Source organism: Halobacteriovorax sp. JY17, from assembly GCF_002753895.1.
Taxonomy (GTDB): domain Bacteria; phylum Bdellovibrionota; class Bacteriovoracia; order Bacteriovoracales; family Bacteriovoracaceae; genus Halobacteriovorax.
The window spans coordinates 1-57,671 of record NZ_NJER01000002.1; the positions used below are offsets into that span (position 1 = coordinate 1).

Below are 57,671 nucleotides of genomic sequence, written 5' to 3' on the forward strand. Positions count from 1 at the left end.
ATGAGCCAAGAGTTCCCTTTCGAGCACTTTCTAAAGTCCAACAGTAGCCACAACACAAGTGATGTTTTCAATGAAAACAAAAGCTTAAAAGAACTTAAGTTCTTAAATGAAGGAATTCAAGAACAATCCACTCATCATAGTGAAGAAATTTTCTCTGCTGAAGAATTTCATACAATTGAAACTTCTTTTCTAGATACACTAAAAAGTAGTCTAAACCCTCAAAAATACAATGCGTATTTCTCAGGAGTCTTCAAGCTCACAAATATCACAATGGATTCAATTGTCTTCAATGTAAGTAATCAACTTATAAAGACAATGATTGAAAAACATAGCTTAAACGAAGTTAAAGCGGCCATTAAAGAAGTTCTTGGAAAAGAATATGAAGTCATCATCAATATCGTTAACCAAAATGATGACCAAACTCTAACAAATGAAACAATAAATAATGAAAAACCAAAATCAGCAGGAGAAGCTACTTTTACGCTAGATCTCTCCCCTACAACCAACGACAAACTTTCAAAAATTGAAAGCCAGTATATTCAGCACATGAGTGATCCCGGAATGAATATAGACCCAACGAAAACATTTGATAATTTTATCGTTGGCCCATCTAATAACCTTGCTCATGCGACAGCTGTTGCTATTTCAAGAACACCAGGTGATCAAGGGAAATATCCTTCTCTTTATATACATTCTAATTCAGGACTTGGAAAAACACACTTACTCTACGCTGTTGCAAACGGTATTAAAGATAATTTTCCTCAGTATGTTGTCTACTTAACAACCGCTAGAGACTTTATGAAAGAGTATATTGAATCTGTTAAAACTAAGACAGTAGATGCTTTTCAAGAAAAATTCACCAAGAAGATAGATGTCTTAATGATTGATGATATTCATGAATTAAAAGGAAAGAAAGGAACACAGGACGAGCTTTTCCACGTCTTCAATGGTCTTTATACCAATGGGAAGCAACTTATTTTTACTTCTGATAAATCTCCCGAAGAAATCGACGGTATTGAAGAAAGAATTAAGACTAGGCTTCAATGGGGACTTGTCATTGATATTCAAAAGCCTGATTTTGAAACAAGAATTGCGATACTAAAAAGAAAAGCCTATGAACTAGATCTCTATCTTCAAGATGATATTTTAACATTGATTGCAAACTCAATTAAAACAAACATAAGAGAACTTGAAGGATCTCTTGTAAAGCTCTGCGCTTATGCTGATGTAATGAATGTTGAAGTCGATACTGAAATGGTTAAAGACATTCTTGGATTAAGCTCAAGTGATGTAGAAAGAAAAATAACTTTAGATATAGTTGCAAAGGTAACATCACAACACTTCAAGATACCTGTTCCCGACCTCAAATCCAAAGCTAGAACTAAAGATATAGTTAATGCTAGATTTGTGGCAATGTATCTCTCAAGAAAAATTGTAAATGCAACACAAGAAGAAATTGGACGTTTCTACGGCGGAAGAGATCATAGCTCGGTCGTTCACGCGGAGAGAACAATTAAAGAAAAAATGATCAATGATATCTCACTCTCGAGAGACTTAATCACAATTGAAAATACTCTTTAACATTTACTAAAATTTATCAAATACAAGGGCCTTCATATGAAGGCCTTTTTATTAATTATTAACTTATCAACAAATGAGTAGTCATTTATCCACGTTAATTTATGAATAAATGAATAATCAAAAAAAGTTATCAACACAGACATTATGAATAACTAGTAGAACTATTAACAATTCACGGCCAATAAATTTTATAAACAACTTACTAACAAAGATTGTGAATAAAAAATAATAATAAAAACAAATAGTTAATAGTAATTTGAAGGCTTATTAACAGTAGTGGAAAAAGACTATCAACAGATTGATTCATGTTAATAAAAAAATTATCAACAAGTGAGTAAATTGTGAGTAAAGGGAGTAGATTTTCAGGAAATAACAAGTAGCATAAATCATAATGCGAAGTATTGTGAATAAGAGTGTGAATTGTTCTGTATAAGATTTTTTTTTTATGAGTAAAAAAATAATATACGAAACAGAATTTTCATATCCCCAAAGTTTTCCATATTAACTCATAATAACGAGGGCCACTAAACGCCCATTAATACTCAAAAAACTGAACTTATAAACTTATCCACACTGTATATATAATATATATAAATTAAATATAAATATATAAAGGAAAGAGAATCTAAAAGAATTCAAAAAAGTACATTGATTTAGTAATCTGATAAGGCTAAAAATTAGATTAAGAAATTACAGGAAAATAAAAATGAAAATCAAACTTCACACAGAAGATTTAAAATCAGCATTAAACAAAGTTTTATCGGTCGTAGACAAGAGAAACTCTAGACCAATTCTAACTTACACTTTGATTGAAACAGCAAACGGTCAATTAAATATATCAGCAACAGATTTAGAAGTTTCGTCAAAAGTAGTTATCAACGCTCAAGTGGATAACCCAGGTAAATTTTGTGTAAATGCTAAGAATATATTTGATATTTTGAAAGAACTACCAGGAACAGAAATAGAACTTTCCCTAGACGATCAATCAAATACTTTAAAATTAAATTGTGGAGATATTCACTATTCGCTTTTAATCTACAAAGCTGATGACTTTCCACAGCTAGTGTTTAACCAAGAAGTGAATAAATTCAAACTTTCTAGTGAACAACTTGCAAATATAATTAACAAAACTTCGTACGCAGTTTTAAACGATGAAACAAGACTTTACTTAAACGGAATCTACTTACAAGAAATTGATTCTAAACTTAGAGCTGTTGCTACTGATGGTCACAGACTTTCATTACTTGAAACAGATCTCTCTGAAAGCAACAATGAGACTTTAATTAATGGAATTATTATTCCAAGAAAAGGTATTTTTGAAATTAAGAAAATTTCGGAAACATACCCAGATACCCAAATAGAACTATCAGTTGACGATACATTTCTCTACATAAACGCAAAAAATGAATACTTTTTGTCTGTTAGATTAATTGCAAGAGAATACCCAAAGTATCAAGCAGTAATTCCAAATAAGACAACTTACACAATGACTACAGATAGAAATTCTTTCTTTGATGCAATTAGAAGAATTAAAATTATGTCTAACGAGAAATCAAATGGTGTAAGACTTAAGCTTGCTGATCAGACGATGACTCTAACAGCTAATCACCCTTCTTTAGGTGATGCTATGGAGACAATGCCAGTAGATTACAACGGTAAGGAAATGGAAATTGGCTTCAATGCAAAGTACCTAATTGATACTTTACATTCATTTGATGAAGGAGAAATTTCTCTTGAGTTAAATAATGAATTAAGTCCTATAATTATTAAATCAAATTCACTTCCTAATTATTTAGGAATAATTATGCCTCTGAAACTTTAATGCAAAGTTTTAAAATTTCTAAGCTGCAAGTGACAAACTTTAGAAACTTGCAGCCAGACATAATAGAATTCAATAGTGGTATTAATTGTATTCTAGGTGAAAATGGAAATGGCAAAACAAATATCTTAGAAGCCCTTCACGTTTTAACAACCAGAAAATCATTTCGTAAAAATACAGGTTTTCCACAATTCCTAGGTATTGATTGTGAAAAACCTGAAATAATATTTTCATCTGTTTTCTTAGATGATCAAGAAAATAGAATTAGTATTTCTGGAAAGATGGATTCAACAGCAACGCACTGGTTTGTTGATGGGCATCCAATGAAAAGAAAAATTGATCTTAAATTAGTGTTTATAAATCCTTTTGATTCTTATTCCTTTCATAACACGTCAAGTTTTAGAAGACAGTGGATGGACCAGCATATTTCTCAATTAGATGGGAATTATAAGAAATGTCTTTCGAGATATAACTCATCATTAAGATTTAGAAATTCTCTACTAAACAAGAAGCCTGCAATGTTTAGAGAGCAAATTAAGGCCATCGATATTGAACTTGCTCGGTATAGCGCTATACTCACAAATATACGGCTAAAGTTCTTATTAGATATCGAAGATTTTTGTACTCAAACTTTTAAAGAAATTTTCAGTGAAGAACATCTATTAAAAATTTCGCTCGATTCAAGAGTAATTGGTTTAACCGAAGAAGATATTTTTAACATGTTGCAAGAGAGACTTCCTAAAGACGAAATTGTTGGACACACAACTTACTGTGTTCACAAGGATGACTATGTGCTTCTTTTTGATGGTTTAAATTCTTTTGAATATTGCTCTCTAGGGCAACAAAAAATGAGCTATTTGAGCCTCTTATTTGCCTATATCAAGCTGTTTAGGTATAACTTTAACTCCTTTCCCATGGTCTTAATTGATGACGTCTCAGGCGAGCTAGATAGAAACCGATGGCAGAAGTTAATTGAGTTCTTAGAAAGGAGTTCGTTTCAAGTTTTAATAACAACAGCAAACGAAAAATTTAAAGAAGAATTAGAAACCATTCATGGTGCTAATAAAATTTATGTCCAAGCAGGTTCAATCGCGAACATGCCTAATTTAAGATGAATTAGATAATAAATGGATTTATAGGAGTATCTTTGGAAACTGAAAACACATCAATTTCTAAGGTTGGCGAAAAGTATGATGCTGACCAAATTAAAGTTCTAGAAGGTTTAGAAGCTGTTAGAAAACGCCCTGGTATGTATATTGGTGATACATCAAATAGAGGATTACATCACTGCGTATATGAAATCGTTGATAATGCAGTTGATGAAGCTCTTGCAGGTTATTGTACAGAAATTAAAGTAATCATTCATGTTGATAACTCTGTTACAGTTATTGATAACGGAAGAGGAATCCCTACTGATATGCACCCTACTGAGGGATGTTCAGCGGCAGAACTCGTATATACAAAACTACATGCAGGTGGAAAATTTAATGAAGACGGTGGAGCTTATAAAGTTTCTGGTGGACTTCATGGTGTTGGTGCCGCTGTAGTTAATGCCCTTTCAAAATGGGTAAAAATGGAAATTAAGAAGCATGGTAAATTACATCTTCTTAAATTCGAAAGAGGAGAAGCAGTTGCTCCTTTAAAAGTTATTGGTGATCTAGAGGATCCTAAACAAACTGGGACGGCAATAACTTTTAAGCCTGATAATGAAATCTTTGAAGTTCATGAATATAACTACGACACTCTGTCAAATAGATTTAGAGAGATGGCTTTTTTAAATAAAGGCTTAAGTATTTCACTTAAAGATGAGCGTTCAGATAAGAAAGATGTTTTCTGTTATGAAGGTGGGATTGCTGAATTTGTTACCTATTTAAATAGAGCTAAAACACCAGTACATAAGAAAGTAATTGCATTTACACAAGCAAGAGAAGACTACGAAGTTGAAGTAGCTATGCAGTGGACTGATTCTTATTCTGAAGTTTTATCTGGTTATGCAAACGCTATTTGTACTCCGGGTGGTGGAACACATATTTCAGGATTTAAAACGGCTATAACTAGAGTTTTAAATGCTTACGCAAAAGATAATAATTTATTAAAAGGTTTAAAAGCGACTTTAACTGGTGATGATATGAGAGAAGGTATGACTGCCATTATCTCAATTAAATTACCCGAGCTACAATTCGAAGGTCAGACAAAAGATAAATTAGGAAACTCTGAAGTTGAAGGAATTGTTAACTCACTTGTCGGTGAGCAATTAAAGCAATACTTAGAAGAGAATCCAAGCTTAGCAAAAACAATTGTTAAGAAATCTGTTGATGCAGCTGCGGCAAGAGAAGCTGCAAGAAAAGCGAGAGAGCTAACTAGAAGAAAAACTGCTCTAGTTGTTTCAGGTCTTCCTGGGAAAATGGCTGATTGCCAAGAAAAAGATCCGGCACGTTCAGAAATTTATATTGTGGAAGGTGACTCGGCCGGTGGTTCTGCCAAACAAGGTCGAGATAGAAAAACACAAGCAGTACTTCCTCTAAAAGGGAAAATTCTAAATGTTGAAAAAGCTCGTTACGATAAGATGTTAGCGAACAACGAAATTAAAATGATTATTCAAGCGATGGGAACTGGTGTTGGTAAAGAGCAGTTTGATATTGCAAAGCTTAGATATCATAAAATTATTATTATGACCGATGCCGACGTGGATGGGTCACACATTAGAACACTGATACTTACTCTACTCTACAGACAATTCCCTGAGCTTATTGAAAACGGCTATGTTTATATTGCACAACCACCACTCTATAAATTTAAGAAAGGTAAATCTGAAAAATATCTTAAAGATGAAAAAGAGCTAGAAGCATTCTTAACAATGAATTCACTAAAAGATGCAGACATTACTGCTAACGGTGAAAATCTATCTGCTGATGAAGCCAGAGTGCTTGTCAATAAGTATAGAAATTATACTAGAACAGTTCAAAGTTATGATGTTCACTTTGATTCACTACTTCTTAGACAATTAATTGAAAGATCTGAAATTAATTCTGAAACTTTAAAAGATAAAGTGAAGCTACAAGCTGAATTAGATAAGCTAACAGAATACTTTAAATTAGAAGAAGTAAATACATTGAGAACATATACGTTTTCAATTTCTGAAGATCTTCCACACCAATCTAACCAGATCAATATCAATGTTAGAACTACTGGTAGAACAAAGAAATTTAAACTTAATACTTACTTTCTTGAATCACCAGACTATGCAGACTTAATAAATGGTTATGATGGAATGAAGTCATTTACTAAGGCAAAGTTTTCAATAGAGAGAGATAAAACTGGTGTTAAGGAATTTGATTCTTTAAACGAGTTTGCGGAACACATTATTGTTGATGGAAAACAAGGTGCTTATATACAACGTTATAAGGGACTTGGAGAAATGAACCCAGAACAACTTTGGGAAACAACAATGAACCCTGATAATAGAACTCTTCTACAAGTGCGTATCGAAGATACAATTGAAGCTGATCAAGTATTCTCTGTTCTTATGGGTGACAATGTCGAACCTAGAAGACAATTTGTTGAAGAGAATGCATTGAACGTTAGAAACTTAGACGTATAAGGAATTAGTATGTCAGATGAAAATAATACACCTGGAAATGGTGACGGAATAAATCACGGTAATATTGCTCCAATTGCCATCCAAGATGAGATGAAGAGCTGTTACCTTGATTACGCAATGTCTGTAATTATTGGGCGAGCTCTACCAGACGTTAGAGATGGTTTGAAGCCTGTTCATAGAAGAGCTTTATACGCGATGTATGCTCTTAATAATTATCATAATAAGCCATATATGAAGTCTGCCCGTGTGGTTGGTGACGTTATTGGTAAATATCACCCACATGGTGATTCTGCTGTTTATAATACGATTGTACGTATGGCCCAAGATTTTTCAATGAGATACGTTCTTGTTGATGGTCAGGGGAACTTTGGTTCTGTTGATGGTGATGCAGCTGCGGCCATGAGATATACAGAAATTAGAATGAAGAAACTTTCAGAAGAAATGCTGAGAGATTTAGACAAGGACACTGTAGACTGGCAACCAAACTACGATGATTCTTTAAAAGAGCCAAAAGTTCTACCAACGAAAGTCCCTACCCTTTTAGTGAATGGTTCTTCAGGTATTGCTGTTGGTATGGCCACAAATATTCCTCCACATAATTTAACAGAAGTAATGGGTGCTCTTTCTGAATTAATTGATAATAGAGAAATGACTATTAATGAATTGATGGCCCATATTCCAGGTCCAGACTTTCCAACTTACGGTTCGATTCACGGAACTGAGGGAATAAAGTCTGCATATCATACTGGCCGTGGGATTATTCAAATTAGAGCGAAAGTAGATATTGAAGTTCATGGTAAACAAGAAAGAGAACGAATTGTTATTACTGAACTTCCGTACCAAGTTAATAAAGCAAAATTAATAGAGAAAATTGCTGACCTTGTTAACAATAAAGATATCGAAGGTATTTCTGATATTAGAGATGAGTCTTCAAGAGAAGGTATTAGAGTTGTTATTGATTTAAAGAAGGGAGAAATTTCTTCTGTGATCGTTAATAGATTATTTAAAGCAACTCAACTTCAAGTTTCATTTGGTATTATATTCTTATCAATTTCTAACGGTAGTCCAAAAGTGATGAACCTAAAAGAAATGCTAGAGTGTTTTATTGATCATAGAAGAGAAGTTGTCATTAGAAGAACTGTTTATGAGTTAAAGAAAGCAAAAGAAAAAGCTCATATTTTAGAAGGTCTAAAAGTTGCTGTTGAAAATATTGATGAAGTTGTAGAAATTGTTAAAAAATCTGAAGGTCCTGCGGATGCTAAGGCAAAACTTATTTCAAGATTTTCTTTAAGTGATATTCAATCACAAGCAATCCTCGATATGAGACTGCAGAGATTAACAGGTCTTGAAAGAGATAAGATTGTTGCAGATTACGAAGCAATTATGAAAGAAATTGCTAGATTAGAAGAAATTCTAGGTTCAGAAGATCTGATTAAAGGAATCATTAAGGGCGAATTCGAAGACATCGTTGAAAACTACGGTGATGAAAGAAGAACTTCAATTGTTGCAAAAGCTGATGAAATTCAAATTGAAGACCTAGTAAAGAATGAAGATGTTCTAGTAACAATCACTCATAAAGGTTATTTAAAGAGAATGACAATGGACACTTACCGTACTCAAAAAAGAGGAGGTAAAGGTGTTAAAGGTGCTAATAATACTGATGAGGATTTCTACACAGATATCTTTACAGCAAATACGCACTCTACAATTCTATTCTTCACAAATAGAGGCTCTGTATTCTCTAAGAAAGTTTATAATATTCCAGAAGGTACAAGAACGGCTAAAGGTAGAAATATCGCTAACCTTATTCCAGTTCCTCCAGGTGATAAAATTAAAGAGATTATGTGTATTCCGCCAGAAGAAGAAAGAGAAGGTAAATTCCTAATGTTCGCAACGGAAAAAGGTCTTGTAAAAAAATCTGCTCTTACTGATTACAATAATATTAAGCAATCAGGTCTTAGAGCTATTAAAGTTCAAGATGGAGATTCTGTTTGTAGCGTAAGAGTAAGTGATGGATCTAAAGATGTTTTACTTTGTTCTACTTCTGGAAAAATTATTAGATTTGACGAAAGTGATGCCAGACCAATGGGTAGAGTTTCTCAAGGTGTTAAGGGAATCAATATCGATGATAATGAAAGAATCATTGGTATGGAGCTCATTGACGATAGCGTAGAAATTTTATCTATCACTGAAAATGGTTACGGTAAGAGAACGGCAGCTAGCCAGTATCGTAAACAAACTCGTGGTGGAAAAGGTATCTTGGCCATGAGACTTACAGAGAAAAATGGTGAGATTAAGCAAATTAAACCTGTAACAGATAAAGATGATCTAATGGTTATCACTGATAAAGGACAGGTTGTTAGAACTAAAATTTCTGGAATTTCACTTATGGGTCGAGCTACTCAAGGTGTAAGAATCATCAAACTTAAAGAGGGAGAAGCAGTTGTTTCAGTAGAAAAAATTGTAGAACCTGATGATGATATCGATGATACAAACTCAGAAGATTAAAATATTGGCGCTGATTCTGATCAGCGCCTTTTTTCTTTCTTGCGATTTTACTCCGCGGCTCCATAAGAAAATTTTAGGGGCTCAAGAATATATTCGTCTTCAGCAATATAGAAAAGCTATTTCCCAGTATGAATTAATTTTAAAAGATAATCCTCCTAATGATATTAAAGTAAAAATTTATTATCAACTTGGAGAACTCTATTCTATTAATCTTGGTGAAAATAGAAAGGCCATTAATTATTATAGAGAAATTAAGAATTTTACTGATTCACCGATTTGGTTAGTAAAGTCGGAAGAAAGAATTGGAGAAATTTCTTTTACCTATCTTAAAGACTATAAGTTGAGTGAGAAGAGTTATAAACTTCTTGTAGACTTTACTCCAAGGCTTGAGAGATTTGATTTCTATCAATTTAGATTGGCACAAAACTTTCTACGAGCAAATGAATATGAGCAAGCTTATGGTGAGTTTTTAAAAATTCAAGTAAGTACAAACCATAAGTTCTACGTAGAATCTTTTTATCAGATGGGGCTTTTAAATTTTCAAAAAAAGAACTGGAAAGAAGCTGTTGAAGATTGGAAAGAGTACTTAAAAAGAGAAACTAGAAAAGAGAATCTTGTTCAAACTAAGTTTTTAATGGCCAATGCTTATGAAACAATGGAAGAGCTCAAGAAGGCCTACAACCTCTATTATTCAATTCTGGGAGAATACCCAAATACAGAAGTTTTACAAAATAGATTAAATTCAATTTTTCACCGCCGTGTTTCAAGGAAACGTTAGTGCTAGATAAGAAATGGGTTCAAGTCACTGGCCTTGCCTTGAGTTTTCCCTCAACAATTTTAGTTTCTGCTTGGGCGATGAAAATTTTAGTAGAAAAAGATTACCTTAGCAAAACTGCAGGGGTGTTGATTTTTCTGGCCATCATCTTCAATACAATATACTTGATGGTCTACTATGCTTTTAAAAACAAAAATAAATCTTAAAAAATTCTTCCTGCTCTCAATATCAACAACGATATTATTTCTCCTCTTTTCAAGAGGATGGAATGACATAATAGGAATTTTAATTGTTTATGTCGCCACAGTGCTGCATCTTGGCATGCTTGCAGAAGCTGTATTTGAACTCGTTAAAAGCCAAGTTTCTGAAGGGCATATCCATAATGTGAAAGATAAGATCATGTATTTATTCGCAGGAAAATTACTGATTCTAATTTTAAGCCTAGTAATTAGTCGACAGATTATGGGAAATAGGATAATTATACCTGTGATAAATTACGTAATTCAGATATTTATATTAACTTTTAGTATTAGATCTAAAGGTCGAGAGTAAACATGAGAAATTTTTTAGCGCTTTTAACACTACTTACTTCTTCAAATGTACTTGCTGCAGGTGGATTCACTTGGATTGGTGCTGCTCAAGAAGCACTTCATACTCACTACCCATCGCATGTAATCACGTTCGTTTTGATCGGAATACTGCTAGCTGTGGTAGGTGTGATTTATAGAATGAAGGTTTCAACTGTTACTAATCCTGTAATTCCAGATAAAGGTTTTACTTTTAGAAATATCGTAGAAGCTTACGGAAAATTTATCTATACGCAATGTAATGCTGTCCTAGGTGAAAAAGATGCTCCAGTTTATTTTAAATTTGTTGCAACTACTTTCATTTTGATTTTTGCTTCAAACCTTATTGGACTAATTCCTGGATTCTTACCACCTACTGAATACTTGTCTACAACTCTAGCTTTGGGATGTTTTTCATTTATTTACTTCAATGCTAAAGGTTGTAAAGAATTAGGAACAATAAACTATTTAAAGCATTTTGCTGGACCTCTTTGGTATATGGCAGTGCTAATTTTTCCAATTGAAATTTTATCAACTTGTATTCGTCCAGTTTCATTAGCACTTCGTCTAAATGGTAACATGATGGGTGATCACAAGGTTTTAACAACGTTCTTAAATCTAGAAGTTATGGGATTTAATATTGCTTGGTTATTTGGAGCAGTACCTTTCTACTTACTTGGTTTACTAGTTTGTTTTATCCAAGCATATGTTTTTACAATGTTATCAATGGTTTATATTAGTTTAGCGACTGCACATCACGATCATGCTGAGCACCACTAAGAGAATATAAACTAATAATTTTTTCCTCGGTAGAGAGATGCCGAGATTTTTGGAGTTCAAAATGAGAAATATCGTTTTAGGTTTCGCAGTAGCAGTACCACTTTTATTCACTTGGAAAGCATTTGGTGCAGAAGGTGGAATGGATACTCAATCTGTTAAGTACTTAGCTTACTTCTTCGCAATGGCAATCGCTGCTTTTGGTGGAACAGCTGCTCAATCAAATGCTGCTTCTGTAGCTCTAGAAGGTATCGCAAGAAACCCATCTGCTGCTGACAAGATTCAAACACCAATGATTCTTGCTCTTGCTCTTATGGAATCACTTGTTATCTTTACTCTTATCTCAGTTTTCCTAGTAGGGTAATTAAGATAGTTTAAAACAAGATCTTAATGAGGCCACTCTTTGAGTGGCCTTTTTATTTGTATCTACCGTTAAAGTACTAAATCATTTCAATATCTTTTTCAATCTGATCAAGCTTTGTGTAAATCATGTCAAATGATCTTTGGTAAGTTAGTGAATCGATATCTTTTTTTACGCTTTCTAAGTCTCTTTCAACTTGATTTGCAATAACTGCTATAATTTTTCCTTCATTATGATCAATATCCATTGGTAGCGAATCTAAGGTATTTTCTAATTTCTTACCAAGTCTTGCTACTTCTCTATTTAAAAAATCTGTTTCAGCAGCAATAATTTTTCCGGCCATAATTTCACTATTAACCAGTGACTCTGACTCGTGTGGGCTCTTTGCAAAATTATTAGTACTAGCAAAAATTGTTAAAAGTAAAATGGCGCACTTTAAAGTTTTCATGGTTTCTCCTTTCAATGTTGAATAATTAAATTATAAAACTTTAAGGAATAGAAATGTTGAGGCTTGAAACCTTTTCACAGGGTGTACAAGTATTAGACATACTTAAAATATATTCAATAAAAACGGATACTTATACACATTATCTGCTATGAAAAAAAGACCATAACTATCTGAAAGATGTAGATTATATGCTATAAGCACCCCATGGATATAAAAGTCGATGAACAATATATAAAGATGTGTTTTACACTTGCAAGAAATGGATTGGGAGAAGTATCCCCAAACCCATTAGTGGGCTCTGTTATTGTTCAGGATAATATTATAATTGGTAGAGGGTTTCATGAATTTTATGGGGGCCCTCATGCTGAACCAAATGCGATTAATAATGCTATTGAATCAGTGGAAGGTGCTACCCTTTACTGTAATCTTGAGCCTTGCTGTCATACAAATAAACAAACTCCACCGTGCACAAGTAAAATAATTGAAAGTAAAATTAAAAGAGTGGTCATTTCAAACCTAGACCCCAATCCTCTCGTTGCAGGAAAGGGTGTTAAAAAGTTAAGAGAAGCAGGAATTGCTGTGACTGTTGGTGTTCTTGAAGAAGAAGGTAGAGAGCTAAATGAAGTCTTCTTTAAATATATTCAATCAGAAAAACCGTTTGTTCATATAAAGCTCGCTCAAACATTAGATGGAAAAATTGCTACAAGCACAGGTGATTCAAAGTGGATTAGCAGCGACTCTGCAAGAGTTAGAGTTCACGAGTGGAGAAAAAAATACGATGCGATCTTAATTGGAAGAAATACTCTAGAGAAAGATGATCCTACCTTGAATATTAGAATGGGAGTCGAGGGTAATGGAAAAATTCCTTATCGAGTTGTTATCGGATCAATAGAAAAAATTAATCTTGAATTTAAATTATTCCAAGATGAGAATTCTCATAAGACGATAATCGCTACAACTAAGGAGTCTTATGAAAATTGCCAGCAAGAAAAGCTTACAATACTAGAAGAAAGAAAGGTTAAAATCCTTCTTATCAAAGAAATAGATGAAAGCTTAGATTTAGATGACCTCCTTCAGAAACTAGGAGCACTTAAAATTACTTCTGTATTAGTTGAAGGTGGGCAAAGTGTAATCACCTCTTTCATTGATCAGAGACAATACGACAAGTTGAGTTTATTTATATGTCCAAAAATAATAGGTAATGGGATTTCATATTATAGAAATGATAAAAAACAAAATATGAAAGAAGCGATTGAATTTACAAATTCTCAAATTGAAAACCTAGACGGGCAAATTATTTATCATACGTATTCTGGAGGACATAAATGTTTACAGGATTAGTTAAAGAGATTGGTATTGTAAAATCTATAAATGGTAATCAAGAAGGGAAAGAGCTTGTCATTTATTCAAAGTCTTTAATTAAAGAAATTTCTATTGATGATTCTATTTCTATTAATGGAGCTTGCCAGACTGCTACGAGAGTTTCAGACGATCATTTTTGTGTTCAAACTGTTCATACGAGTTTAGATAAAACAACACTTGGGAGTTTAAGAGTTGGAGAAGAGGTAAACTTAGAGTTAGCTCTACAATTAAGTGACAGACTGGGTGGTCACCTAGTTCAAGGTCATGTGAATTCTATGGCCACTATTGTTGATATTCAAAATAAGGGAAAGAACTATACTGTTAAATCAAAAATAAATAGAGATCAGATGAAGTATATAGTTTCTGAGGGATCAATTACTATTGACGGAATTTCATTGACTGTTGCAGCCATTGATAGAGACCAAAATACATTTACAGTATCGGTTATCCCTCACACATGGCTAAATACAGTTCTTAGAAATAGAAAAATAGGTTCAATAATAAATATAGAAGTAGATATCTTAGGCAAGTATGTTGAAAACTTGCTTTTTTATAAGGGAAGTCATAAAACGTCAGAATCACAGATGAGTGAGGAATGGCTAAGGTCTAAAGGTTTTTAAATGTTTGATAGTATTGAAAGTGCCATTGAGGATATTAAGCTCGGAAAAATTATTATCGTAATTGATGATGAAGATAGAGAGAATGAAGGTGACTTCATTATGGCAGCAGATAAAGTTACACCAGAAGCGATTAATTTTATGGCCACTTATGGGAGAGGGTTAATTTGTACTCCTATAACAGAAGATAGGGCCAACGAGCTTGAATTAGATATTATGGTTAAGTCGAGTGGCTGCGTGAATAATACGGCCTTTACGGTATCAATCGATTTAAATAATGGTGGTACAGGGATTTCATGTGAAGATAGATCTCTTACAACTCTAGCTCTAACTGAAAACTCAACAAAGGCCTCAGATTTTGTTAGACCGGGTCATATTTTCCCTCTTATTGCTAGAGATGGTGGAGTTTTAGAGAGAAATGGTCATACGGAAGCAGCAGTTGATTTTGCGAGACTTGCGGGCTGTCATCCATCAGGGGTGATTTGTGAGATCATGAATGAAGACGGAACAATGGCCAGAACTGAAGACTTAAAAAAAGTTGCAGATAAGCATGGTTTAAAGTTTGTTACAATTAAAGACCTTGTTAATTATAGAAATAAATTGAATTCTAAAAGTATTCAGATGACTTCAGAAATTGATTTTCCAAATAAGTTTGGAAACTTCAAGCTTAGAATGTATGAAGTTGAAGATTCAGGAGAGCACCACATTGCTTTAGTAAAAGGGAAAATTTCAAAGAACTCCCCTACTTTAGTTCGCATACATTCAGAGTGTTTCACTGGCGATATATTTGGCTCAATGAGATGTGACTGTGGTGAGCAATTAGAAAATTCAATGAAGAAAATAGAAGAGGCTGGATCAGGAGTCATCCTCTATATGAGACAAGAAGGAAGAGGGATTGGCCTTCCAAATAAAATCAAAGCCTACTCTCTTCAAGATACAGGCCTTGATACTGTAGACGCCAATAGAGCATTGGGATTTGCAGATGACTTAAGAACTTATGATGCGGCAATTGCAATGTTAGAAGATATTGGGGTTAGCAAGGTTGAACTTCTTACCAATAATCCACTCAAGTTTACTTCTCTTTCTGAAGCAAACTTTGAAATTGTTAATAGACATCCAATTGAAACGCTGGCTAATGATATTAATATAAATTATTTAAGAACTAAGAAAAATAGAATGAATCATTTGTTTGATTCAATAAATTAGGAGAAATCTATGGCCAATTTAATTGAGGGAAACCTATCGGCTGAAGGTAAGAAGTTTGCAATAATCTCTGCTCGTTTTAATGAATTCATTACAGGGAAATTAGTAAATGGTGCAATCGATTGTTTGAAAAGACACCAAGCTTCTGAAAACGATATTGATGTTGCTTGGGTACCAGGTGCATTTGAAATTAGTTTAATGGCGCAAAAACTAGCAAAGACAAATAAGTATGATGCAGTTATTTGTCTTGGCGCAGTTATTAGAGGAACGACTCCACATTTTGATTATGTATGTTCTGAAGTAGCAAAAGGTGTTTCAAAAATCTCATTAGATACAGAAGTTCCAGTAATTTTTGGAGTCATCACTACTGATTCTATTGAGCAGGCAATTGAAAGAGCGGGAACTAAGGCCGGAAATAAAGGCTGGGATGCTGCTATGTCTGGAATTGAAATGGCCAGCCTAATGGCTCAATTTAATTAATGAGTTTAGACGCAAATATTGAAGGAGTAGGCTCTTCATTTAGTGAAGAGCTTTTTCTAAAATGTAGAATAAAGACTATTGAAGCTGTGAAGTTAATAGCTGAGCAAATTAAGCCAGGTATGACAGAAGCTAATGGTCATAAAATAATAGATGAAACCCTTGAAAGCTTAGGATGTGAGAAGAAATGGCATCCAAGTAAGTTTAGAATAGGTAAAAATACACTCAAATCTTTTAAAGAAAAATCAGACCCTACATTAGTTTTAAAAGAAAACGATATTTTCTTTATAGATATTGGACCAGTTTTCTATGGTCACGAAGGTGATTATGGAGAGACTTTTGTTCTTGGTGAATCTAAAGAATTTACTGAGATTAAATTGGCGAGTGAGGAAATCTTTAAAGTTTCAGCTGAAGTAGCGGAAAGAGAAAAACTCACTGGACCGGCTCTCTATGACTTTGCAGAGGCCCACGCTAAAAAGCTGGGGTATAAGTTTAACGATAAAATGAAAGGTCATAGGCTCGGAGATTTTCCACACGCTATTTTTACAAGATCTAACCTAGCAGAAACAGAAATTATTCCAAATGGTAACCTTTGGGTATTAGAAATTTTGATTACTCATCCAGAAGAAAAATTCGGGGCCTTTTTCGAAGACCTTATAAAAATTTAAAGAGAAAATTGATAGAGAACAATTGAACTTGAGCAAGCTGCATTTAAATGGGCAACTTCATCATTAATTGGAATTCTAATAATATCATCACTTATATCTAGAACTTCACTTTGAATTCCATGTCCTTCACTCCCGATAATTACACAGGCCTTATTAGAAAATTTATATGTGGGAAGATTGATGGCACCGGGCTGATTCGCTGTACTTATCACACGGTATTTTCTCTGCTGAAGGAGATTTAAGTCTCTTAATAAATCATCGCTTTTATAGATCTTTACTTTAAAAATATTCCCCATAGATACTCGGATACATCTTCTGGCATAAGGAGAGCATGTTCTGGAATCTATAATTATTGAATTAATATTAAAGGCAGCACTATTTCGTATAATAGTTCCAATATTTTCGGGAGAAGTAAGACCATTCAATACAAGAACTTTATCTTCTAACTCATCAATTGAAATATAGGATGGTCTCTTCGCAAGCGCCATCACTCCATGATGAAGCTTATGCCCTACGATATCTTCCATCACTTCTTTGGGAGCAGTATAAATTTCAGTATTCTTTGTCTCAAGAATTGTTGAATATTTTTCTATAAACTCTCTATGGGCAAATATTTTTTGAACTTTAGTATTAGAATTTAAAAGTTTTAAGATAACTTTTTCAGATTCAACAATGATCTGTTTATTTATACTTAATGATTTGTCTTTAAGAGAGAGAAACTCTTTAATATTTGGATCTTCAACTGTTTGAACTTCTATTATCTTCACTTAAGGAACCTTTTTAGGTATTTACCAGTGTAAGAACCTTTTGTCTTAGCAACCTCTTCAGGGGTTCCCTCTGCGATAATTTCACCACCATTCTTCCCCCCTTCAGGCCCTAAATCAATTACATAGTCAGCAGTTTTAATAACATCTAAATTATGTTCAATAATTAAAACGGAATGACCTTGGTCGACAAGGGTATGAACTGCATCTAGGAGAATTTTAATATCTTGAAAATGTAGTCCTGTTGTCGGCTCATCTAAGACATAGAGGCAGTGACCTTTAGTCATCTTTGAAAGCTCTTTTGATAGTTTAAGTCTTTGAGCTTCTCCTCCAGAGAGAGTTGTGGCTGATTGACCTAGTTTTATATAACCAAGTCCTACAGAGACCATTGTACTTAGAATTCTGTGCATTTTCTTATGATTTTCAAAAAAAGCTGAGGCCTCTTCAATACTCATAGCTAAGACATCGGCAATATTCTTACCACGATATAAGACAGATAAAGTTTCATTATTATATCTTGAGCCATGGCACTCGCTACAGGTTATAAAGACATCAGGAAGAAAGTGCATTTCAATTTTCTTAACACCATTACCTTCACATTCTTCGCAGCGCCCACCCTTTACATTAAAACTAAATCTCCCCTGCTTATATCCTCTAACTTGAGACTCAGAGGTCTTTGCAAAGAGCTTTCTCACTTCATCAAATAGACCTGAGTAAGTGGCGGGATTTGAGTTTGGAGTTCTACCTATTGGGCTTTGATCTAACTCTATAATTGACTTTAAAATATCTGTTCCAACGATAGAGTGATAATTTGAGCGTCGATAAAGATTTCTGTTTGCTCGAAGGATATTTGTTTTAATTGCAGGAACAAGTACTTCATGTACAAGGGATGACTTACCAGAACCACTAACACCAGTGACACAGATAAGTCCTCCAAGAGGAAGTTTTAGCGTCACCTCTTTTAGATTGTTATGTTTAGCCTTCTTTAGTTGAATATAATTTTTAAACTCTTTCCTACTCTCTGGAATATCTATTTTAATTGCGCCACTTAAATATTTTGCAGTCAGAGATTTTTTATTCTTAAGAATTTGATCAAGAGTACCTTCCGCAACAATTGTTCCACCGTGAATACCTGCCCCAGGTCCTATATCCACAATATGGTCGGCTTCTCTCATTGTATCTTCATCATGTTCTACGACGAGAACAGTATTACCTAGGTCTCTTAAAGATTTTAAGGTTTCAATCAATCGATCATTATCTCTTTGATGAAGCCCTATACTAGGCTCGTCTAGAACATAGAGAACACCCGAAAGGGCAGAACCAATTTGAGTAGCTAGCCTAATTCTCTGGCTTTCACCGCCGGAAAGTGTTGCAGCACTTCTATTTATTGTAAGGTAGTCAAGACCAACATTTATTAAGAACTCAAGCCTGTTTTCAATTTCTTTAAGGAGTTTTTCAGCAATAAGTTTCTTCTCACCGCTTAGCTTTATAGATTTGATAAAATCATAAGCAGCTTTAATATCCATTTCTGATATATCCATTATGTTCTTTTTAGCAAGCTTAGTACTAAGAGCAATGGCCTTAAGTCTATGTCCCTTGCAAGAAGAGCATGTATTTATGTGCATATACTCTTCTAGTTCTTTTCTTACTTTTTCTGAACCAGATTCAGAATATTTTTTTTCAAACCAAGAAGTAATTCCTGGAAATTCTTTTGAAAATTCATAGTAAGAGCTATCGGAAGAAAATTTATACTTATAGACTTTATCACTTCCTTTATAAAGAATATTAGTGAAGGTCTTAGGTAGTTTTTTAAGAGGAATAGAAAGATCAACCTTTTCTTTATCTGCAATACTTAAAATCATTTTATAGAGGAAAGAATTTTTCTTGCTTAGTGGTTTGATTGCACCATCAAGAATTGAAATATTCTCATCTGTAATCATAAGATTTAAGTCAAAATCTTTCATTTGACCAATACCATTACAGGTCTCACACGCACCTAATGGAGAATTAAAAGAGAAGAGTCTTGGTTCTAGATCTGGGAAAACTTCCCCTGTTACTGGAGAAATATTTCTCTCACTAAAAGTAAGAAGCTTATCTTCACCAACTAAAATATTTACAATTCCATTACTAAGTTTAAGTGCGTGCTCAACAGAATCAGTGATCCTTTTTTCAATCCCCTCTTTTATAAGAACTCTATCAATGACGATATCAAATTGATTTGCAGTTTTTGGTGCATCATCTAGTTGAACAACTTCTCCATCAATATAGGCCCTTACAAATCCCATCGTGAGGTACTTTGTGACTTCTGATTTTAAGTTCACTTTATTACCACTAAGTATTGGTGACATTATATGAAGCTTTGTTTTTTCTGGAAGATTCTGTAATTCTCTAACTATTTGTGTCGGAGTATATCTCTTTATTTCTTTTCCTGAATCAGGATCATATAAAGTTCCAACTCTTGCATAGAGAACTCTCATGTAATCATAAATTTCGGTAATTGTTCCAACTGTTGAACGAGGATTTCTACTACTAGACTTTTGATCGATAGCAATAGCAGGTGAAAGTCCGGTAATAGACTCAACTTCTGGAGGTTGATACTGACCTAGAAATTGTCTTGCATAACTCGAAAGACTTTCAATATATCTTCTTTGTCCCTCAACATATATTGTATCAAAAGCTAGAGAACTTTTACCAGAACCTGAAGGGCCAGTTATAACAGTAATTGTATTTTTTGGAATCTTTAGAGAAACCTCTTTAAGGTTATGAACTTTGGCTTTATAAATATCGATAAACTTATTATTCATGTGTAATTTTCCTATGCACTTTGATTGCTTCTTTTAGCATATAAAAACATCCACTAAAGTCGGCAATATTTTTCCCAAAAAGATCAAAAGCAGTTCCGTGATCAACGCTCATTCTTAAGAATGGTAATCCTAGGGTTATATTTAAACCAATTGTTCTGTACTTATCTTTAAATTGAGGAAGACCTTGATCATGATACATATAAACCTTTAACTGAGCTTTATTTGAATCTGTATGAAAATGTAGAGTATCTCCACTAATCGGTCCAACTATCCTTACGTTATGAATTTTTTTTAAGGCAGGTGCAATGACTTGATCTTCTGTCCCAAGTAACCCACCTTCACCGCAGTGAGGATTTATTCCTGAAACGATAACTTCAGAGACTGAATGAAAATACTCACTAAGGCCTTTAAGAGTTATCTCAATCTTCTCTTTTATCATTTGAGATGTAATAACCTTACCAACTTCTGATAAAGGAATATGGTCAGTAATAAGAAGAGTAGTATCTTGGAAAGCTTTGAAAACCATGCAGAGGTTAGCTTTCATATAGCGATGTCTTAGAAATTCGGTATAGCCTTTTTTAAGTTCACCATTATCGATAAGTTGATCTTTGGAGGTTGGTAAAGTTAAAAGTATATCTGTAGATTGAATTTTATTAAGAGCGATATTTAAAGAAGACGTGCTCTCTGGTATTTCTGACTTTGGGAAATCTATAAAGTGAAGTAAATTTGAATTATAGACAATTCGATCGCCATGAATTTGATAATCAAAAGAAAGTGTCTGGAGGTTATTTTCAACAGTTTCTTTACTCGCAATAAGTGTGAACGATTTTTGCTGAGTGGAATTTAAAAGAGAAAATGATTTTAAAAAAACCTCAATACCAATTCCTAATTCATGGCCCTGAGTTATATAAATCATTATTTAACAAATGTTTTAATATAGTGTTTACTTCTTTCTCTCTTATACCATAGGTCAGTCACTTCACCGGCCTGGACGCCCATTAATTGACCACGTATTTGATCTTTTGATCTTAGGTAGATATCTGACTCAACTAGATCTTTCTTTTTTACAAAAAATACATGATAAGTATCACCAAGCTTTATAGACTTAGTAAATTTTCCTTCGTCAGTACTCTTTAGTAAGACTTTTAAATCTTTAGTAAGTCCATCCTCTGTAATATCTCCAAGAACATTTGTTTGAACATCTTCAAAATTCTTTGGAAGTATTCCATTTACTTGAAACTTTTCTAAAATAGTTGGAAATGTATTAAGCATTCCTTTTTTCATTTTAGAATCTTCAAGAGAGAAATCTACGATTGTATATTTAAACGCAAGAGTTTTATCTTTTGAAGTCTTGTAGAAGTAATTTTTAACTTCTTGATCTGTAACTGAAATAAGAGGTCTAATTATTCTTCCATTGAAAATATTAAACTCAATTGTTTCACGTATAATTTCAAAGTATTCATCAAAGCTCATATTATTTGATTTAAGAAAACTTAGTAGTTGAGTTCGAGACAGCCCTAGCCTCTTTTCAATATTATTAATCTCACTTTCAACTTGCTCATCATTTCTAACGTAACCAACTTCACTTAACTTTTCTCTAATCAGAAGTCTCTCAATCATTAATTCAAGAATTTCTTCTTGTGTGTAATTTGTTTTCTTATAAATCAGAGGAGATATATTCTTTCGACTAGCGATATTATTTTGAACTCTTTTTACTTGGCTTAAAGTAATAACTGAATCGTTAAATATTGCGATTGTTTTGTCTAATAACTTTGCGTGGGTTTGTGAAAAAGTGAGAAATATAAATGCGAGTATTAGTTGCTTCATTGTTAATCCATTTTTTATCATTTTTGATATTTAAAAATAGATTAACAAGAAGCATTATTCAAGTTATTTAAGGTATTCTTCGTTTATTTTAACATTTGATTTTGCGCGCAACTCTCTGAAGTAATTATCTAGTATAGCGTCACGCTTTTGGTCATAGACAATTTTCTTATAAAGGGCATTATTTATACTTTTTACGCTCTTAACCGCCATTACCTTAATAATGTGGTAACCAAATTGAGTTTTTACTGGAGGAGTGATGAAATTGTCGCTCTTTCCTTTAATAGCATTAAAGTATTCGGGAGCCAATCTAATCGCTGGCTGGAATCCCATATCTCCCCCATTTGGAGCAGTACTACTTTGAGAAAATTTATTGGCAAGTTCAGAAAAGAGGTCAGGCTTAGTTTTTAAAGTATTATAAACCTTAAGGGCCTGGTTAAGGGCCGCTTCATTTTCTTCTTTTTCTGGATTTGTTCTAACTCTAAAAAGAATATGAGCTGTTCTATATTCTTGGTGATCTTTATAGTACTTATCCACATCAGTGTCAGTTACAACAATTTTCTTGAGTCTTGGCTCTAAATCCTTTGAGATTTGAGCATGGTACATAATATCTTCCATCTTTTGCTTAACGATTGGATCTTTATCAAGATTACCTTTCTTAGCTCTTTTGATTCCAAGATTACGATTTATAATATCGTTTAAAACTTTTTCCCTTGTAACTCTCTTGTCTGAAACAAACATTAAGTTTTCTTGGTAAGTTTTTTCAAGTTCTGATTTCTTAATACCGACCCCATCAACTGTTGCCACAATTGGGTCTTTCGCACCTAGTGTTGCAGTTGATAGTAATAGTACAGAAGTTAAAGCGAGTGTTTTTCTTAGCATATCGCAATTCCCTAAATGGTTATTATTCCTTAATAGTTTATCAAAAAAAAAGATAAACTGTGGAAAAAACATCAACGGGGAAGAATTTTCTCAGCTAATTCTTTAGAAAACTTGAGGAAATCACTCTGAGTTAGTTCGCTTTTATGCGTGTAAATGACTTTAAAGTCTGGTGTTAGCTGATAAGTTCTAGGCCTTGATAAGAAGAAGTCGAGCATACGATTTCTAAGCTCAGTATTTTCCTCAACATACTTTTTATCAAAACTTAGGGTGGCCAATCTTCCGCCAACTTGTATTGTTTTTAGAGATGCATCAATGAGAGTCATTCTAACTTCTAATGTAGTGAATAGATTCTCTAATTCCTCAGGTATTGCTCCGTAAACATCTACAAATTCATCTTTTATATCAAAGAGGGTTTCAAGTTCATCGCAGTTTGAAAGCCTCTTGTATTGCTTAAGTCTCTCGCTTGAATCTTTAATATAATTAGCAGGAATATAACTTGGAAAAGGAGTTTTAACTTCGACATCTTGTTTAATTAATTTCTTTTCACCACGAAGCTCTTGAATGGCCTCTTTAAGAAGTTGCATATAAAGCTCAAGACCAACATTATCGATTTGACCAGATTGCTCTGCCCCTAGAATATCTCCAGCGCCTCTAATTTCTAAATCGCAAGTGGCAATATTAAACCCCGATCCCATATCAGCGTATGTTTGCAGTGCCTTCAATCTTCTCTGAGCAATTTCTGATATTGGCTTATGCTTTGGAATAACAAAATAAGCGTAGGCCTTCTTGTCTGATCTTCCAATTCTTCCTCTTAGTTGATGAAGTTGAGCAAGTCCATAATTATCGGCCCTATCAATAATCATTGTATTTGCATTGGGAATATCAATTCCTGATTCAATGATTGTTGTAGAAATTAGTATTTGATAAGTACCATTATAGAAAGCACTCATTTTTTGCTCGAGTTCTTTTTCAGACATTTGTCCGTGAGCATATACAATCTTTGCTTCGGGAACGAGTTCTTGAATATAATTTGAAAAATGATCTATATCGCTTACTTTATTGTGAACAATGAAAACTTGCCCTCCCCTATTTAGCTCTTTCTTAATCGCTGTTTGTAGAGTGAGGTCATCTTCCTTAATGAGATAAGACTTAATACTTTGTCTTCTTGGTGGAGCCGTTTGAATAAGTGACATTTCCCTAATTCCAAGAAAAGATAATTGAAGAGTTCTAGGAATTGGTGTCGCAGTCAGAGTTAGAAAGTCTACGTTCGCTTTTAAAAGTTTTAACTTTTCTTTATGTCCAACTCCAAAGCGTTGTTCTTCATCAACAATGACTAGTCCTAGATCCTTATATTTTACAGTTGAGCTTAGTAATTTATGAGTACCAATTAAGATATCAATTTTACCATCTTGTAGCTTTTCCAATACTTCTTTAGTTTGTTTAGGAGATTTGAAGCGAGAAAGAAATTCAATCTCGACAGGAAATTTATTAAACCTTTTTACAAAAGAATTATAATGTTGAAGAGCTAGAACGGTTGTTGGAACAAGTATACAAACCTGTTTTCTATCTAGAACTGCTTTAAAGGCAGCTCTCATTGCAACTTCCGTTTTTCCAAAACCAACATCGCCACATACTAGATGATCCATGGCAATTGGTTTTTGCATCGATTCAATAACTTCATTAATCGCATTTGACTGATCAGGAGTTTCTTGAAATGGAAAGGCCATCTCAAAGTCTCTGTACTCCTGTTCTGGAGGGCTAAAAGCATAGCCTGCTGAGGATTGTCTTTCGGCCTGAAGCTTTAATAAATCAAAAGCAAGCTTCTTTGCTGAATTTCTCGCTTTTGATTTTAAAGTAGCAAATTTATTTGTTCGAAGACTATCTGTTGTGACGGTAGCATTTCCATCAGCGTGTTTTTGAATCTGATTCATTTTATAAACAGGAACGTAAACCTTATCGTTACCTTTATAAATTAAAACAATATAGTCAGACATCGAGCCACCAATATCAAGTGATTCTAAACCTTCATAAACTCCGACACCATGTTCATTATGTATGACATAATCACCCTTTTTAAGGGTTGCTAACTGTTCTGCAAAAACGTCAACACTAACTTTCTTAATTGTCTTTGTCTTTCTAAGCTTCGTACTGAAAATATCAGCTTCAGATAGAATAAGAGTTTTCTCTCTTTCGTAGAAAAAGCCTTGCGATAGTTTTGATTTCGTAAAATGAAATCTCTTTTTTAAATTTGGATCGAGTTTGAATACTTCCATTAAGTGAAAGAATTCATTCTTAGAATTATCATGTTCATATGAAAAATAAATTTCACCACTTGATCTAAATTCATTAATCAAGAACTCAAACATAGCTTTTGTGTATTCAGGCTTATTCAAAGAGGGGTTAATTGACTGATTGAGATATCCTGTAGATGGAAGAACTTTGAGCTCAATTGTATTCTTTAAATCGTCACGAATTACATTGGCAAAATTTAAATCGTCTATAGAAATATGTGGAGTTTTCTCCAGAGTCTTCTCTAATAATGTGTCATAAAGTTTGATTGGCTCTGGAAGTAAATTATCATTATCTAGGTTTTGCCATTCAAGTTCAAATTCAATTCTTAGTTGCTCAAAGAATTCGCTATAGGCCCTCGAAAACTCAACGTCATTAAAAAGAACTTTGATAGAATTGGTAGGAAGATAATCGAGAAGAACTTCGCTCTCTTCAAAGAAAAGTGGAGCAAAGGCAGCGTAATTATCAAATAAGTAGTTATCTGATAGTGAAGAAAAAATTTCCTTTCTCTTGCTAAAGCGGTTCTTTTGCGCGGTACTTGGCATAGGAATATTTTCTCTGAGCTTGTGAGCAAAAGAGTCTTGCATTCCAAATATTTGAGGAGTTGGAGTTATATTTATAAATTCTAGCTTACTTTCTTTCTTTGACTTTTGAGTCTCTAGATCAATTAGAAAAATCTCTTCAATCATATCGTCAAAGTAATGAATTCTTAAAGGTGTTGAATCAACAGTATAGATATCAAAAATTTCTCCCTTGGAGGAAAAGGTTCCTGGCTCTTCAATACTTGGTGAAGAACTATAGCCAAGAGAGACGAGCTTAGCCGCAAGTTCGCTTGGGGGAATGATGTCGGAAACTTCTATTTTAAAATTTTGTTCTTTAAAGAACTCTCTAGGAGGAATACGAAGAGAGAAAGATTCGAACGTTGAAATTAGAATAAAGGTTTCATTTTCTTTAATGGAAGTTAAAAAACTTAAAACTTTAAACCTTTCAAAAAGAGCACGTTGTGAGCTTACAGCTTCTGAGTACGGACTCAAATCATGGCCAGGAAAGAAAAGTAATTTCTTAGTAATCCTTGAGGCCTTGAAGCTTTCATGTAGATTCTCAGCTTGATCGATTGAGTCACAAATAAAGACAAAACTATTTTTCTTTACAAAATCCATGTCTTTTTCACATTCATTAATTATGAATGAAAATTGCGCACTGTTTAATCCTGTTATGTGTAGATTATCCGTATTAGAATTGTGCCAAGAGTTAATTTTTGTGATGACCGATTCAAAAATCATATTATTCGCCTTGTTAAGCCATCTTTAATAACACAGGGCCGAAAAAGTTCCAAGTTTTGATGATGAAGCCTCGATGATTTTAGTTTTTACGCGCAGCTATGTTTTTTAGGGTGACGATAAAGTAGAAGGTAAGTGCGTAAAAAAAAGATTTCAAAATGTTTCCAACATGTTAAGTATCATGTATTCTTTTAGGACCGAAAAAGTATTTAAAATGGAGCAATGAATGTCGTCATTCAATCTAGACGTCTACATGCCTGTACTAATCCTCGTGGCCTTTGCCGTCATTATGGTAGTCGGAGTTTTAGTAGTAGGTATTTTAGTAAGACCTAACAATCCTAATGATCTCAAGTTATCCGCATATGAATGTGGTGAAGAGGCCGTAGGAACTGCTTGGTCCAACTTTAACATTCGATTCTATGTAATCGCACTTATCTTTATCATCTTTGATGTTGAAGGTGCACTTATGTTTCCAGTCGCTGTTGTCTTTAAGAAGTTTAATGAAATGGGTGAAGGAACAGTGGTTCTGGCCAGTTTACTATTATTCATTTCTATCTTAATTGAAGGTGTTGTTTATTGCTGGAAAAAAGGCGATCTGGACTGGGTAAGAAGTTATCAAACACCTGAAGCAGAAAAGAAAGAGGTTAACTAAATGAATAGCAGTATCGTTAGTTTTTTTGCAGATAATTTAGGCTTTGAGGCGACGTCATTTTATGCATTTCTAATTTATGGTTTTGCTTGTTTTATAGTTGTAAATGTTTGCGCTGTAATTGGTGGTTTAGGAACATACGCAGAAAGAAAAATTTCAGCGGATCTTCAAATGAGACATGGACCAAATAGAGTTGGACCATTTGGGATTCTTCAGTTTCTTGCGGATGGTGTAAAGCTTGTGCTTAAAGAAGTTATTATTCCAACACAATCAGATAGATTTCTCTTCTTGATTGCACCTCTACTTTGTATGGTTGGAGTATTTGCAACTCTGGCAGTAGTTCCGTTCTCTAGTGGATTTATTCTTTCAGATTTAAATATTGGTATCTTCTACATTCTTGGTGTTTCATCGCTTGTAGGAGTTGGAATTTTTCTTGGTGGTTATTCTTCAAATTCTAAGTGGGCAATGCTTGGTGGAATGAGAGGTGCAGCTCAAATTATTTCTTACGAAGTTCCAGTAACTCTTTGTATTCTTTCTATCGTTGTAATGGCCGGTGGTCTTTCAATGACAACGTTAGTTGAAGGTCAAGGCGGACTTCCACACCAATGGTATATTTTTCATAACCCTTTTACTTTTATTGGGTTCTTCATTTTCTTTATTGGTATCTTAGCTGAAACAAATAGAGCTCCTTTTGATTTACCCGAAGCGGAATCAGAGCTTGTTTCTGGTTATCATACAGAATATTCAGGTATGGCCTTCTCGTTTTTCGCATTAGCAGAATATGTAGAAGTATTCGTTGTTTGCGGTGTTGCAGCAGCTCTTTACCTTGGTGGTTACAAGGTTCCATTTGATTTAGGCAATGGGGTTTTAATTTCTGAAATTACTGGGGCGCCTAAAATTGTAAGCAACGGTATTGGTCAAATGCTTCAAATTGGTTCATTTTTTACAAAGACATTTGCTCTTTACTACGTTGTTATCTGGGTTAGATGGACATTACCAAGACTTAGAATCGATCAGCTAGTAGCACTTTGTTGGAAGTACTTAACACCAATTTGTATTTTTAACTTAATTGCAATTGCTACTTGGATGTGGGCTTTTGAAGGTCAATCTGTATACGAATTATTTACTACATGGCTTCACTCCTTGAGTGCTGGCGGTGGTCACTAAAATATTAAAGAGGACTTTAGCATGTTTATTAATATCATGTTCATTCTATCTGCCCTATTAGCTCTTGCTGGAGCATATGGTGTGGTAGCAAGTAAAAACATTATGCACGCTTGTGTATATTTATTAGCAAGTCTTTTTGGTGTAGCTGGTTTATACGCAACTCTTGGAGCGGATTTCTTAGCTGCAACTCAGATGGTTGTTTATGCTGGTGGAGTTGTTATCTTAATGCTTTTCGCAGTAATGCTAACAGGTGGACATAGCGAAGCAGTTAATAAGTTCGGAATAAATAAAATTCCTTCTATGGGAACAGTTAGAACTTTCATTATAGGTACTCTATCTGCTCTAGTTTTAGGTTCTGCAACTTTTAAAATCATTGCAGGAATGACTAAGCATGTTCAAGGGGAGCTTCCTGCTTTTACATCTTCAGTTGAGAAGATTGGAGTTCTACTTTTAACAGATCATATTTTAGCATTTGAAATTTCATCAGTATTACTGCTTGGTGCTCTTGTTGGAGCTGCGGTAATTTCTAGACCAAGGAAACAATAATGGTATCACTTCCATCATTCTTAGTTGTTTCACTAATTCTCTTTCTCGCTGGTATTACAGTGATGATTGCAAGAAAGAACGTGATTGCAATTTTACTAGGTATTGAATTGATTCTTAATGCTGCAGCATTAAATTTTGCGGCCTATACAAGATTTATAAATAACAATCTTGATGGTCACATTATGTCATTGTTCATCATTGTTATTGCAGCGGCTGAAGCAGCTGTTGGATTAGCAATTGTTATTAGATTCTATCAAATTAGAGAAAGTATCCATATTGATGATGCTACTCAATTACAAAGCTAATTAGGAAGGTTGATTAAATGGATTATACTATTTCAACTATTGCACCGATTGTCTTATTTCCGTTCATCGCGTTTGCTATCAATGCATTCATAGCGCGTAAAGCAACAAAAGTCGCAGTATTCATTAGTTGTGCTGCAATTGCTTTATCGTCGATTTGGGCAATTAGAATTTTTAAAGACTTTATTTTTGGTAATTACTCCACCGATCACTATGTACATAAAGTATTTACTTGGTTTGATCTGAATGGAGCAGGTTTAAAATTTAATGTAGATATGGGTGTCTATATAGATAATATGACAGCTGTTATGCTTTTAATGGTAACTGTTGTTGCAACACTCATTCATATTTTTTCTACTTATTATATGAAAGATGACATGAACTACGGAAGAAACGGAAGGTTCTTTACGTATATGTCTCTTTTTACTTCAGCAATGCTAGGGCTAGTTCTTTCGGACAACCTCTTTTCAGTATTTATCTTTTGGGAATTAATGGGATTTTGCTCATATAGCTTAATTGGTCACTATTATGAAAAAGAAAAAGCTGGAGACGCAAATGTAAAAGCTTTCATGACAACAAGGGTTGGGGATGTATTTTTCTTACTCGGTATTCTAGCTATCTGGACAAATATTGGTTCTGTGGGATTCGTAGATATTTATGCTTCTATAGCTGACGGATCATTTGCAACTCATACAGCCCTTGGTATTCCATTGGCTACGTTTGCAGGTCTTGCAATTTTCATGGGAACAATCGGTAAATCAGCTCAGTTCCCACTTCAAGTTTGGCTTCCAGACGCGATGAATGGGCCTACTCCTTGTTCTGCTCTAATTCACGCGGCAACAATGGTTGCTGGTGGTGTTTACTTATCACTTAGAATTTATCCAATATTAGACTTGGGTGGGCTTACTACTTTAGTTGCTTATATCGGTGGGATTACAGCTTTTGGTGCGGCGACAATTGCACTCGTTCAAACAGATTTTAAGGCAGTACTTGCATATTCAACAATTTCTCAACTTGGGTATATGGTTCTTGGTGTTGGTGTTGGATCTTATAATGCAGCTTTCATGCACTTGATTACTCACGCTATCTTTAAGGCATGTTTATTCCTAAGCGCAGGTTCAGTAATTCATTCATTACACGATCACCATACTCATGAGCATGTTCAAGAAATGCCAAGAATGGGTGGTCTTAGACATAAGATGAAATTTACTTGGTTTGCTATGTGGTGTTGTACTCTTGCGATTGCAGGGATCCCTTTCTTCTCAGGATTTGTATCAAAAGATAGAATTTTAGGTGATGCTCTAATTATGGCCCTTGAAAATAAGGCAATGATTGTTCCAGCTCTTCTAGGTTTTGGTGGAGCACTTCTAACAGCATTTTATATGTGTAGAATGATGTTCTTAGCATTTCACGGAGAACCAAGAGATAAGGATCTGTATGATCATACTCATGAAGAGAAATTCTCATGGAATAGAAACCTTCCACTTTTAATACTTGCTGTATTTACATTGGGTGTTTGGTTTTCAGGATCTTTAACAGGTCAAAAATTAATCAAAGTGGCTTCTCCTGAAGGGAAATTAGAATGGTTCTCAACTCTTGTTGCGAAGCCAGATGTATCGAAGTTTTCAGCTTATAAGAGAGAAGCATGGGCAAGTACTGATACTCGTGAAAAAGTTGCTCCTACTCATTCTCATTATGATCCAGATCATGGAATGACTGAAGAGGAAGCACATCATGTTCATCATATACATCATATAGGCGCGATAGTATCAATCATCATTGCTTTTAGTGGTGTATTCATTGCGTATATGATGTATATCAGAAAGTCTTGGAATCCAGGTTGGTGGGTATCAACTTTTTCTGGTTGGTACAGAGCACTTCAAAATAAATACTATATGGATGACCTTTATATTAAAGGAATTATTCAGAAAGGGTTACTACCTTTGAATAACTTCCTAGCTTGGTTAGATATGGGGATTTATGACCGTTTCATCGTTGATGGATGGGTAACTGTAAATAGAGGCCTTTACACATTTTCGAAATGGTTTGATGACCTTTGGGTTGATACGATTGCGGTTGATGGAACAGGAGCGAGTGTAAGATTGTTTAATGTTGTTTTAAGAACATTACAATCTGGAAAGATTCAGTTCTATTTCATTATGATTATTGTTGTTTTAGCTGGTTACATATTAGCATTATAAAAATTATTTTCTATATAAAGAGGAGTTGACGGTGAGTGGAACGTCGAATTTATTAAACTGGATTCTTTGGATGCCGATGCTTGGTGCTCTAGGTGTATTACTTATTCCTAAAGCAAAAGAAAACGCGATTAGATTTTGGGCCCTAGCAAATACTGCTATAACAATGGTTCTTACTGCTAAGCTTTGGATGGGATTTGATAATTCTATCGCAGGTATGCAAGAAGCATTTACAGTAAAAATTCCTTGGATTAAGCAATTCAATATTTTCTATCACCTCGGTGTAGATGGAATTTCACTTCCAATGATACTTCTAACTTCAGTTATACTATTTATTTGTATTCTAAGTTCATGGACAGTTAAGAAACAAATTAAAGGATACTTTGCTTTAATTCTCTTCTTACAAAGTACTATTTACGGAGTGTTCTTCTCCTTAGATTTTTTCTTATTCTATGTTTACTGGGAAGTAATGCTAATTCCAATGTTCTTCTTAATCGGTATTTGGGGTGGAGAGAACAGAGAGTATGCCGCTGTTAAGTTTTTTCTTTATACATTCTTTGGTTCAATCCTAATGCTTGTTGGTATGGTTGCTCTTTATCACGCAACTGGAAAAGGAGTAGACTCATTTGATCTACTTGCTCTTAAGGCCAGTGCTGATGAATTTATTAAAATGAAAGTAAGCCTATTTGGAACAGAAGTAGCATTTGATAAACTATTCTTCATGTTTATGTTCATTGGTTTTGCAATTAAGGTTCCAGTATTTCCATTCCACACGTGGCTACCACATGCTCACGTTCAGGCACCAACAGCAATTTCAGTAATTCTGGCAGGTGTTCTACTTAAAATGGGTACATACGGTTTCTTAAGAATTGCCTTCCCTATTTTTCCAGGTGCAGCAGTTTACTTTTCTAACTTCATAGCAATTCTTGGATTAATAAATATTATCTATGGTGCTTTCTGTGCAATGGCACAAACAGATGTTAAGAAGCTTATCGCATACTCTTCAGTATCTCACATGGGATTTGTGATGATTGGTATGGCCGCAATGACTTCTCAGGGTCTTAACGGTGCAGTTCTTCAGATGTTTAACCACGGTACTTCTGCAGCAATGATGTTCCTTCTAATTGGTGTTCTTTATGAAAGATCTCACCATAGATGGATTGTTAGACCAGATGGATCTAAAGGTTTTGGTGGTCTTTATACTCAGATGCCAACATTTTCGATTGTATTTATTATCGGAATGTTCGCGGCCATGGGTCTTCCAGGATTGTCAGGATTTATTTCAGAAGCATTAATCTTCTTTGGAATTTATCAGAAATTTACAACAATGACTGTTCTAGCACTTCTAGGTCTTCTTATTGGTGCAGCTTACCTACTGTGGATGTTCAAGAGAATGTTCTTTGGAGAAGTTGTTGAAGAATGTAAATCATATACAGATATGAATGCGAGAGAAATTTTCTATATGCTGCCACTTTGTATTGCTGTAATTCTTTTTGGAATTTGGCCATCACCAATTTTGGACATCATGAAAGCTTCAGTTAATTCTCTAGTTACTTTATTGGCGAATTATCAGTAAAAAGGTGAAGAAATGCTTTTAAATTATTTAGCAAGTATAGGTCGATTTATCCCAGAGATTGTTCTGGTTGTAACAATGATTGGCCTTCTGTTTGTTGAGTCTACTTATGGCGAAAATGATAAAGGAAGCAAGAAAGGCTACCTTTATGCTACAGCCTATATAGGTTTAATCCTTTCGTTGGCTCAACTTGTTGGTTCTCTTGGAGATGCTCCAGGTGGAATATTTACAAATTCTCTGACTATTGATCCTTTTAGTACTCTAGCTAAAATCATTATGGTGATCGGAACAGCTGGAGCAACTTATCTAAGTCGTAGATCAAGTGATATTTACAGCGAGCTAAAAGGTGAATTTGTTATTATATCAATTGGTGTTTTAATTGGTGGAATGCTCTTAGCTTCTGCTAATAATATGCTTATGCTGTATATAGGAATTGAAACTCTTTCAATTCTTTCTTATGTTCTTGCATCTTTAAAAAAGAACGATGATAGATCATCTGAAGCAGGACTTAAATATTCACTATATGGCGGAATTTCAGCAGGGATTATGCTCTTTGGTTTAAGTCATATCTTTGGTGTTGTTGGAACAATCCAATTTACAGGTATGATTGCTAAGTTACAGACCTTAGATACAATGCAAATAGCTATCCTAATGCCGTCGTTCTTAATGTTCTTCGCAGGTATCGGATACAAGATTGCTTGTGTTCCATTTCATATGTGGGCTCCAGATGTCTACGAAGGTTCGCCTCTTCCTGTCACAACTTTCTTCTCCATAGTGCCTAAGATTGCAGGAATTGCAGTATTAGTTAGAGTTACTATGGCGTTCTTTGGTGGGGAGACAACAGCTCTTCAGATGACTTGGGTGGGAACTTTAAGTGTAATCGCAGCTCTAACAATGACAGTTGGAAATGTTTCAGCAATTGGGCAAAGATCAGTTAAAAGAATGTTAGCTTACTCATCAATTAGTCATGCAGGTATGATGATGATGGGTGTCGTTTGCTTGACTGAAATTGGAGTTACAGGAATTCTGTTCTACGGTATCACTTACCTATTTATGACTCTTGTTGCTTTCTTTATTACATCTTTTGTTCAAGACGAATATGGAAATGATCATTTTGAAAGATTTAATGGCCTTATTTTTAAGCACCCATTAATGGCCATTTTTATGATTATCACAATGTTCTCACTTGCTGGAATTCCTCCATTTAGTGGATTCGTAGCAAAGTTTAATATTTTTAATGCTTTAATTGATAAGAACTTCTATGTTTTAGCAATCATAGCGGGATTAAATTCTGTTGTAGCTCTATACTACTATCTTAAGATTGTAAGATTAATGGTATTTAAGCAGAGCGAGAGTGATGAGAAGATTGGAGGATTTGTTTTTTCTAATCAAGTCGCTATTGCAGTACTAACTGTTCCAGTCGTCTTACTCGGTGTATTCTGGGAAAGTATCATTCATGTTGCTAATGGAGCTAAGATCTTTATCCAATAATGGAAGGTCTAAACTTCAATATATTTATAATTATTTCATCAGGTCTAAGCATTTTCTTAATTGTTTGGGCCTTTTTTATTAAAACACAGAAAAAAGACTTTCAAACAGATAGCGCGAAGCAATTCGTAACCAGCTCTGTTTTAAACCTCAGAACAACCTTGCAAATCTCACTTAGTATTTTATCAATTTTTATTTTAACTCTGATCATAAGAGGTTGGGAGTTGGGCGAGCTTTTTACAAGGGAAAACCTTTTATTAATAGTACCTTTTATTCTATCATTAGTTGTAGTTTTACTAATGGAACCACTGTCACGGAAGAGCTAGTTTGGATAGTATAAGTAATGGGTTCGCTCCTGTTGTGGCCACAACATTTATGATCTTATTGTTTACTGTGATGATAGGATTTATTGATAAAGCTCTTAGACACGAGGCTTTGGATACTTATAAGGAATCGCTAAGGAACTTTAGAATAGTTAGGACCTTTAAGATAAGCTTCTTAAACACTTCTATTTTCTCTCTCACACTTTCTTTAATAAGATTTAATATACTTTTTTACCTTTCAATTAAAACGATTGGAAATATGCTTTATGGGAGTGATATTTTTCTTTTTGATTTAACTTACATAATCACTTTCGTAATAGTCTGCGAGTTTTTATTTTTTTTAAAAACCAAGAAAAAGAATGAGATAAATGAAGTCTCTACACTTCCACTAGTAATAGTGATTACTCTTTCTTTAATTGGAGCTTTAAAATTAAGTTCAAACCTCATACTTGAAAAAAATATATTCTGGCTACCGAGTGGCCTTTACTTAAGTAATTGGACAATATTAGAGTTTCCTTTGATCTTAATTCCTATGTTCTATATTCTGATTGCTCTTTATACAAGAATAATAAAATCATCTGTCGCTTTAAGATATAATACCCTTGACCGTTTATTTGATTTTTTAAGTAATAATTTGCTCTATATTTATATGGCCTGCTTCTTTCTTAGGTCAGTTATGGGGGGAGTCATTGATATAAACTTAATAGGATTTAAAGAATTAGCTTTTTTAAACTCTTTTCTATCGTTTCTAATTAAGTTTGGAGTAATAACAGTTGGGACAAGACTGCTAATAAGATTTTTACCATCTATTGTGGACGTAAGGAAAAAGAACTTGCTCCCATTAGCAGTTCTGATTTTATTTAATATACTTCTCGTGCATTTTGCGAAAGGAAGCTTATGATTACTTTCTTAATTGTCATCGTTTTTATTATTGCAAACTTCTCAATGATAATTTCAAATAAATCTAACTTTAAAATTTTATTTAGTTTTTTAGTAAGTTTGATTGTCTTTATATTTTTAAATAACTTGAAATATGAATATGCAGATCTTTATCTGAATTTTATTACACTAATGAATTTTATGGCGCTTAGTTATGTGAAATTTTCTCAAACGGGACGCATCCGCGTGTTACCCTCAAAACGTAATAATAAAACAAATAATATGATGCCAATCGTAAGCTCACTTGTTTCAACACTTTTAGTATTAATTCTTTTGAATGGAGTTAGTGATGAAATTCTAGAAAGAGATATTCTTTCGTTAAGAGAGACGAGTCAGGATTACTTTCATGATGTGAATATAATGTTTGTTGCAGGAATTAGTTTCACTGTACTCTTTATATTCCTGATGAAAAGAGTGAGAGAATAATGACATATATACTACTCATCTCTTTAATTTTGATCACATCTATAGTTTCAATTTATATGATGTTTGCAAGACAAAATGCAATTGACTATTTCTTGGGTCTCACCCATATATTTACACTATTCATACTTGTTACTTACTATATAGAATTAGTGCATAAAGTATCATTTGAAGGGTCTTTAATAACTATTTTTGGAGTTATCTTCTCAGTGGCGATTCCTTCTGCTGTGATAATAAGATTTAAGTATTATCAAGACAAAGGTAATAGTAATATAGAAGGATAAGATGTTTGAATTAATTATACTTATTTCTATGGCCCTTGTTGTAATGTCTAAAAAGATTACAAATAAGTATGTGCCAATTTTTGGAAGATTACTTCAGATGGTAATTTCCATTTACTGTCTAAGTTCAGGTAAATTGGGCCTTGGTGCAAACCTTCTAGGATTTGAAGAAACCTCTTCACTTATTTATATCTTTACGATAGCTCTAATTTCTTTTGATCTTGATATAAATCTTAAAGATATAAAAATAAGAGAAATATTATTTCTATGTTCTAATGCCTTACTCTTGTCTGATCAAATTTCAACAATTCTTATCACTATATTCTTAATTTTATTAATTTATCTCACTACACGCAGGGCTTATTTAATTGATTATATTTCAATATTTATTTTTAGTCTTATTTCTTTGATTTACTATGCTGAACTTTCGACAACAATATTAACTCTAAAAGATAGCTATTATCTTTATTTGACACCAACGTCTGAGTATTTATTCTTCCCTCTTTTAATTGCTTTTTGTTTTATAGAGTACATGAGGCTCTGGGGAAATCTAAGAAGAATAAGTACACTTCTTGTCGTAACTCCATTGTTTCTTATTTATAAACTAAAGTTAGCAAATAATATTGATACTCAAGTAGCACTCTTTCTTCTTCCTTTATTCCTGCTTCCAATACTTGGTGAATGTTGCAAGCTATTTAAGAAAAAAACGATATCTTACGCAATTAATATATTATTTCAAACATCCTTAATGGCGAGTTTTACTTATGTATTATTTGCCAAGTATGAGTTGGCAATTGTTTCAAGTCTAGTTCTTCTCTTAATTTTGACTATTTATTCAGTTATGAAAAAGATGGTGGAAAGAAATGAGAGAATAATCATAACTTATTTTACGCTAATTAACTTGGCCGCAATTCCTCTTAGTTATTCAGGTCTTCTCTTTATTGATCTGATAAGTCTTAGTGGAAATTTTGTTGTAACAATTTCTTTGTTAGTAGGAGCTTTAGTCTCGTGGATAATCTTCGGTTTTGTAATACGAAAACACTCTGATGAACTTTTTATAAACGTACTTGAATCAACGTTTGAAGTGAAGCTTACTACTGGATTAGCTTTTATCCTAACAATATTAATTATATTCTTTAATCTATCTTTATTTGTAAGCAGTGAGAAGAATGGTTATAAGTTGATGCAAGTATTATTTCATACTAAAGAAAAAGTCGCAGAGGTAGGCCTTTTAAGTTATAACCTGAATTTTATAATCTATATTCTTTTGTTTGTTGTTGTAGGATATTTTCTCAAAGTAATAGATGAGCGAAAAGCATGGCGTGGAGCATTCGTTCTTAATGAAGCCGTTAAAAGTGTAACACCTTCAAGAATTGAGGTTATAAATACATTAAAGATATCTAAAGAAAAAGATACACTTAATAAGGTGAACTTTTCTACAGAGGGGCAGACTTCAAGCTTTCAAATTTCATTCTATATACTAATTTTATTTTTGATTGTTAGTTTAGCGATAATTGAGTTTTAAATGATACTAATTTTTTTAATTTTTACAATATTCACAATTTTTCTTCGCTTAAGAGAATCGAGAAGCATACAAGAATCAATTCCTTTTCTTATTGTAAGTATTATTTCTTGGATTTCATTCTTATTCTATATTTACTTAGATAATGAATATTATCTACTTGCTACATACGAAATAACATCATTTGTGATTATTCTTCTTTTTGGAATAAGACTTGAGAGGTTCTTTCAACTTAAGTTTTTGGGGTTCTTTTTTCTTTCCTTAGTCTTTATATTTGGCGGTATTTTTAAACAAGAAATATTATTCATGTATGTCGTTCTATCAACGATAGTTGCCCTCTCATCTAATTTTCTGGCTGATAGTAAGGTAAAGTATCCTTTCATTCAGTTTAATATTATATCATTGATGAAGGCAAGAGAGTTTATCACTTCTCCAGTTGCTGTGGATGTTTTTCTCATTGCAATGGCTTTCTTGTTAATTTTTCTAATAGTAAATAAGTGTAGAAAATTCTCATCGGAGTCAATTTTTATCATGACAATACTTTGGCTAGGAGTATTTACATTCTCTATTAATGTTTATTTCTTACTTCTTGCTATTTTTCTATTACTATTGATTTCTCTTTTAGAGGTATTTAAAATAGGACTCTTTAGAAAAAAAGAAGATTTATTCATTTATATTGTTTCTCTAATAATTACCATTCCTTTAGCAAGGGCTTCTCTTACTTCTGCGATGGCCTCTCTCGCAATTTTTACATTCTGTCTTTTTATAAATAGAAGAATGATTGAAGGAGAAGAGCTATGAATGAATTTATTAATAAATATGATTGGCAGATGACATCACAAATTTTTCTTATTATAGGAATAGTGGTTTCGATAGTGTTTCATAAGAGATTTAAAAAGTATGATGAAGCCCTTGTTTCTTTACCCTTTTGTTTCTGTTTGGGCATTTCTATTTTTAATTCAGATAATTTAATAGCATTTATATTTTTTTCGGAGATTATTTTTAATCTTTCAAATATCTTATTTAGAAATAGATTTAAGCAGTATGATAATAAATTCTTTGAAAATGTTCGTTATGTGTTTTGGGTTATACTTCTATTTTGTTATTACTACTCCTTTAACACCTTTACTTTTAATGCGGTTCCAAAGAATACGGGGCTTGAGCTAACGTTTATTGTTGTTTTGCTATTGAGCATTGTGTTTATTAAAATAATTTACTTCTTTTTAAGAAGTGATCATATAAAAGAAAGCATCAACGAAGTTGTTGGTTATGAAATATTTACTGTTTTTGTATTTAGCCTGAAGTCTATTCATATCTCTTCTGGCTTAATGGATTCGATTCTTCCAAGGCATCACGGTGTAATTGATGTACTTATTCTTCTCTATATTGTTTTGGGAAGTGTTCTATGTATTAAGTTTTATAAAAGCGAAAGTATAGAAAAGTTAAAATCAATGATACGTGGCCTTGTTATCATATCTCTATTTCCTCTTCTTGTGATAGGAGAGAATGTATTTTGGGAGGATTATATAGCTTTTTCAGTATTATTAGTCACGACACTTCTCTTCTTTGATCTAGTTGTAAGTTTTGCTAAGAGTGGAAGATTTAAGTCATTACTTGTCTTCGTTCTTCTTTGTTTACTCTCAGGAGTGAGTCCCTTTGGACATCTTTTTAAGATTTTTAAAAGCTTAGTTGATAATGGTAGTCAGGAACTGTTCTTCTTAGGAATAACAATTAGCACTTTAACATTGGCACTTATTTCAAAGAAGCTTTTCATGCTTTGTCTTAATGAGCGTGAAGCTTAAGCATTTGAAATAATAGGAAATTCTTTCCACACTCCTCATTAAACACTTAGCGCTATTATGCGATATAATTACTTAGTATAAGTATTTATTTTAATAGGCTTTGATGGGTAAGAAATACAGAGTTAAATTATTAAATGATCGTGTGGTTGGTCCTTTTGTTACGGAGCAAATCGGTGAGTTATTCGCTAAGGGTCACCTTTTAGGGGATGAGAGGTGCCAAATTTTTCCTGTCGGCGATTGGCAGAGTTTAAAAGACTTTGCAGAAATTAAAGCAATGCTCCTAAAAGTTACTCAAGAGGGGAATTTATCTGTTGAAAATTCTGGAGACAGAACTCAAACTTTCGCAAGAATAAATAAGCCTAAAAATGATAGTAATAAAAATCCAGTGAAAGATAAAAACTTTCAAGAATTTCAATATAAGAAAGAAGATTTAAGTCGTGTAGATTATGGAGCGTTAGAAGAAAAGTATCAAGAAGATGTAAAAGATTTAGAGTCCATTGAGGAAGAACTTGGGCACGTAAAGGAAGAGGAAAAATCGGAGAATGATGACGGAATTGAAAAAACAAGAATTATCAATCGAAGTGCATTGAATAATGTTGATGTTGATAAAACAGTCATTGTAAACCCCAATCCTTTTCTAGAAAAAATAGAGGAAGTTGAAAATCCGTTAGAAGTAGAGAGTAATTCAGAAGAAGACGATAAAGAGGAAGAGAAAAAAGAAGAAGTTCTAAACACAAGTGAAGCAACAGAGTTTATAAATGTAAGAGAGTTGTTACCAGATTTAAAACAAGTTGTAAGTGTTGCAGAGAAAGAATTTGAAGATAAAGTTCGAGAAGAAGCCTTAGATGACGAAGAGCCTGTTAATAAAAAAGAAGAAGAAGTTGAAGAGGTAAAGAAAGCTAAGAGAAAGAAGACAACTCCTATTGTGGCACTTGCCTTTATTGTTATTCTTTGGGTATTACTTTTTCCTGAAAAAGAAGTTAAAAGTCTAGATCCAGTTAGAGTTAAAATCCAATTTCCAATACAGGCCGAATTCTTAGATAGTGTCAAAAGTGTTGAAGCTTTAAATAAAGGACTTGAATACTACTCTCAGGGAACATACTTATCCAAAATAAAGGCCTCCTTAGAATTTAGTAAATCTTTACATCATCAATTCAAAAACAACAAAGCATTAGGTTATTTGATACTTTCTTATGCTGAAGTTTTTGAAAATTCTAGTGATGAAAATAAAGCGGTCAGAACTCTTTTTAAATTAATTGAAATTGCTCGTAGTAAACTTTTGTCAGATGCTAACGTCGCTGCAGGAAGTGCACTTTTCTATAAAAAGATAGGCAAAGCTCAGAGTGCAAATAGAATTCTTGAAAATTTTATTAGAATTAATAAACCTACAGTAAGTGTCCTAACGATTTATCTAGATGTCCTCATTGAAGTGGGTAACTATATAGAAGCAAGGAAAGTTTTTGATCTTCTTTTAAAAGTTAAAAAGAAGAGAGAGGCAACATACTTAAGCCTTATCAATTTCTATGAAGAAAATGACTTACAAGATAAAGTAAGTGAACTTCTTACTGAGGCGAGAAACTCTTATCCAAAGTCAATTCCTCTTCTTCTTAAATATGCCAAGTACCAATTCGATATTGGAGATTACAAGAAGTATGAGGCAGTATTAAAAGTTATTAAGACTCTAAACTCTGGTAGATCACCCAGATACTACGCAAAATTTCTTGAATATACGGGTATACTTGCGGCAATTAAAAAAGATAACAACCAAGCAGCGAAACTTTTTAAGCTAGCTCTTAGGATTCATGAATCTGATGAATTGAGGTCTAAACTTTCTCTTTTAGAGCTTGGTGGGTCAACTAACGTCGAGAAGATTATTCTCGAAAGTAAGATTGTTGAGCTAATGAAAAAAGCGAAAAATGCAGTAAAAGAAAGAAAGTGGGAGACAGCTTTTATTAATGCAATTAAGGCTTCAGATTTGGACAGCTCTTATATTCCCTCACAACTTCTTCTCGGAAATATTCAGGTTAAGCGAGGATATTATGAGGATGCCATAGGTACATTCAACAGAATGAAAAAAGAATACCCACTTAATAAGAAGATAAATGTCTATCTTGTTGAGGCCTATATCAAAGCATTCAAATTGAATAAGGCAGAAATTGAGCTTAGGACAATCTCTCAGTCTAAATTAAGTGATAGTTATATTTTTTACTCTCTTCAAGCTAAGTACTATTTAAGAAGAGAATTTTATGAGAATGCTATTTCTAAATTTAAAGAAAGTATAAAGAGAAATCCAGTAAATGATGATGATTACTTTCAGCTTGCTAAAATCTATCTTAAGTTTAGAAAGTTCAAGGCCGCAAAGAATATGCTAACGAGATCTATTGCTCTTGATCCTGTTAACGTTGAGTATCACACAGCCTACGCAAATATTCTCTACGAGCTAGAGGGAGCTGAAACAGCAATTGGTTATCTTAGAAACTTATTAAAGCAAAATAGAGATAATCCAAAAATTCTCGGTGACATTGCAATCTACTACTATAAGAATGGAGAGAATCTAGAGTTTCAAGAGTATAAGAAAAGAATTGAAAAACTTGCAAGTACCGACGCTAGTTTCTATGAATTTTTAATTTATTCTGCCGAGTTAGATGATCGTGATGATGATGTTATTAAATACGGAAAAGAGTTAATTAAAATTAACCCAGGTGATTTAGACGTACAAATAAAACTTGGAAAAAGCCTTTATGACAAGGGACTTTATAAAGAAGCTCTTGCTATGTTCGAGTCAATCCTTGCTCGTTTAGCTTCTTTTCCAAGAGCGAACTACTATCTTGCTAAAACATATATAAAATTAAAAGATATTAAGAAGGCCAAGGAAATGGCAGATAAGGAAGTGGCAAATAATCCGACACTAGAGTTTGGTTATTTTATTTTAGGGGAAGTTTTTCGAATTCAAAAAAAATATAGAGAAGCAGAATTAAACTTCAAGAAGTCGATCTCAAGAAATGGCCGCTATGTTGAGGCCTTAATGGGGATGGGTTGGATAAAGTGGAAGCAAGGCTATCTTGATCGTGCTAGAGAATATTATTTAAAGGCCCTTAAAGAAAATCAGAATAATGGTGAAATCCATAGAGCGCTTGGTTATATCTACAAAGAGATTGGTCAGAGTACTTTAGCTATTGACTCTTTTAGAGTTTATCTTGATCTAACACCAGCGGCGAAAGATAGAGCACAAATTCAAAATTTAATGAAGAGTTTAAGGTAGATTTGTTTTGACGCACGTCTCGTACTCTTCTTTTTTTAACTTTCTTCTTTTTACCGTATTGCTATTTTGCCAACAATTTCGTAATATGATGTTTCCTAATAAGCGGAGGATTGGCTGAGTGGTCGAAAGCGGTGGTTTTGAAAACCATTGACCCGCAAGGGTCCGCAGGTTCGAATCCTGTGTCCTCCGCCATTATTATTTGGAGTCTTTGAAATTCAATTGCGGAGACATGCCCGAGTGGCCGAAGGGAGCACCTTGCTAAGGTGTCGAACCGTTTGACGGTTCCTAGAGTTCGAATCTCTATGTCTCCGCCATTTTAGAATCTCTGTTACATCGCACTTACATTTAAATTTTAACTACTAGGTTCACGGTATATGAATAATTCTGACTTATTGTTTTGGGAAGAGCAGTTTCATCAACATCTTTATGAAAAAAGCATAGATGATAAAAGTCATGACATAAATCACTTCAAAAGAGTTTGGAAGCTTTGTTTGAAGTTTTCCAGAAGAGTTAATTGAAAATGTAAAACATTGTATTGAGTCCCATTCATTTTCTGCAGAAATAAGGCCGCAAACACTGGAGGCTGAAATATTGCAAGATGCAGATAGGATGGAATCCCTAGGAGCGATTGGTCTCGCTCGCACGTTCTATGTTGCTGGAAGAATGGGTAGTTCTCTTTTTCATGAAGATGATCCCTTTGCATTAAGTAGAGATTTGGACGATAGAAGCTTTGCTATTGATCATTTCAAGGTAAAGCTCTATAGAATTTCAGAAACGATGAATACTCGTGGTGGTAGGATCGAGGCAAGAAAAAGAGTGATGATTCTTGAAAGATTCATGGAAGACTTGAAGGGCGAGTTAGGCTTTTAATTGTCTACCTCTACCCAAGCGTAAGAGCTCTCACCGTTATTTAAATAAGCATCCTCAAGCATATATTCAATTAACTCTTGTTGTTCTGCCTCTGTAAGTACGGGAGTAGAAAAACTATTAATACTAAATTTAACTCCTGATATAACAATTACTAAGCAGCAAGCGAGAGCAAGAGATTTAATATTAAAAAATGTGCTCAGATCAAATGTCTCACTCGCAATTCTTTGGTGAATTTGATTAAGCTCGCTTGAGGGAGCCTTTGGAACACTATCATCTTTCTTGAGTAGCTTTTTTAAGTCTAGATCATTCATTTTCTACTCCATTGTTTTTTAGAAAAAGTGTAAACTTTTCTTTAGCATAGTAAATTCTCGATTTCGCCGTTCCTTCTGAGATGGATAAAATTTCAGCAATTTCTTTTTGCCCATATTCAAATTTATAGAATAAAATAAAGGCTTCTCTGTGCTTTAGATTTAGCGATAAAATTCCTTGAGATATTAAATCCTTCAAGGCCTTATCCTCGTAAGGAGCTTGAGTTTCCACTTCACTTTCAACTCTTATTTTATTCTTTCTTAGATAGTCATAGGTTGTATTCATTGCAATTCTATAAAGCCACGTTCTAAAGTTTGATTTATTATTGAATTGATCAAAACTCTTCCATGCCTTTAGAAAACTATCTTGAACAATATCATCAATGTTTTGATCACGAACCATCCAGTAGATACTAGATCTAATAAACTCTGCATGATCTATGTAGAGTTTATTAAACCCCTCTTTCTTCTCTTCAAGTGAAGAATCTGAAAGAGGGGTGAAAATATCTTTTAGTATCTTAAGCAAGTCTATTTCCTATTTCTTGTCTTTCTTATTCTTCTTGTGTTTTCCATTTCTTTTTTTAAACTTCTCTTTTCGACTCTCTTCTAGTTCCATGAACTTCTTTCTTTGTTCTTCATTTAAAACATTTTTCATGGTGATCATTTTAGAGAATCGAATTTCTTCGAGCTTTGCTCTATTGGCAGAAATTTCTCTATGAATTTCCAGCATTTTTTCGTCTGAAATATTACTGATAAAGCCCTTCTTTATATCTTCCCTAAGAGATTTAATTTTTTCTTTCAAAGGTTTTCTCTCATCTTTCTTTGCTTTTTCTGCTTCTCTATAAACTTTGAGTTTTGCGAATTGTTCCTTTGAAAGATTGAGCTCTTTTAACATTCCGTGCTTACCCTTTCTTTCTCCAAAGCACATGAGAACTTCTTTATTCTTCTTTCCTTCTTTGCAGGTTCCTTTCTTTTCTCCTTTCTTGGTTTGAAAAGAGCATGTGTCACCTACTGCTTTTTCAGCGCAGGCCGTTTTTCTAGCAGCAAAGTTCATTTCTTTTTTGGCATAAGTTGGGGAAGTGAATAAAAGAGTGATTAATGTAAGGCTAAATAATGACTTCATATATATCTCCATGTTGATAGCTTCTGTTGCTATATACTGCTTAGACGTTTGAGCTGGCCAAAAAGTTCATTCTTTTTTACTGACTTAAATATCTGATTTTACGGAATACTTAGACTTTATTATAAACTAAATTGGGATTATTGGGAGACTTGAATTTAGGGAGTAAAAGCCATAATGGTATGAAGTTGTTACTTTTGCTAACTTGACAGTAGCTCGCCTAACCGCTAATTTAAGCACTCAATGTGCACCCTTGGCTCAGCTGGATAGAGCATCTGACTACGAATCAGAAGGTCGGGAGTTCGAATCTCTCAGGGTGCGCCATTTTTCTTCTTACAATCCACTTTTGCCATAATTCGGAAGCGCCCTAGCACTTGGATCACTTACCTTACAGTTTTCCCACTCTTGATTTGGAAGCCAAATGGCTTTTATTAAGTGTGATTGACTAGGATAGTGTTTTTCAAAAATTCTTCTATAAAGGAAAGACTCCTTTGTTGTTGGTGTGCAGTGAGGAAAAAGTTCTTTAGCCGCAGCAAGCTCGTCTTCAGTAATTGTGATCTCGGCCAATGTCTTTAAAAAGTCCACACTTGAATGTCCAACGGCATCGCTAAAAGCAGCTTTCTGTCTAAAGAGTATGTCTTGGGGAAGATAGTCTTCAAGATCGAAAGCGGCCCTAAGAAGATACTTTCCATGCCCTGTTGTATTCATCTTTAGTTCTGGTGGAATACTCATGACAAACTTTGCAAAAGACTTGTCACTAAAAGGAACTCTGGCTTCAAGTGAATTTGAGCTAATACATCTATCAGCTCTAAGAACATCATAAATATAAAGTTCTTCTACTCTTTTAGAGGCTTCTTTTTGAAACTCATTTGGAGATGGTGCGAAGTCTGTGTACTTATAACCAAACATTTCATCACTACACTCGCCAGTCATAAGAACTTTAATATCTGTTGTATCTTTGATGTGTCTACAGATGAGATCCATTCCAAGGGAAGCTCTGATTGTTGTTATATCAAAGCTCTCAAGTCTATAAATGAGGTCATCTAAAGTTTCAAGTAAGTCTGACTTGGAAAATAGGTATTCTGTATGGTCTGACCCGATATGGTCAGCAACGATCTTTGCGTACTTTGCATCGATTGGGTCTTCATTAATTCCAACAGCAAAAGTTTTAATAGGCTCTTTACTCTCTCTCGCTGCGATAGCGCAGACAAGACTGCTATCTAGACCACCACTTAGAAGATAGCCAACTTTGGCATCGGAATCCATTCTCTTAATTACTGCTTGTTCTAGCAATTGTTTTATTCCATGAAGAGCATCTTCTTTGGTGATCTCTTCGTTAACTTCAACCTTATGGATTGAATCAAATTCATAGAAACCTCTTCCATCAAAGTAGTGGCCAGGAAGAAAAGGCTTAATGTCATCGCAGAAGTCTTGTAGGGCCTTAACCTCTGAAGCGAATGCAATCGAGGAATCCTCACGTTTATATCCATAAAAGAGAGGTCTAATTCCAAACTGATCTCTAGCCGCTTGAAAGGTTTGTTTCTCTGAGTCCCAAATAACAAAGGCAAATTCTCCATCAAGATTCTTACAAAGCTTTTCTAGTCCAAATTTCTTATAAAGGGGAAGAATAACTTCGCAGTCTGACTTTGAGATGAACTCTTCTTTAGATAGTAGTGTGTCCTTAATTTGTTGGTAGTTATAAATTTCTCCGTTACAAATAAGGGCATCTTTAGATGAATTTTGAAAAGGTTGCATTCCATCAGTGGAGAGATCCATGATTGAAAGTCTGTGGAATCCGAGTACGACGTCTTCTTCGAGCTTTAGAAGCCTTGATTGATCTGGACCTCGGTAGAGAATTTTATCAAAGCTATCTCTTTCTACTTTTGAAATCTCTTTACTTCTAAATGCTAAAAAACCACACATACGGACTCCTGTCGTTAGCAATTCATCGGTATATGGTATAATTATATGAGAAATTATCAATAGAGTTTGGTCTTTGGTGATAATTATTTAATAAATAACGTTTTTATGTGATAAAATGATAGAAAAGTATGGAGAAAGTAATGAATAATTATCAAATTGATAGTCTCGATAGGCGAATAATTGAAGAACTTCAAAAAGATGCTAGGAAACCTTTTCTTGATATTGCTAGAAAGTGCCAAGTTGCTGGAGGAACGATTCATCAGAGAATTGAAAAACTTCGGGAAAGAGGGATTATCACAGGTAGTAAAATAACTATAAATCATAAGAAATTAGGATATGGCGTTGAGGTTCTTCTTGGTATTCACCTTGTAAATGCAAAAGTCGTTTCTAAAGTTGTAAAGAAGCTAGAGAAATTTCCAGAAGTTGTTCAGTCTTTATATACAACTGGAAATTATGCCCTCTTTGTTAAAATTGTAACGAAGGATATTGATCACTTTCATAACTTCTTAGTTAAGAAGTTACAGGCCATCGAAGAGATTAGATCGACAGAATCTTTTATTTGTCTGGAAACGCCAATTGATAGAGAGTTGCAGGTCTAATTTATTCTCCGTGCTTTCTCATCATCATTTGAGTGAAGACATTATTCCAGTTGATGAGATTCTTGTGAGAGTTCTCCACAGTTGTTAGAAAAGAATCTTTATCAAATGGCTTGAATATAAAACCATTTGCGCGAAGTTTATAACAGGCCGTGAAATTAAGAAGGTTATCTGAAGCTGTAATAACTATCAATTCGGTTCCCTGTTCAAGCTTGATGATATGATCGAGTAACCTATCCCCATACATCTCTTTCATATTAATATCGATGATCGCAATTTGAGTTTCATTCTCTGTCATAAAGCTTAAGGCCTCTTTTGGGGAGGTAAATGAGCTGACGGCAAATGACTCGTTACCTTTGAGGTAATTGCTCATTAGACTTAATGAATCAGGATCATCATCAACGAGGACTATTTTAATAGGGTATTGTAGTAAGAACATAGATATCTCCTAATAGTATTATATCGGAAAATTAGTCGTATACTTGGTAAAAGAGGTAAAAATTAAGATAATATTACCTTATCACCGCAAGGAAAATGAAATGATTGATATTTCAAATTTAAAGATAAGACAGGATATTGATAGGGTCCATTTATTGCAATGGGGACATTTCTCGATTTTATCTCTGGCCTTTATTGTTGAAGGTTTTTTTAACGTTAAAATCTTTTGGACAATCTTTAGTCTATTAGGATTAATGGTTTTCTATAAACTTTACTTTAAAACTCTAAGTGATCTTTATTACTCATTCTGGACTTTCTCTTTCGCAACAGCGTGTCTGATTGTTTATAAGCTCTATCATATTATTATGTCTCAAAGTGATCTTCAGCTCTTCTATTTATATTTAATCGCTGGAATTATTCTAACAATTGAAACCTATATCTTATTATCCCCTATTTACTACCCTAGAGTTTCTTGGTGGGAGTATGATTTTAGATTTAGGGATGACTTAAAAGTAAAATTTCGTTACGAAGATAAGAAGCACGAAGCAAGGCTGACGGATCTTAGGCGAAATGCTGGTTGCCTAGCTTCTTTTGAAGAAATTGTTGTTGGCGATAAAGTGGAGGTTCTTGCTTCAAATGGAGTTCGTGAATTTAACTTCTTAGTGGAAATAATGAGTAAGAGAAGATACTCACTTGGTAGACCTTCTACTCATGGAGTGAGGTTTATTTTCAATGATGATTTTCCAGAGTCTGAGCATGAAGAATTCCATAATTACTGGATAAATGAGAAAGTATTTAAGAATAAGACCAGATTTAAAAAGCAAGGCGAGAATGCATAACTTTGAAGAATATAAATGGCTTATGAGTGTGGCAATGGATGAGGCCTATAAAGCCTACTCCATTGATGAAGTTCCAATTGGAGCTGCCATTGTTGATGAGTCAGGAAATATTTTAAGCCAATCTCATAATGAAAAAGAACATAATAACGATCCTTGCGGTCACGCAGAAATTCTTGCAATAAGAGAAGCATGTAAGAAAAAAGGAAGCTGGAGGCTCACGGGTTGCACAATATTTGTGACTTTGGAGCCTTGTCCAATGTGTCTTAGTGCACTTATTCAATCACGAGTAGATAAACTTGTTTTTGCTGCCTACGACCCTAAAGGGGGAGCAATAAGCCTCAATTACAATTTGTATAAAGACAAGAGACTAAATCATAACTTTAGTGTGGTCGGAGGTGTAGGACACTTTGAATCTTCTAAAATCCTTTCACGTTTCTTTAGAGAAAAACGCGCTTCTTATAAGAAGTAACATATATTGTGACTTTTACTTACACTCCCTAGCTAGATAACTTTTCTCACGTTAGCCTTAATGAAATATTTTAGGGAGAAAAATGAGAAATTTATTTAAGGTTCTAATCTGCTTTTTTGTTCTAGCTACAACTTTTGCTATTTCTGAATTTGCATCTTCTTTAGAGAAAACAATAGGCATAAGTCGTTCAAGAATTGAAATGGTTGCTAAGAATATAAGAGTAAAGTTTGGAACATTCCCTAGAGGCTCTACGGCCGCAGCTTCTTACAATCCTCTTTTTAATACAATTAAACTTAATAAGTCATTACAGTCTAAAGTTACAAAGAGATTACAAACAATAGAAGAGTTAAAAGCCGAGAGCCCATATGCTTATCAAGTTTCTCTTGCAACAATCTTTCATGAGTTCGGTCATGCAGAGTTAGATACAATTATTGAAGAGTCTAGAGAATATGAAGAAAGAAAGCTCTATGAAGTTTTAAAATTTGAAGTGGCTCCTTGGTTTAAGAGAAACTTTCCAAAGACGAAGTCCTGGGATGCAGTTCATGAACTCTATGGATATTATAGGACAGATATTATTGAAAGAATGTTTATAGAGGCAGAAAATATTCTTCTACAAAATGGAATTAATCAATATCAGAGTCGCTGCTTTCTTGGAAACAACTTAAAAGAAGTAATTGGAGAACAGTCTCGTGAAGAATTTTCTAAATTGCAAATCTTTGATGAAATCGATAGAGATGAATTTAAGAAGAAGGTGAAGGTGAAATATATTTTCATCAGAGGAAGAGATCTCAACTTAAGTGAAGCAAAAGAAGTCTTTAAGCAAGAGTGGTTCAATGCCATTTGGGATCATTTGGAGAAGTCTTATAAGCTTCCTGGTAACAGAAGAGAGTTATTGGCTTACATAAGTAAGTGGCCAGAACTTTCGTTTGTGACTAAGTGCAGGGAAGATCAGTGGGATAAATATCATTCTACTAAATAGACACTTCTCGTCTTAATTGATAAATATATAGCTCAATAAATGCGGAGAATTGGCCGTGCGATGAGAGAAAATACAAAGTATTTTAATTATCGCTTTACCGTAATGAGTTGCAGTAGCGTTAGCGCCTGCAACGCATGGGCGGAGACGAGGCTCTCAAGTTTATCATTTAAATGCGGAGAATTGGCCGAGTGGTCGAAGGCGCACGCTTGGAAAGCGTGTAAGGGGGCAACTCCTTCGAGGGTTCGAATCCCTTGTTCTCCGCCATTTCAAGTACTAAAAAGCCTCTTTTCGAAGAGGCTTTTTAATGCACGCAAATTGCACGCAAACTTTTATTTTTAAAAATTTTCGAATAGCTCATTTTGGCGTGTAAGCGGAAGCTAATTCATGACGATCTGAGGTTTGTCTTTAGAAGTGATTTCAGGATTTGTTTTAATCATCTCATCAACAAGATTAAAGTCATCTATTTCACAGTAGACTTGTCTTTGGGCTTGATAAACCTGCATGCTGTTAATGTATCTAATGTACTCATCAGGAAGCTCATAAATACAATCTTCCTTGATCTCTGAACGTACTTGAGTCCTATATAGTCCCTCTTCAAATAACATCAAGACAATCCTAGATGAGATAGGAAAATATATTTCAATATTGGGTGATCCAAGACCATATCCTCTTACAGGTGATTTAAACTGGGAGTGTTTAACAACAGGATTGTCAGAAGTATAAAGAAGTGATTCTGAAGTGCAATAACCAATGACCCACACCTTGTTGTAAAATAGGTCAGAAAACCGTTCTATGGTTTCATCCTTAAACATAAACTCAGCATGATGAATGGGAGCATATTCTTCATTATATTCTGCATATATATCATCAACATTTAGACCTTCTGGTGGTGGCGGTGCATGGTGCTCTAGAAAGTGAGGCAGCATCCAGTTTACTGTCCCTATCATCATGTCTTGAATAGCACGTCTATGCGTTGGAGTTCTAAAATATTGCACAGACAGATAGAGAGAGAATGCATCTTTTAAATCCTTAGTTATAATCCTTGCATCCTTATTTGGTGATAATAAATAACCACTCTGAACGTTATTTATAAGCCTTTTGAGATAAGTGGCATAATTACCTTCAATCTTTGAAAATGTTTTTTCTATGACTTGAAAATTAGAATCATCTTGATCTGGGAAATCATAAAAATATTTTTGTTGAGCAATGTTTTCGATATTAGGCTTAAATACACTTCCAGAAACTAAATCCTTGCAACAGAGATAGGTCTGATCCTTATCAAAAGTAAAGTTTCTCAAATAGCACTGTGGTACATAATGCTGCTTTTTAACTTCACTCATCAAAAAAGCCCTATCGGTTGAATAGGTTTAATATCGATATTTATTTGGAAAAGCCTCAGGCTTTTCTCATTTGCCGAAACTTCAACAAAAGAATTTATAAAACGTGGTGCAACCAGAATCAGTTTGTTCTTTTTGCCAAGCTTGTCAGAGAGAGTTGATAGGAGAATTTTAACTTTCCCGTATTCATCTGTGGCAACAGTCTTTTTATAATATTTAACAGCTATATGATTACCACTTTTATCTTTAAATAAGGCATCGATATCTAAGGCTGAAGGAATTCTTTTAAGTGGCCTTAATCCATCTTCAATCAGATGAGGATTTTGGAGAAGATGCTTTTTTAGATAATCTTCATTTTGAAGGGAGATCTCTGCTCCACTAAGCATTTGAATAGTGTGATCCCATCCTTTCCAGAGAGGAGACTTTTTAAGAGTAACTAGTGTTTTAATGATTTCACTAGTATGGCAGTGGGCACTAGCTGAAATTTTTTTGATGATAGAGGAAATCTCATTGATCCTGTCAATATTGTCTTGTGAGATCTCCATTTCATCATTGATCCAACGATGAATAGTTGCTGGATTTACCTCTATTAAGGTTGCGAGCCCACTAATACTGGCATCAAAGTCTTTAAGAATATCATTTATAAATTTAGAACTTTTCATATTAATAATATATTTACCTAATTTTAAACGCTTAGCAATAAAAAAGTCTTAATAATTAAACGCAATGAAAAAGTGTTGCGTACAGTGGAGTGTTGTGTTAACATTGCGTCATGAAAAAGAATAAAGGGATATTCGAAAAGGCGAACAAGAATTCTCCAGTAGTTGTATATGACTACTCTCAGTTTAAGCTTATGTATCAATTAGCTGAGTCGTTGAAAGTCCCCAAATCGATATTTACAGAAGAAGAAGCTGCAGATTATTTGAGGGTTGAACTTCAAACACTAAAGAATTATGCCAAGAAAAAGAAAATAACATGGAAGCTTATCGGTAAAGATAAAATCTATACTCAAAAGGATCTTGATGAATTTCTAGAGAGAAAATCTCGATTTCATCAAGATTTTTAGACGGAGGCCAAATGTTAAATTGTTTATATCTAAATGGGAGTGATTTTAAGAAAACCAACTTTAAGTACAGTGGAATTGTTTCTCCTAACCCTAAGATTGAGAAATATCGTAATGGATACAGAATCACTTTTTATTTAACCACTGGCAAAAGAGAGCATTATTATGGGCTTATGACTGATAGCTGCAAGACAGAAGCTACTAGAAACAAGACGGTACGGGAGTTTGAATCACTTGTTAGAAATGGATGTTTTCCTCTTAAATCAATACCAAAGCTTGAAAAGTTCGAAGTAAAGTCCAAAAAAGGCCAAACTCTATTTTTAGATGGAATGATTTTGTATTACACAGATTTTAATAAGGGAAGGCACCGTAAAAGAGATAGCAATATCGCAAGGCAAGAGCCAACTTTAAAATATCTTTTGAAAACTGTTAGTAAACGTACAGGTAAGCGATACTTAGAAGAGGTCGATACAAATGACCTACAACAAATAGAAGATAATCTTCAAAAGTGGTGTGCTGAAAATGGGAAGCCTATTAATATTGTAACGGCAGCATCTTACAAAAGATTATTAAAAGCCTATTTTAATTGTCTGGCAAAAAAACTTGGCCTTAATATGAATCCAGCAGTTATTAGCTCTACTCCAGAAACTAATGGTCATGAAAATGAGACAGTTGGAACAAGAACTGTAACCTATCCTGAAGAATTATTGTCAGCAGTTGATAAGTATCCTTTTGAAACCCCGTACAATTATCCAGATAGAAAAGAGATGATTTATCTTTATAGAACAACAGGTATTGCTAAGGGAGAGATGTCTACTCTTAGTGAAGAAAACCTCTACCCCGATAAGTACAATTTTGACAGCATCATTTTAATGGATAAGCCTGATTGCCCGACTAATATTGAAATGGGGTTTCAGGTTAAAACTCATAATAGGCATAAAAGAATTATTCCTTTGGATGAAAGATGTATTGCCTATATAAAATCTCAGCAAATAAAACATAGAAATCATGAAATATATGGAAGAATAACCCCAAAGGGTGGAACGACCTCTTACAAAAAGTATCGTTTCCTATTCCCAATTTATAGACATGGTAAATGGCAACGCTGTGATGATTTCTTAAAAGGTATTCAAGAGCTAGTTGATGAAGCTAGCAAACACTTTGGTCTTCCCTATAGAGGAAAAGATTATCAGGTTCATGATTTTAGAAATACGTTGAATGAAGAAATGGGAGATAAGGGCATATCAGCAGAGGATAGAGCTTATATCTTGGGTCACAGCAAGGAAGTTAATGAGAAAAACTATATGAACGCTGATAAGAGAAAAGAGCTGCGTGCTAGAACAGCTCACGCAGCCTTTAGAGAAAAAATGATTAACAATGATGAATCCACTGGGCCATCGGGAAAATCATCAATCGCCCAAGCACCTAATTTACGCTTGATTGTCGATCAGTGATGAGATGAGATCAAGGCTTTCATCAAAGGTGATATCTTTAAAGTTCATAACAAAGCTAATGGCATCACCACCACCACCATCTTCACTACAGTAGTAGATGGATTTATGATCATCTACAAAGAGTGTCTCTTTTCGATTGTGACAAAAAGGGCATAGTCCCCTATATTTATTTTGATGTACTTTTAGGTGTATAAAGTGCCCAAGTATTGATGATATATCTACATTTTTAATTTTATCAATCTTATCTCGCATCATAACTTTACTCCTTCAAAATTTTATCAATACTGCCTTGGGGAACGTTACGATAACCAGTAAGAATTCCTGTTTCAATCACGGCAAACTCACTTCCTAAATTGATAATGGTAAGACCAGAGTTAAAAGCACACTCTTGTAGTTGAAATAAGAATGTGGGGTTGATTATTGTTTTTCCAGTTACCTGCTGCATTCTTTGGTAGCAGATTTTAAATCTGCCGTTAGGTTTTCCACCAAACTCCATCTCGTAAATTTTCATTAATCTTGAAACGATAGTGTCTACATAAATAGAACTCATTAATAATCTCCTTATATAAATTGTTTAAGCTCACATAAGGATCTACAAATTAATGAATTATCATGGTAATTTGGAATTGCTCTAGAAATGACCTAAGTGATTGATATTATTAAAGAATGATCACATGGTAATAAAAGAGCAAAAATTCATTACCATAATTATTCGAATTACAATCTAAGCTATTGAAAACAAAAGGTTTTTTCCACAATACTAGTATCTGAGTTACATGAACTACCTGATAAAAGAGTTGGTAATTTGGGGAGCTTTTCTAGCTCTGGCCATGTATCTTTACCCTATAGCTGGATCTAAGTTTCTGATATCACTGAGAAATTACCATGCTCGATTTAAAACTTAATATATGCACCCACTTGTTTAAACTGGGTACATATGTTAAAATAAATTATGAACAATAATACGCAATTTCAGAAACTTAAACCACTACTAAAGAAAACAGTCTTTAGAGCAAGTGAGGCCAGAGAGCTAGGTATAAGCCCGAGCCTGATAAATTATTATATCAAAAAAGGAATGATTGAGCGTGTTGATAGAGGTGTATACAGAAGTTCTAATCAAGACCTTGATGTTGATTTTCGTTATGAAGATCTTGTTCTTGTATCAAAAAGTATACCTGATGGTGTGATCTGTCTTATTTCTGCTCTCACCCTTTATGAGCTAACAGATGAAATTCCACGTGCTCACTGGATTGCTGTTTCACATAGCTCAAGAGCACCAAGAAGAAGTGGGGCCAGAATAGTTAGAATGAGAAATATCGATCTAGGTAAAACGGAACTTACTCTTGGAAGTGAAAAGGTTCAAATTTTTGACGTAGAACGTACAATTCTCGATTCTTTTAGATATCTTGGAGTTGAGATAGGAGTTAAGGCCCTTAAGGCTGCACTGGCCAGAAGTGGAAAAGATAAGCTTGATCTTAAAAAGCTTCAAAAATATGCAAAAGAGCTAAGAGTTAAAATAGCTCCTTATATTATGGCGGTCACAACATGAATGAGCAGGCACTTAAAGAGAGAATTAAAAGCATTGCTAAGGATGAAGGTAAAGACTTTGGTGAAGTGTGGCGTTCTTTAGTGCTAGAAAGGTTTCTTGCAAGAATTTCAGGCTCTGAATATAGGGATCAATTTATATTTAAAGGTGGTCTACTTCTTTCCCATTATATTGATATTGGTAGAGAAACAAAGGATGTAGATTTTCTTGCAAATAAAATTAATGCTGATGTCCCAAATATAGAAAAATCATTTATTGAAATTTGTAGTGTACAAATTGAAGATGGATTTAGTTTTAAGTTTGCTGAAGTTGTCCCTCTTGAACAACCTCATATGAATTATCCTGGATATAGATTAAATATTGATCTGACATTCGGTCAAAAGATGAAGGATAAGATCCAAGTAGATATTGGAGTTGGAGATCTTGTTGATCCAAAGCTTGAGTCATTAGAATTGTATGAATACAAAGGAAAGCCAATCTTTGAGGGAGCAATAACACTTCAAATATATCCAGTTGAGACAATTTTTGCAGAGAAGCTTGAAACTGTAGTATCAAAAGGAGCTGCTAACAGCAGAATGAAGGATTTTCATGATCTTCTTTTGCTCAGCAGAGAGAATAGTCTTCTAGATATAGCCAAACTACAAAACAGTATTGATACTACTTTTACAACACGTAATACGAATAAAGAGCTTCCTGTGTCCTTTGAGGAAGATGAATTTGCAGCAATGCAGACGCTTTGGGCAGCTCACTTAAGAAAGCTTGGAAAGGTAGCAAGCCAATTATCAATACCTGCTACCTTAGAGTCAGTCGTAACAGAAATTAATGACTGGCTTGCAGATAAGAAAATTTCTTAACTTACAAGAGATAAACTTTTATCTCCTACTTTAACAAGTTTCTCTTGAGCTTCAATAAGCATTTTTTCAAGCTCTTTATTTTTAATAAGAAGATCGTGATAATCAATTTCATCAACCTGTATCTTCCTTCTTTCCCCTTCTGGCATAGATAAAATTCCTGCATGTTGAAGACGAGCAACATAATGCTCAAATGCAGCTTCAATTTCATTGGCAGCATAAGAGGTTCTACTAACTTCTGGTGTATGCATGGCCAGGGTTGCAGCATTATCAAAGTCTGCGATGTCACGCTTTCTATCGAGAACTGATGTAATAATTTTTCTTACAGCATGTGGGCCAAACCCTGTAGAGCTATTTGAATAGAGAGTCATTAAACCTTTAAAGGCGTAGGATAAGGACCTTGACTGTACACCATTAACTGATTCAGGAGTTTTTCTTCCAGAAGGATTTGAAAGGAAAACCTTATTACTTTCTTTGGCACCATAAAGATGTGGTCGATGGATGTTTTTGTACTCTGTTATTTGTGCAGCAACATCCTTTGGTATCGTTAATGTAACATAAGGAGACTTCAGAACTTCAGGACGCTTAAGTTCATCTCTAAATATTCTAAACTTTAACTCACCATCTTTTTCAAATATATGCTTACCAAATTCCATAGTGGCATAATGATCGATTCTTAATTCAAATAAAAAGATTAACATAGAAAGTAGAGAGTCTCTTTTCTTATTGGCAGTGGTTACAGGTCCTAGTCCTTTTAAAGATGCATCTAACTTGACCCAGTCTAAGATATCTTTTAT

The 57,671-nt window shown here is 34.0% G+C and carries 52 protein-coding genes and 4 tRNA genes (1 of these 56 running past the window's edge); 39 read left to right on the forward strand and 17 right to left on the reverse strand.

The genetic code is table 11. The features are described from left to right. From dnaA to CES88_RS08410, 9 genes are all read left to right on the forward strand, one after another. On the forward strand, nt 1-1,581 hold a 1,581-nt coding region (dnaA, locus tag CES88_RS08370), incomplete at its 5' end, for a chromosomal replication initiator protein DnaA (RefSeq protein ID WP_290733305.1). Between the two features lie 706 nt (nt 1,582-2,287). Next, nucleotides 2,288-3,403 (forward strand): DNA polymerase III subunit beta, encoded by a 1,116-nt coding sequence (dnaN, locus tag CES88_RS08375; RefSeq protein WP_290733307.1) that lies wholly within the window; start codon nt 2,288-2,290, stop codon nt 3,401-3,403. Further along, nucleotides 3,403-4,515: a DNA replication and repair protein RecF gene (gene recF, locus CES88_RS08380; RefSeq protein ID WP_290733309.1), complete on the forward strand. Its 1,113-nt coding sequence runs from the start codon at nt 3,403-3,405 to the stop codon at nt 4,513-4,515. The genes dnaN and recF overlap by 1 nt, the downstream gene beginning before the upstream one ends. Nucleotides 4,516-4,547: 32 nt before the next feature. After that, on the forward strand, nt 4,548-7,001 hold the full coding sequence (gyrB, locus tag CES88_RS08385; protein WP_290733311.1) for a DNA topoisomerase (ATP-hydrolyzing) subunit B: 2,454 nt from the start codon (nt 4,548-4,550) through the stop codon (nt 6,999-7,001). 9 nt (nt 7,002-7,010) lie between these two features. Then, nucleotides 7,011-9,509 (forward strand): DNA gyrase subunit A, encoded by a 2,499-nt coding sequence (gyrA, locus tag CES88_RS08390; protein ID WP_290733313.1) that lies wholly within the window; start codon nt 7,011-7,013, stop codon nt 9,507-9,509. Then, nucleotides 9,487-10,287, forward strand: coding sequence for a hypothetical protein (locus CES88_RS08395; RefSeq protein ID WP_290733315.1), 801 nt, complete (start codon nt 9,487-9,489; stop codon nt 10,285-10,287). The genes gyrA and CES88_RS08395 overlap by 23 nt, the downstream gene beginning before the upstream one ends. After that, nucleotides 10,287-10,490, forward strand: a complete 204-nt coding sequence (locus CES88_RS08400; RefSeq protein ID WP_290733317.1) for a hypothetical protein — start codon at nt 10,287-10,289, stop codon at nt 10,488-10,490. Before CES88_RS08395 ends, CES88_RS08400 begins: the two co-directional genes overlap by 1 nt. A gap of 348 nt (nt 10,491-10,838) precedes the next feature. Further along, the gene (atpB, locus tag CES88_RS08405; protein WP_290733319.1) at nt 10,839-11,630 is read left to right on the forward strand and encodes a F0F1 ATP synthase subunit A; all 792 of its coding nucleotides are present in this window, start codon (nt 10,839-10,841) and stop codon (nt 11,628-11,630) included. 61 nt (nt 11,631-11,691) lie between these two features. After that, entirely contained in the window at nt 11,692-11,991 is a 300-nt protein-coding gene (locus CES88_RS08410; RefSeq protein ID WP_290733321.1) for an ATP synthase F0 subunit C, read from the forward strand. Between the two features lie 76 nt (nt 11,992-12,067). Here the strand turns inward: CES88_RS08410 and CES88_RS08415 are convergent, their stop codons facing one another. Beyond that, entirely contained in the window at nt 12,068-12,436 is a 369-nt protein-coding gene (locus CES88_RS08415; RefSeq protein WP_290733323.1) for a hypothetical protein, read from the reverse strand. A 204-nt stretch (nt 12,437-12,640) separates the two neighbouring features. On the opposite strand from CES88_RS08415, the gene ribD reads away from it, so the two are divergent. The 5 genes from ribD to CES88_RS08440 are packed head-to-tail and all read left to right on the forward strand — an operon-like array spanning nt 12,641 to nt 16,763. Further along, the gene (gene ribD, locus CES88_RS08420; protein WP_290733325.1) at nt 12,641-13,777 is read left to right on the forward strand and encodes a bifunctional diaminohydroxyphosphoribosylaminopyrimidine deaminase/5-amino-6-(5-phosphoribosylamino)uracil reductase RibD; all 1,137 of its coding nucleotides are present in this window, start codon (nt 12,641-12,643) and stop codon (nt 13,775-13,777) included. Continuing rightward, the gene (locus tag CES88_RS08425) at nt 13,762-14,418 is read left to right on the forward strand and encodes a riboflavin synthase (protein ID WP_290733327.1); all 657 of its coding nucleotides are present in this window, start codon (nt 13,762-13,764) and stop codon (nt 14,416-14,418) included. Before ribD ends, CES88_RS08425 begins: the two co-directional genes overlap by 16 nt. Continuing rightward, complete coding sequence (ribB, locus tag CES88_RS08430; RefSeq protein ID WP_290733329.1) at nt 14,419-15,621, forward strand: 3,4-dihydroxy-2-butanone-4-phosphate synthase; 1,203 nt, start codon at nt 14,419-14,421, stop codon at nt 15,619-15,621. A gap of 9 nt (nt 15,622-15,630) precedes the next feature. Next, complete coding sequence (ribE, locus tag CES88_RS08435; RefSeq protein ID WP_290733332.1) at nt 15,631-16,098, forward strand: 6,7-dimethyl-8-ribityllumazine synthase; 468 nt, start codon at nt 15,631-15,633, stop codon at nt 16,096-16,098. Next, nucleotides 16,098-16,763, forward strand: coding sequence for a M24 family metallopeptidase (locus CES88_RS08440; RefSeq protein WP_290733334.1), 666 nt, complete (start codon nt 16,098-16,100; stop codon nt 16,761-16,763). Before ribE ends, CES88_RS08440 begins: the two co-directional genes overlap by 1 nt. Here CES88_RS08440 and CES88_RS08445 read toward each other — a convergent pair. The 6 genes from CES88_RS08445 to mfd all read right to left on the reverse strand — a co-directional run bounded on the left by CES88_RS08445 (nt 16,760) and on the right by mfd (nt 26,609). Further along, nucleotides 16,760-17,530 carry an RNA methyltransferase gene (locus tag CES88_RS08445; RefSeq protein ID WP_290733336.1) on the reverse strand — a complete coding sequence of 257 codons (771 nt, stop codon included), beginning with the start codon at nt 17,528-17,530 and terminating at the stop codon, nt 16,760-16,762. The two genes, CES88_RS08440 and CES88_RS08445, sit on opposite strands and share 4 nt — an antisense overlap. Then, on the reverse strand, nt 17,527-20,331 hold the full coding sequence (gene uvrA / locus CES88_RS08450; RefSeq protein ID WP_290733338.1) for an excinuclease ABC subunit UvrA: 2,805 nt from the start codon (nt 20,329-20,331) through the stop codon (nt 17,527-17,529). The genes CES88_RS08445 and uvrA overlap by 4 nt, the downstream gene beginning before the upstream one ends. Then, complete coding sequence (locus tag CES88_RS08455; protein WP_290733340.1) at nt 20,324-21,247, reverse strand: 4-hydroxythreonine-4-phosphate dehydrogenase PdxA; 924 nt, start codon at nt 21,245-21,247, stop codon at nt 20,324-20,326. The genes uvrA and CES88_RS08455 overlap by 8 nt, the downstream gene beginning before the upstream one ends. Continuing rightward, on the reverse strand, nt 21,247-22,158 hold the full coding sequence (locus tag CES88_RS08460; protein ID WP_290733343.1) for a SurA N-terminal domain-containing protein: 912 nt from the start codon (nt 22,156-22,158) through the stop codon (nt 21,247-21,249). Before CES88_RS08460 ends, CES88_RS08455 begins: the two co-directional genes overlap by 1 nt. 63 nt (nt 22,159-22,221) lie before the next feature. Next, the gene (locus tag CES88_RS08465) at nt 22,222-23,037 is read right to left on the reverse strand and encodes a peptidylprolyl isomerase (RefSeq protein WP_290733345.1); all 816 of its coding nucleotides are present in this window, start codon (nt 23,035-23,037) and stop codon (nt 22,222-22,224) included. Nucleotides 23,038-23,108: 71 nt separating this feature from the next. Next, nucleotides 23,109-26,609 carry a transcription-repair coupling factor gene (gene mfd, locus CES88_RS08470; protein WP_290733347.1) on the reverse strand — a complete coding sequence of 1,167 codons (3,501 nt, stop codon included), beginning with the start codon at nt 26,607-26,609 and terminating at the stop codon, nt 23,109-23,111. A gap of 223 nt (nt 26,610-26,832) precedes the next feature. Here mfd and CES88_RS08475 point away from each other — a divergent pair, with 223 nt between their 5' ends. From CES88_RS08475 to CES88_RS08545, 15 genes are all read left to right on the forward strand, one after another. After that, nucleotides 26,833-27,258: an NADH-quinone oxidoreductase subunit A gene (locus CES88_RS08475; RefSeq protein ID WP_290733349.1), complete on the forward strand. Its 426-nt coding sequence runs from the start codon at nt 26,833-26,835 to the stop codon at nt 27,256-27,258. Continuing rightward, a complete protein-coding gene (gene nuoH / locus CES88_RS08480) occupies nt 27,259-28,422 on the forward strand; it encodes an NADH-quinone oxidoreductase subunit NuoH (protein WP_290733350.1) in 1,164 nt (387 codons plus the stop codon). Between the two features lie 21 nt (nt 28,423-28,443). Next, nucleotides 28,444-28,968 carry an NADH-quinone oxidoreductase subunit J gene (locus CES88_RS08485; protein ID WP_290733351.1) on the forward strand — a complete coding sequence of 175 codons (525 nt, stop codon included), beginning with the start codon at nt 28,444-28,446 and terminating at the stop codon, nt 28,966-28,968. After that, nucleotides 28,968-29,273, forward strand: coding sequence for an NADH-quinone oxidoreductase subunit NuoK (gene nuoK / locus CES88_RS08490; protein WP_290733353.1), 306 nt, complete (start codon nt 28,968-28,970; stop codon nt 29,271-29,273). The genes CES88_RS08485 and nuoK overlap by 1 nt, the downstream gene beginning before the upstream one ends. A gap of 17 nt (nt 29,274-29,290) precedes the next feature. Next, the gene (nuoL, locus tag CES88_RS08495; RefSeq protein WP_290733355.1) at nt 29,291-31,471 is read left to right on the forward strand and encodes an NADH-quinone oxidoreductase subunit L; all 2,181 of its coding nucleotides are present in this window, start codon (nt 29,291-29,293) and stop codon (nt 31,469-31,471) included. A 31-nt stretch (nt 31,472-31,502) separates the two neighbouring features. Further along, the gene (locus CES88_RS08500; RefSeq protein ID WP_290733357.1) at nt 31,503-33,044 is read left to right on the forward strand and encodes an NADH-quinone oxidoreductase subunit M; all 1,542 of its coding nucleotides are present in this window, start codon (nt 31,503-31,505) and stop codon (nt 33,042-33,044) included. Nucleotides 33,045-33,056: 12 nt separating this feature from the next. Further along, nucleotides 33,057-34,532 carry an NADH-quinone oxidoreductase subunit N gene (locus CES88_RS08505; protein WP_290733359.1) on the forward strand — a complete coding sequence of 492 codons (1,476 nt, stop codon included), beginning with the start codon at nt 33,057-33,059 and terminating at the stop codon, nt 34,530-34,532. A 1,481-nt stretch (nt 34,533-36,013) separates the two neighbouring features. Then, nucleotides 36,014-36,217: a hypothetical protein gene (locus CES88_RS08510; protein WP_290733360.1), complete on the forward strand. Its 204-nt coding sequence runs from the start codon at nt 36,014-36,016 to the stop codon at nt 36,215-36,217. Between the two features lie 282 nt (nt 36,218-36,499). Beyond that, nucleotides 36,500-38,020, forward strand: coding sequence for a hypothetical protein (locus tag CES88_RS08515; RefSeq protein ID WP_290733362.1), 1,521 nt, complete (start codon nt 36,500-36,502; stop codon nt 38,018-38,020). Then, nucleotides 38,021-38,818, forward strand: a complete 798-nt coding sequence (locus CES88_RS08520) for a hypothetical protein (protein ID WP_290733364.1) — start codon at nt 38,021-38,023, stop codon at nt 38,816-38,818. It begins immediately after the preceding gene. Next, nucleotides 38,815-39,819 carry a hypothetical protein gene (locus tag CES88_RS08525; RefSeq protein ID WP_290733366.1) on the forward strand — a complete coding sequence of 335 codons (1,005 nt, stop codon included), beginning with the start codon at nt 38,815-38,817 and terminating at the stop codon, nt 39,817-39,819. Before CES88_RS08520 ends, CES88_RS08525 begins: the two co-directional genes overlap by 4 nt. A 103-nt stretch (nt 39,820-39,922) precedes the next feature. Continuing rightward, nucleotides 39,923-43,081 (forward strand): tetratricopeptide repeat protein, encoded by a 3,159-nt coding sequence (locus tag CES88_RS08530; RefSeq protein WP_290733368.1) that lies wholly within the window; start codon nt 39,923-39,925, stop codon nt 43,079-43,081. 104 nt (nt 43,082-43,185) lie between these two features. After that, nucleotides 43,186-43,273: transfer RNA gene (locus CES88_RS08535), tRNA-Ser, on the forward strand. Nucleotides 43,274-43,304: 31 nt separating this feature from the next. Next, a tRNA-Ser gene (locus CES88_RS08540) sits at nt 43,305-43,395 on the forward strand. Between the two features lie 277 nt (nt 43,396-43,672). Then, complete coding sequence (locus tag CES88_RS08545) at nt 43,673-43,951, forward strand: hypothetical protein (RefSeq protein ID WP_290733370.1); 279 nt, start codon at nt 43,673-43,675, stop codon at nt 43,949-43,951. On the opposite strand, the gene CES88_RS08550 is transcribed toward CES88_RS08545, so the two are convergent. Genes CES88_RS08550 through CES88_RS08560 form a run of 3 tightly spaced genes read right to left on the reverse strand, consistent with a single transcriptional unit; the run spans nt 43,948 to nt 45,382 of the window. After that, complete coding sequence (locus tag CES88_RS08550) at nt 43,948-44,262, reverse strand: hypothetical protein (protein ID WP_290733371.1); 315 nt, start codon at nt 44,260-44,262, stop codon at nt 43,948-43,950. The two genes, CES88_RS08545 and CES88_RS08550, sit on opposite strands and share 4 nt — an antisense overlap. Continuing rightward, complete coding sequence (locus CES88_RS08555) at nt 44,255-44,785, reverse strand: RNA polymerase sigma factor (RefSeq protein WP_290733373.1); 531 nt, start codon at nt 44,783-44,785, stop codon at nt 44,255-44,257. Before CES88_RS08555 ends, CES88_RS08550 begins: the two co-directional genes overlap by 8 nt. 9 nt (nt 44,786-44,794) lie before the next feature. Beyond that, nucleotides 44,795-45,382, reverse strand: a complete 588-nt coding sequence (locus CES88_RS08560) for a Spy/CpxP family protein refolding chaperone (protein ID WP_290733375.1) — start codon at nt 45,380-45,382, stop codon at nt 44,795-44,797. A gap of 244 nt (nt 45,383-45,626) precedes the next feature. On the opposite strand from CES88_RS08560, the gene CES88_RS08565 reads away from it, so the two are divergent. After that, nucleotides 45,627-45,703, forward strand: a tRNA-Arg gene (locus tag CES88_RS08565). A 9-nt stretch (nt 45,704-45,712) separates the two neighbouring features. Here the strand turns inward: CES88_RS08565 and asnB are convergent. Next, complete coding sequence (gene asnB / locus CES88_RS08570) at nt 45,713-47,302, reverse strand: asparagine synthase B (protein ID WP_290733377.1); 1,590 nt, start codon at nt 47,300-47,302, stop codon at nt 45,713-45,715. Between the two features lie 140 nt (nt 47,303-47,442). On the opposite strand from asnB, the gene CES88_RS08575 reads away from it, so the two are divergent. Next, nucleotides 47,443-47,901, forward strand: coding sequence for an Lrp/AsnC ligand binding domain-containing protein (locus tag CES88_RS08575; protein ID WP_290733379.1), 459 nt, complete (start codon nt 47,443-47,445; stop codon nt 47,899-47,901). A gap of 1 nt (nt 47,902) precedes the next feature. On the opposite strand, the gene CES88_RS08580 is transcribed toward CES88_RS08575, so the two are convergent. Beyond that, nucleotides 47,903-48,337: a response regulator gene (locus CES88_RS08580; protein WP_290733381.1), complete on the reverse strand. Its 435-nt coding sequence runs from the start codon at nt 48,335-48,337 to the stop codon at nt 47,903-47,905. A 100-nt stretch (nt 48,338-48,437) separates the two neighbouring features. On the opposite strand from CES88_RS08580, the gene CES88_RS08585 reads away from it, so the two are divergent. The 4 genes from CES88_RS08585 (at nt 48,438) to CES88_RS08600 (ending at nt 50,887) form a co-directional block, all read left to right on the forward strand. Next, the gene (locus CES88_RS08585) at nt 48,438-49,175 is read left to right on the forward strand and encodes a hypothetical protein (protein WP_290733383.1); all 738 of its coding nucleotides are present in this window, start codon (nt 48,438-48,440) and stop codon (nt 49,173-49,175) included. Further along, nucleotides 49,120-49,644, forward strand: a complete 525-nt coding sequence (locus CES88_RS08590) for a nucleoside deaminase (RefSeq protein WP_290733385.1) — start codon at nt 49,120-49,122, stop codon at nt 49,642-49,644. The genes CES88_RS08585 and CES88_RS08590 overlap by 56 nt, the downstream gene beginning before the upstream one ends. Nucleotides 49,645-49,726: 82 nt before the next feature. Further along, entirely contained in the window at nt 49,727-50,623 is an 897-nt protein-coding gene (locus tag CES88_RS08595; protein ID WP_290733387.1) for a hypothetical protein, read from the forward strand. Nucleotides 50,624-50,797: 174 nt separating this feature from the next. Next, nucleotides 50,798-50,887 (forward strand) — tRNA-Ser (locus CES88_RS08600). A gap of 113 nt (nt 50,888-51,000) precedes the next feature. Here CES88_RS08600 and CES88_RS08605 read toward each other — a convergent pair. Both CES88_RS08605 and CES88_RS08610 read right to left on the reverse strand, forming a co-directional pair. Then, on the reverse strand, nt 51,001-51,963 hold the full coding sequence (locus tag CES88_RS08605; protein ID WP_290733389.1) for a DUF4238 domain-containing protein: 963 nt from the start codon (nt 51,961-51,963) through the stop codon (nt 51,001-51,003). After that, complete coding sequence (locus CES88_RS08610; protein WP_290733391.1) at nt 51,963-52,622, reverse strand: endonuclease NucS domain-containing protein; 660 nt, start codon at nt 52,620-52,622, stop codon at nt 51,963-51,965. The genes CES88_RS08605 and CES88_RS08610 overlap by 1 nt, the downstream gene beginning before the upstream one ends. A gap of 110 nt (nt 52,623-52,732) precedes the next feature. Between CES88_RS08610 and CES88_RS08615 the strand changes: the two genes are divergently transcribed. Together CES88_RS08615 and CES88_RS08620 are read left to right on the forward strand one after the other, a co-directional pair. After that, complete coding sequence (locus CES88_RS08615) at nt 52,733-53,026, forward strand: helix-turn-helix domain-containing protein (protein ID WP_290733393.1); 294 nt, start codon at nt 52,733-52,735, stop codon at nt 53,024-53,026. Between the two features lie 11 nt (nt 53,027-53,037). Further along, nucleotides 53,038-54,477, forward strand: coding sequence for a hypothetical protein (locus tag CES88_RS08620; protein WP_290733395.1), 1,440 nt, complete (start codon nt 53,038-53,040; stop codon nt 54,475-54,477). Here CES88_RS08620 and CES88_RS08625 read toward each other — a convergent pair. Together CES88_RS08625 and CES88_RS08630 are read right to left on the reverse strand one after the other, a co-directional pair. After that, nucleotides 54,454-54,732, reverse strand: coding sequence for a CHC2 zinc finger domain-containing protein (locus CES88_RS08625; protein ID WP_290733397.1), 279 nt, complete (start codon nt 54,730-54,732; stop codon nt 54,454-54,456). The genes CES88_RS08620 and CES88_RS08625 overlap by 24 nt on opposite strands. 4 nt (nt 54,733-54,736) lie before the next feature. Next, a complete protein-coding gene (locus CES88_RS08630) occupies nt 54,737-55,027 on the reverse strand; it encodes a hypothetical protein (protein ID WP_290733399.1) in 291 nt (96 codons plus the stop codon). A gap of 402 nt (nt 55,028-55,429) precedes the next feature. On the opposite strand from CES88_RS08630, the gene CES88_RS08635 reads away from it, so the two are divergent. Both CES88_RS08635 and CES88_RS08640 read left to right on the forward strand, forming a co-directional pair. Next, on the forward strand, nt 55,430-56,026 hold the full coding sequence (locus tag CES88_RS08635; RefSeq protein WP_290733401.1) for a type IV toxin-antitoxin system AbiEi family antitoxin domain-containing protein: 597 nt from the start codon (nt 55,430-55,432) through the stop codon (nt 56,024-56,026). Then, entirely contained in the window at nt 56,023-56,877 is an 855-nt protein-coding gene (locus tag CES88_RS08640) for a nucleotidyl transferase AbiEii/AbiGii toxin family protein (protein ID WP_290733403.1), read from the forward strand. The genes CES88_RS08635 and CES88_RS08640 overlap by 4 nt, the downstream gene beginning before the upstream one ends. On the opposite strand, the gene CES88_RS08645 is transcribed toward CES88_RS08640, so the two are convergent. Beyond that, on the reverse strand, nt 56,874-57,671 hold the 3' portion of the coding sequence (locus CES88_RS08645; RefSeq protein ID WP_290733405.1) for a helix-turn-helix transcriptional regulator. Its footprint extends 1,233 nt past the window's final position; only the last 798 of its 2,031 coding nucleotides appear in the window; its start codon lies off the right edge, out of view — the gene reads right to left on this strand; it ends in the stop codon at nt 56,874-56,876. The genes CES88_RS08640 and CES88_RS08645 overlap by 4 nt on opposite strands.

Bases quoted from the DNA above. Each gene is read 5' to 3' on its own strand.
- CES88_RS08610 (WP_290733391.1), bottom strand. From the start codon at position 52,622: ATGAAAAGTTCTAAATTTATAAATGATATTCTTAAAGACTTTGATGCC.
- ribD (WP_290733325.1), top strand. From the start codon at position 12,641: ATGGATATAAAAGTCGATGAACAATATATAAAGATGTGTTTTACACTT.
- CES88_RS08395 (WP_290733315.1), top strand. From the start codon at position 9,487: ATGATACAAACTCAGAAGATTAAAATATTGGCGCTGATTCTGATCAGC.
- CES88_RS08635 (WP_290733401.1), top strand. From the start codon at position 55,430: ATGAACAATAATACGCAATTTCAGAAACTTAAACCACTACTAAAGAAA.
- nuoH (WP_290733350.1), top strand. From the start codon at position 27,259: ATGAATAGCAGTATCGTTAGTTTTTTTGCAGATAATTTAGGCTTTGAG.
- CES88_RS08440 (WP_290733334.1), top strand. From the start codon at position 16,098: ATGAGTTTAGACGCAAATATTGAAGGAGTAGGCTCTTCATTTAGTGAA.
- CES88_RS08590 (WP_290733385.1), top strand. From the start codon at position 49,120: ATGAGAAAGTATTTAAGAATAAGACCAGATTTAAAAAGCAAGGCGAGA.
- CES88_RS08465 (WP_290733345.1), bottom strand. From the start codon at position 23,037: ATGCTAAGAAAAACACTCGCTTTAACTTCTGTACTATTACTATCAACT.
- ribE (WP_290733332.1), top strand. From the start codon at position 15,631: ATGGCCAATTTAATTGAGGGAAACCTATCGGCTGAAGGTAAGAAGTTT.
- CES88_RS08410 (WP_290733321.1), top strand. From the start codon at position 11,692: ATGAGAAATATCGTTTTAGGTTTCGCAGTAGCAGTACCACTTTTATTC.
- gyrA (WP_290733313.1), top strand. From the start codon at position 7,011: ATGTCAGATGAAAATAATACACCTGGAAATGGTGACGGAATAAATCAC.
- nuoL (WP_290733355.1), top strand. From the start codon at position 29,291: ATGGATTATACTATTTCAACTATTGCACCGATTGTCTTATTTCCGTTC.
- CES88_RS08630 (WP_290733399.1), bottom strand. From the start codon at position 55,027: ATGAGTTCTATTTATGTAGACACTATCGTTTCAAGATTAATGAAAATT.
- CES88_RS08595 (WP_290733387.1), top strand. From the start codon at position 49,727: ATGAGAAATTTATTTAAGGTTCTAATCTGCTTTTTTGTTCTAGCTACA.
- CES88_RS08530 (WP_290733368.1), top strand. From the start codon at position 39,923: ATGGGTAAGAAATACAGAGTTAAATTATTAAATGATCGTGTGGTTGGT.
- CES88_RS08560 (WP_290733375.1), bottom strand. From the start codon at position 45,382: ATGAAGTCATTATTTAGCCTTACATTAATCACTCTTTTATTCACTTCC.
- mfd (WP_290733347.1), bottom strand. From the start codon at position 26,609: ATGATTTTTGAATCGGTCATCACAAAAATTAACTCTTGGCACAATTCT.
- CES88_RS08575 (WP_290733379.1), top strand. From the start codon at position 47,443: ATGAATAATTATCAAATTGATAGTCTCGATAGGCGAATAATTGAAGAA.
- CES88_RS08605 (WP_290733389.1), bottom strand. From the start codon at position 51,963: ATGAGTGAAGTTAAAAAGCAGCATTATGTACCACAGTGCTATTTGAGA.
- asnB (WP_290733377.1), bottom strand. From the start codon at position 47,302: ATGTGTGGTTTTTTAGCATTTAGAAGTAAAGAGATTTCAAAAGTAGAA.
- CES88_RS08505 (WP_290733359.1), top strand. From the start codon at position 33,057: ATGCTTTTAAATTATTTAGCAAGTATAGGTCGATTTATCCCAGAGATT.
- CES88_RS08455 (WP_290733340.1), bottom strand. From the start codon at position 21,247: ATGATTTATATAACTCAGGGCCATGAATTAGGAATTGGTATTGAGGTT.
- CES88_RS08460 (WP_290733343.1), bottom strand. From the start codon at position 22,158: ATGAAGCAACTAATACTCGCATTTATATTTCTCACTTTTTCACAAACC.
- recF (WP_290733309.1), top strand. From the start codon at position 3,403: ATGCAAAGTTTTAAAATTTCTAAGCTGCAAGTGACAAACTTTAGAAAC.
- CES88_RS08415 (WP_290733323.1), bottom strand. From the start codon at position 12,436: ATGAAAACTTTAAAGTGCGCCATTTTACTTTTAACAATTTTTGCTAGT.
- ribB (WP_290733329.1), top strand. From the start codon at position 14,419: ATGTTTGATAGTATTGAAAGTGCCATTGAGGATATTAAGCTCGGAAAA.
- CES88_RS08515 (WP_290733362.1), top strand. From the start codon at position 36,500: ATGTTTGAATTAATTATACTTATTTCTATGGCCCTTGTTGTAATGTCT.
- CES88_RS08550 (WP_290733371.1), bottom strand. From the start codon at position 44,262: ATGAATGATCTAGACTTAAAAAAGCTACTCAAGAAAGATGATAGTGTT.
- CES88_RS08525 (WP_290733366.1), top strand. From the start codon at position 38,815: ATGAATGAATTTATTAATAAATATGATTGGCAGATGACATCACAAATT.
- CES88_RS08475 (WP_290733349.1), top strand. From the start codon at position 26,833: ATGTCGTCATTCAATCTAGACGTCTACATGCCTGTACTAATCCTCGTG.
- CES88_RS08510 (WP_290733360.1), top strand. From the start codon at position 36,014: ATGATGCCAATCGTAAGCTCACTTGTTTCAACACTTTTAGTATTAATT.
- dnaN (WP_290733307.1), top strand. From the start codon at position 2,288: ATGAAAATCAAACTTCACACAGAAGATTTAAAATCAGCATTAAACAAA.
- uvrA (WP_290733338.1), bottom strand. From the start codon at position 20,331: ATGAATAATAAGTTTATCGATATTTATAAAGCCAAAGTTCATAACCTT.
- CES88_RS08625 (WP_290733397.1), bottom strand. From the start codon at position 54,732: ATGATGCGAGATAAGATTGATAAAATTAAAAATGTAGATATATCATCA.
- CES88_RS08520 (WP_290733364.1), top strand. From the start codon at position 38,021: ATGATACTAATTTTTTTAATTTTTACAATATTCACAATTTTTCTTCGC.
- nuoK (WP_290733353.1), top strand. From the start codon at position 28,968: ATGGTATCACTTCCATCATTCTTAGTTGTTTCACTAATTCTCTTTCTC.
- CES88_RS08580 (WP_290733381.1), bottom strand. From the start codon at position 48,337: ATGTTCTTACTACAATACCCTATTAAAATAGTCCTCGTTGATGATGAT.
- CES88_RS08620 (WP_290733395.1), top strand. From the start codon at position 53,038: ATGTTAAATTGTTTATATCTAAATGGGAGTGATTTTAAGAAAACCAAC.
- CES88_RS08640 (WP_290733403.1), top strand. From the start codon at position 56,023: ATGAATGAGCAGGCACTTAAAGAGAGAATTAAAAGCATTGCTAAGGAT.
- CES88_RS08425 (WP_290733327.1), top strand. From the start codon at position 13,762: ATGTTTACAGGATTAGTTAAAGAGATTGGTATTGTAAAATCTATAAAT.
- CES88_RS08485 (WP_290733351.1), top strand. From the start codon at position 28,444: ATGTTTATTAATATCATGTTCATTCTATCTGCCCTATTAGCTCTTGCT.
- CES88_RS08585 (WP_290733383.1), top strand. From the start codon at position 48,438: ATGATTGATATTTCAAATTTAAAGATAAGACAGGATATTGATAGGGTC.
- atpB (WP_290733319.1), top strand. From the start codon at position 10,839: ATGAGAAATTTTTTAGCGCTTTTAACACTACTTACTTCTTCAAATGTA.
- CES88_RS08615 (WP_290733393.1), top strand. From the start codon at position 52,733: ATGAAAAAGAATAAAGGGATATTCGAAAAGGCGAACAAGAATTCTCCA.